We start from the raw sequence: 57,671 nt of genomic DNA on the forward strand, positions 1-57,671 counted from the left end.
CATCCACCTCGGAACTCCGTTCATCCACCTCAGAACTCCGTTCATCCACCTCGGAACTCCGTTCATCCACCTCGGAACTCCGTTCATCCACCTCAGAACTCCGTTCATCCATCTTAGAACTCCGTTCATCCACCTCAGAACTCCGTTCATCCACCTCAGAACTCCGTTCATCCACCTCGGAACTCCGTTCATCCACCTCAGAACTCCGTTCATCCACCTCGGAACTCCGTTCATCCACCTCGGAACTCCGTTCATCCACCTCAAAACCTCAAACTTCCCAATCCCCAGTCCCTAATACCTAGTCTTGGGTGCAGCGTGACTCTTGTATGAGCAGTTTTTGTTTGCGCTCAATCCCCCAGTGATAACCACCAAGACTGCCATCACTCCGCAGGACACGGTGACATGGTACAATCAGCGCTATCGGATTAGCTCCACAAGCATTACCCACCGCGCGGACTGCCTGGGGTTTGGCAATATCACGCGCAATATCAGTATAGGTACGGGTTTGGCCATAGGGAATTTTCTGTAATGCTTGCCAAACCTGTTTCTGAAATGCTGTCCCACGGACATCAAGTGGCAAATCAAGATGTGCTTTACCTCCTCCAATAAAGTCGAGGATTGCCTGTATCCATTCCTTGTGTGTCTGGTCATCACGCATAATCTGCGCTTGATGAAATTCCTTGATCAAAGTGTGTTCAAGTTTGTCTGCTTCATCACCTAGTTTAACGGCACAGATACCCTTCTCTGTTGTTGCCACAAGCAAATATCCTAGTGGACATGGAGCGATCGCATAGACAATGCTAATTGTCTTTCCAGCTTGTTGGTAAGTCTTTGGTGTCATTCCCAGTTGCTTAGGTGCTTTCTCATACAGTTGACTACTTGAACCATACCCCGTGTCGTAAACTGCATGAGCAATTTCCTCACCTGACTGAAGAAGCTGCTTCAATCGTTGGTTACGCAGCGCATCTGCATATTGAAAGGGGGATACGCCAATTATTTGCTTGAATATCTTTTGCAGATAACTGGGACTCATTCCCACCTGAGAACATAGTTCTGAGAGGGTTGGAATGTGATCAACTTGTGCTTCAATAAATCGACATGCTGCTAAAACTTTGGACTTAGCCGGATTTGGAATTTTTTCAATTTGTGGCTGACATCGCTTACAAGGTCGAAAACCTGCAATTTCAGCCTCTTGTGCCGACTGGAAAAAACAAACTTGATTGCGATTTGGTCTGCGACTAGGGCAAATTGGTCGGCAATAAACGCCTGTAGAGCGAACACCGTAGAAAAGCTTGCCGTCAATTGTCGAGTCTCGATTGAGAACTGCTTCCCAAAGAGTTTCTTTCAAAACTGGTGTCTGTTGTAATTGCATTTATGTCTCCTTGGATGTATTGCAAAGTATCCACTCGAAAATAGCCATTTTTCGTTTTTACTATTGGTAACTCTATTTATTTTTTTAGATAAAACTAGATTAAATCTATTGATAAACTACTTTCTATCTGATTATTGCGATCAAAGTTGGCTATATCAGTTTTTTACAGCTTTTTTCATCTATTTAAACCACAATCTCTTGTAAAACTTCACAGATGTGCATCGGTGTCAACTTAAACCCAAACCCGTTTAAAACCTCGTTTCCAGCCTCTGGCTGGAAATGCTCTTCAATTGCGGCTCTGCCGCGAGTAAGGGAGGCAGCAGCCCTCACATTAGGCATTCCCAGTCGGAGACTGGGAACGAGACAATCTCTAAAAGCTTGTTCTAGGCGACTTTCATCTTAGAGGTTGTTTGAAAAGTGGTTAACTGTGATTTTAATTGCGTTGTTACCCCCCTTAGTCCCCCCTTATAAAGGGGGGAAATAAGAGAAATCCGGTTCCCTCCCCTTATAAAGGGGAGGGTTAGGGAGGGGTAAAAAATATTTTATACATCATTATGGACTTTTCAAACATCATCTTAGGTTGACACCAAAGACGATAAAGCAGAACTTCTCAATCGATTTAAATCTTCGGTAGCGACATAAATTTCTGTTAATCCTTATTGCTGGTATATTCCATTTTATGCTCTCAAGGATGAGATAGTTTTCCGGCAGTTTTTGGAAGCGCTAGCCTGGGCTATTCATGAAATTCAATCATGATGATATAGTCGGATCATTATTGTCTTCAAAATAGCGTCAGTGTAAAGTTATAAGAGCTAATTTAAAACTAGCAGCGTCTTGGAAAGTGTCGTTGATCACTATTTATAACTAACTTTTTCATCACTTTTTCCTCCCGTGGGAAAATGGTTCACCCGATTGGGGGAATGCGATCGCCTCATCAGGAACTACTCTGAAAGAAGGCGCTGTTTTTATTTTGTTATATCATGTCCGGTAAATTACTTGTGATTTCTGCGTGACCTCTCAAGACCAGCCCCTCCCCTCCTAGAGCAGGGAAATCTCTAGCTTTAGATAGATGCGAGGTGAGGCTCTTTTATTATGAGCAATTCAGCGGAGACGATATTAGCGATTATGCTACAGAATCGAAACTATTAAGTTGATTATTCTCGCTTTTAATTGTACATCAATAGCTTGCTATCAAAGGGTCAAAGAGTGGATGAAACCGTTGTAACATCGCTGTATACACCGAATTGCCAGCAAGAGGCTATTAACTTGCTCTCAAAACTTGCTGTGAATTTACCAGGAATAATTTTCCAAGTTCTGCAACAGCAGGATGGTTCTGTGTTTGTCCCTTATGTTAGTTCTGGTTGTCAATCTTTGTCTGAAATAGAACCAGAAGCCGTACAGGCAGACTTTCGGGTGCTATACAAACTGATTCATCCACAGGAGATAAAAGCCTTTACAGAATCTATTGCTGTTTGTAGTACAAATCTTACACCTTGGCATTGGGAAGGTCGGATCATTACGCCTAGTGGCATTAAGTGGATTCAAGGGACTTCGCAACCCGAATTACAAGGTAACGGCGATTTTCTTTGGAATGGCTTGGTTATGGATATTACAGACCGAAAACTAGCCGAAGAAAAATTGCTTGAGAGTGAGGCGCGGTATAAAGCAATTTTGGATGCTATCCCCGATTTGATGTTTCGGATTAGCCGCGATGGCGAGTATTTAGATTTGAAAAGTGAGGAAGTAAATCTCACTCTTACCAGAGAAGAAATAGTTGGGAAACATGTGCAAGAGTTATTGCCTAGTGATGTTGCAACGATTAGCCTGGAAGCGATCGCTAAAACTTTAGATTCTGGAACTTTGCAAACTTGTGAATATCAGCTACCAACGCCTTTGGGAGTCAGAGATTATGAGGCGCGGTTGGTAGTGAGTGGTCAAGATGAGGTACTAGCAATTGTCCGAGATATCACAGATCGCAAACAAGGAGAAGTCGCCTTACAAAATCTTGCCCAAAAATTTGCTAAAGCTTTTAGTTGCAGTCCCGATTCAATTACGATTAGTACAATCCAAGAAGGACGCTTCATCGAAGTTAACGACAGTTTTGTGAACCTCTCAGGTTATGAGCGAGATGAAACGATTGGTAAAACTTCTTTTGAATTAGATATTTGGGTACACGATCGCGATCGCCTAAATTTGTTACAGGAGTTGCAAGCCACAGGAGTCGCTCGGAACTTGGAAGTTGAATTTCGGCAAAAGTCTGGCGAGATAATTACAGCAATGCTTTCAGCCGAAGTTATTGATTTAGATGGTACCCCGTGCATCCTAGCAGTGCATCACGACATTACAGAACGCAAACAGGTGGAAGCGCAATTACGCTTATCAGCACAACGCGATCGCTTGTTGGCAGAAACCCTAGTACGAATTCGGTCTTCGCTTAACTTAGACCAAATTCTCCAAACCACCGTGACGGAAGTCAGGCAATTTCTGCAAGCAGATCGAGTTTTCATTAGTTTAAATAATGCTAATTTAGGAGTCAGAACTCTTGCCGAATCAGTAGATCCCAAGTACCCATCAGTCTCCGGTTGGTCTACTAATGATGAAGCTTATCTACAAGAAGTAAGAAACTTATTAAAAGATAATCTTGTGCGTGTCTTTGAAGACATAACGCAAATGGCAGTATCTCCCAAAGTAAGAGCGCACTGTCGAAAATTCCAAACTAAGGCTAGCTTGGCTGTACCAATTATGCTAGGTGACGAATTATTTGGGGCGTTAATTGCCAATCAATGCTCAGGTTCGCGTCATTGGCAGCCAATAGAAATTGACTTGTTAAAGCAGATGTCAGAACAGGTAGCGATCGCTATTCAGCAAAGCCAGATATGCCAAAAACTAGCAGAACTTAACACTAATTTAGAACACCAAGTAGAAGAACGGACAGCACAGTTGCAGCAGAAAATGCAAGAAGTTGAAAAATTGCATCGCGTCAAAGATGTTGTTTTGCATACGGTTGCCCACGATTTACGAACTTCAGTAATGGGTAACTTGATGGTGTTAAAGAATTTATTAAATCAGGGAGTAGAGAGTGGGGAAGAGGTAGAGGGGCAGGGATCAGCGAGCAGAGGGGAAAGAGGTAATTTTTTATTCTCCCCATTGCCCCCTGCCCCCCGCTCAAGAGCCTCTTCCCAATCCCCAATTCCAGTATCTCGCTCAATAATCGAGCGGATGATTCAAGGCAATGATCGCCAACTGACGATGATTAACTCATTGCTAGAAATTAATTCTTGTGAAAAACAGGGTATTGATATCAAACTCGAACCTGTACAATTTAGCAACCTATTGGGAGGAACATTCGCCCAGTTGGAACCCATATTGACACAAAATCAAGCGACTCTGAAGAACTTGGTTCCCGCCGATTTACCGTTAGTAATGGCAGATGGGACTCTGTTGCAGAAAGTTTTGGCAAATTTAATATCACATAGCTTGCAAAATAATCCACCAGGATTAAATTTTATTCTGAGTGCCACTCTTGAAGCTGGAATGATTCGCATTCAGATTCGAGATGACGGTGTAACTATGAGTAAACTAGAGTGCGATCGCCTTTTCGATCTGCATGTCCGCGATCCCCAAGACTGTTGTTCCACAAACATTGGCTTAAAAATGTATCTTTGTCGGAAAGTTCTGACGGCACATGGCGGCGAAATCGGTGTTATTAGTAACCGCAAGCGCGGATTAACTTTCTGGTTTACATTACCTCTTGCAAAAATCCTTGAATCACCCCTCCCCTTGTGAAGGGGAGGGAGCAAGATTTCAAGTTTCCCCCCAATATATCGGGGGGATTAAGGGGGGTCTATTCGACTTATGCAAGAGGTCTAATACCTCTGTTCACTTCATCCGCAACAAATCGCCCATAAATAACCAAAAAATGAGAGGGTGTTATTTATGGCAATGTTGAGTAAGGGAAACACCCTCAAAGTATGGGCAAAGTTGCTCGGATGCTAATCGCTACTCCATTTACAACAGTGCAAAGCTGGTGGAGAAAAACTTTTTCTGCACCAACAACAGATGAAACCACTACTTTTTACAGAACTTGGCGTAACCGTTTTTTGTGGCAGAGATTACGTTTATGGTTATGGTTGGCGCTGATCTGTCTGCTGTCTTTTACTTTGCGAGACATTTACGGCTCGTTTTTCCCTTTTCAAGAGTTGGAGAAACTGCCAGAAGTACTTAGAACTCAACGCCTTGTAATTAATATTGCAATGCTCCTGAGTATACTGATCTGCTTTGCTTTACATAAAACTAAATTAGGTCGTGAGCGTCCAGATTTATTATTTTTGGGGTCTTCTTGGTCAATTAGTTTAGCATCCCAGTTGTTTGCAACTCTTAGAGGTTTCGCACTACCCGATACCATCGGCTGGTCACTGCTGTTCTTGAGCCAAGCTGTGTTGATGCCTGTCTGCTGGATTATTCATTTGCTGACTCAAGTGAGTGTGCTGGTTTACTATTTTGGTGTGAATACGGCACTTGGGCTAAAAACACCAATCCCTGAACACCCAGAAATATATAATGTAACGTTTATTTTATACATTTTTTGGTTTTGTATTATATGTGATATCGGTGTTTATCTATATGATCGCCTGCAACGTTCTGAGTTTTACGCCCGTCAAGAACTGGAATCTGCTTACCAAAAACTCAAGGTTGCAGAAGCTAAATATCGCAGCATTTTTGAAAACGCTGTTGAAGGGATTTTTCAAAGCAGTCCTGATGGACATTACATTACGGCAAATCCGGCTTTAGCACGCATTTATGGCTACTCTTTCGCAGAAGAGGTGACAGCAAATTTCACTGATATAGAACACCAATTGTATATTGATCCGAATCGCCGGGCAGAATTTGTGCGCCTGATGGAAAAGTATGGCAGTGTTTCTGAGTTTGAGTCCCAAATTTATCGCCGAGATGGGAGTATTGTCTGGATTTCAGAAAAAGCCTATGCAGTGCTTGACGAACAGGGAAAACTGCTTTATTATGAAGGTTTGATTGAAGACATTACCCAGCGCAAACAAACTGAAGAAGAACTACGAGTATTTTTCCATGCAGTTTCCCACGACTTACGCAACCCAGTGCTGGGTACTTTAATGGTGCTGAAAAATTTGCTTGCACGTCCAGAGGATAATATTTCGATTTCCCGCTCCATTTTAGAGCGGATGATTCAAAGCAGCGATCGCCAACTTAACTTAATTAATTCGTTGATGGAAGCTCATGTCAGTGAAGTCCAAGGTGTTTTTTTACAATTTCAAACCGTACAATTGCTGAGAGTTGTCGAAGCTGCGATCGCTGATTTAGAGCCATTGCTAGCCCAAAATCAAGCCAAGCTGACAAATTTAGTATCCGCAGATTTACCCTTAGTGAATGCTGATCCCACGCAACTATGGCGAGTTTTTTCTAACTTAATTGTTAATGCCCTCAAACATAATCCCCCGGAATTACTTTTGACAATCAATGCTACCCGTAAGGATGACATGATTTATTGTACTGTTAGTGATAATGGCGTGGGAATTAGTCAACAACAAAGCGATCGGCTTTTTGACCTTTACTTTCGGGGTGCAAGTATCCGCAATTCTGTAAGTTTGGGCTTGGGGTTGTATTTATCTAAGCAAATCATCAATGCTCACGGCGGCGAAATTGGGGTGAATAGTGCATTGGATGCAGGGGCAACTTTCTGGTTTACATTGCCTATTAGCAGTTAGGTTTCCAGAAATATTTTCAAATTTGCTATTATTCCGGAAAAAAGAAACGAATAGAACAACAAAATCCGGGTAAAAGTGGCGATGTTATTTCATCATCGCCTAACAAAGTAGCAACTAAAACCAATTGGGCTTTTTCTCGCCGATAAACTTCGACTTTTTGAGTGAAGCGATCGACAATCCAATACTCACGCACGCCTTGAACTGAATAAAGTTTCAGTTTTGCTTCTTTGTCTCGAAGTTCGTTTTGTTTACCAGACGATAAAACCTCTACTACTAACTCTGGTGCGCCTGTCAAATGTCCCGCTTCATCTTCAATTTGCGCCAGTCGTTCTCGACTTACCCAAACTACATCCGGTATAACGCTATCTGCTTGCGAAAAAATCACCCCTGGAGCCACAATTGTTTCCCCTAAACCACTCGAATCTGACCAAACGTCGAGTTGTCGAGCAATTTTTACACAAACTTGTTGATGACGGCGGTGAGGAGTGCGAGTCACAAAGAGTTCTCCATTAATAATTTCATAGCGTGTCCACTCATTTTCGGGTAGAACCGCTAAATCGTGAATTGTCCAGCGTACTCCCTCAACGGCTTGGTTCATAATTGTCCCCGTTTGGCTCGTTGCCTTTCTTTGTTTAATTTTATCTTTCCTTTAGGCAAGGCAGCTATGCTGTCTTAATTAGAACCATAATGAAAAACGGAAGATCAGGCAAAACTCTGTATGCTGACATTTACCCAACTTAAACCACCTAACCTTGATGCCGCAGTCACTTTTACTCTGGCGCTAACAGCAGAAGAACGTACCCGCAGTCGTCATCGTTTTGAAACGGCAGATGATAAGGTTGTGTTTTTGCATTTACCCAGAGGAACTGTTTTACACGATGGCGACATTTTGCAAGAAGAAACCCATAGCAGTTTAATCAGAATTACTGCCAAACCAGAACTCGTGCTGACTGCCTTTGCCCAAACACCACTTTTATTACTACGGGCGGCATACCATCTGGGAAATCGCCATGTACCTGTAGAAATTACTCCGACTTATTTACGCTTGTCTTCAGATTCTGTTTTACGCACGATGTTGGAACAATTGGGGTTAGAAGTTAAAGAAGAAATTTTACCGTTTCAGCCAGAATTAGGAGCTTATGGACAACACCATCATGCTCACTGATAGCCATCTTTTGAGTATTTTGCAGCTGGCTAGCCCCGCTTTGCCTGTGGGAGCATATAGCTATTCTGAAGGCTTGGAAATGCTGATAGAAAATGGTACGATCGCTAACCACACACATCTCAAAGATTGGCTAAAAGCAGAGTTGCTCTACGGGGCAATTCGCTTAGAGGCGGCGGTGATGGTACGATCGCAGCAAGCTGCAAAAATGGGTGATGTTGAATCGCTATGCCGTTGGAATCTGTGGTTATCGGCTGCTAGGGAAACAGAAGAATTACGTGCTTCTAGTTGGCAGATGGGGCGATCGCTCATCCAATTACTTGGTAAACTAGAACCGCAGATTATACCTATTGCCAATGTTGTCGGGAATCCTTGCAATTATGCGATCGCTTTTGGCATTGCCATTGCCCATTGGCAAATCAGTATCAAAGCTGCATTGCTGGGATATCTGCATAGTTGGGCAAGTAATTTGATTACTGCGGGTGTAAAACTTATCCCCCTTGGACAAACAGCAGGACAGCAGTTATTGCTAGATTTGCAACCATTATTTAGCACTGCGGTATTGGAAATTCTCGCATTGGAGGATGATCAACTCGCCTGTTGTAGTTGGGGTTTGTCGCTGGCGAGTATGCAGCATGAAACGCAGTATACAAGGTTGTTTAGGAGTTAGGAGAGACGCGAAAAATCTTTGTCTGTACAGGAGTGAGGAGTTATGAATGCATTTAGAGTGGGAGTTGCTGGGCCAGTGGGTTCGGGGAAGACGGCTTTGGTGGATGCTTTGTGTAAGGGATTGCGTGAACAGTATCAGATTGCGGTGGTGACGAATGATATTTATACTCAGGAGGATGCTCAGTTTTTAGTGCGTTCTCAGGCGTTGGCAAGCGATCGCATTTTGGGTGTAGAGACTGGTGGTTGTCCTCATACTGCTATCCGCGAAGATGCTTCGATGAATTTGGCGGCAATTGAACAGTTAGAGGAACGTTTTATCGATTTGAATTTAGTTTTTTTGGAAAGTGGCGGTGATAATTTAGCTGCTACTTTTAGTCCAGAATTAGTGGATTTAACGATTTACGTCATCGATGTTGCAGCAGGTGATAAAATTCCCCGCAAGGGTGGCCCTGGTATTACTAAATCTGATTTGTTGGTGATTAACAAAATTGACCTTGCACCTTATGTTGGTGCAGATTTAAGTGTGATGGAACGAGATGCTAAAAAAATGCGCGGCGATAAACCTTTTATTTTTACTAATTTAAAAACTCAGTCTGGACTTGCAGATGTAATTAATTTTGTTTGCATAAATATCGGAAGTTGAGCCTTTTTACTCGGCAGTTGAGCCTTTTTACTCGAAAGTTGAGCCTTTGAACTATAAAGCCCGTAGATGACGATTTCGCATCCGTTCAGCACTACCAGTAGGAATTGCAGCAATTAATTTTTGCGTGTATTCCTCTTTGGGTTCTTGGTAAATGCTTTCGGCTGTGCCTTCTTCAACAATTTGACCGCGATTCATGACTAAAATGCGATCGCTCATAAATTTAACCACACTTAAATCATGAGAAATAAAAATATAGGTAAGCTGAAAATCTGACTGTAATTCTTTGAGAAGATTTAATACCTGCGCCTGCACTGAAACATCCAGCGCTGAAACTGATTCATCGCAGATGATAAATTTAGGATTCAATGCCAAAGAACGGGCTATGCAAATCCGCTGACGTTGACCACCAGAAAACTGATGAGGATAGCGGTTAATTGCATCTGCACTCAACCCCACCCGTTCTAAGAGTTCGCCTACGCGCTGGCGTCGTTGTTGCTTGCTTTTCCCAACGGCGTGAATTACCAAAGGTTCCATCACCGCGTCCCCAACCTTCATCCGGGGATCGAGAGAACTAAAAGGATTTTGGAAAACTATTTGCATTTCTCGCCGCAGTTTTTGCAACGGTTCTCCTTTGAGGCTAGTAATATCTTGTTTCTCAAAGATAATCTGACCACTCATTGGTTCAATTAAGCGCAGTAAGGTTCTACCAAGGGTGGTTTTACCGCAACCAGATTCTCCCACCAAACCTAGTGTTTCTCCTGGTTTGACATCAAAGGAAACGCCATTAACTGCCATATTGTAGCGTTTTGTACCACCAAACACCCCGCGCACTGGAAAACCAACTTTCAGGTTGCGGATTTGCAGCAGCGGTTCTTTCTGATTGAAATTTGCCAATCTTGCAGCAATCTCTTCGGTAGTGACTTCTGTGGGTTGTGCGGGTTCTTTCGGCTGAATTACTACTTCTCCCGTTGCTGTCTCTTCTGCACTCATGTAATCAGAAACGGTGAGTAATTTTTGGGGACGGTGATCAAGTGATGGGCGGCAGGCTATCAAACCTTTAGTATATGGATGCTGGGGACTACTAAAAATTTGCCGAGAAGTACCAGATTCGACAACTTTACCTTTATACATCACCGCTACTTGGTCAGCAATTTCTGAAATTAGCCCCAAGTCGTGGGTGATAAAAATCATTGCCATGTCACGGCTTTGTTGCAATTCTCGGATTAACTCCAAAATTGTTGCTTGCACCGTCACATCCAAAGCTGTGGTTGGTTCATCGGCAATTAAGATTAATGGGTTACAAGAAATTGCCATTGCAATCATTACCCGTTGCAACTGACCCCCAGAAAGTTCATGAGGGTAGCGTTCTAGCATGGCTTCTTTGTGTTCTTTAACCATCTGTGACAACTTTGATGGTTCTAGTTTCGATGAAGTTTCGGTATACTGCTGTTGGATCTCCTGATCACTAGGTAGAAGTTTTACCTCTTGCAAACCTGCGATCGCAATTTGTCGTGCTTGGGCTGCTGACACATTTTGATGCCGCATAATCGCTTCTGTTAGCTGAAACCCGATGTTATAAACTGGATTGAGCGAACTCATCGGTTCTTGAAAAATCATGGCGATATCGCCACCCCGGTGTAACTGCATTTGCTCAAAAGGCAATTTTACCAAATCGATGGGGTTGGCATTCTCCTGCGGACGAAACCAGATTTCACCGCCACTAACTATACCGGGAGTTTGCAACAAACCCATCACAGCTAAGGCTGTCACTGATTTACCACTCCCCGATTCTCCTACTATTCCTAGAGTTTCACCTCGATGCAGCCCAAAGGAAATACCATCCAAAGCTCTGTTAATGTTGCCATCACTGGGAAATTCAACTTGGAGATTGCGAACCTCTAGGACAGTTTCTCTCATAGGAGTATACGTAGGAATATTAACTTAAAATTATCTGGATTTTAACAATAGTTTTGATGTATTTGTGGGTAAATTTAGTTTTTACACTCTTTACACTCTTTGGTGGCACTAAAGTTTATGAAAGTGGTCGTCTTAATTGGTCTAAGAGGATGTTTGAAAAGTGTTTGACTGTGATTTTTATCACCCCCCTTAATCCCCCCGATATATTGGGGGGAAACCAGAAAATCCAGTCCCCTCCCCAATATATCGGGGAGGGTTAGAGAGGGGTAAAAAAATATTTAATACATCAATCACGACTTTTCAAACAACCTCTAAGAGAGTCTAAATATAGTTTGATTTGTGGTTGCGCTACGCGAACCGTAGATTTCATTGCGTGCGATCGCGTTTGACTCCGGGTTTCAAGTACTCTAAAGTCTGATAACTAACAACTTGGATTACTATCGTCGCGAATAATCATCTACATCAGACGAAAATTCACGTTCTGCCTCACCTACAATTGGTGCGCCTGATTCACCTAAAGCCTTTGAATAGAACAGACCTGCCAATATTGCACCTAAAATTGGAGCTACCCAAAACAGCCATACTTGCTTAAACAGTTCTACACCAGCAAAAAGTGCCGGACCAGTACTACGAGCAGGATTAACTGATGTATTCGTTATGGGTATGCTGATCAAATGAATCAGTGTTAGTGCCAAACCAATAGCAATTGGTGCAAAGCCCTTTGGTGCGCGACCATCTGTTGCACCTAAGATCACAATCAAAAAAATGAAGGTAAGTACAACCTCTGTAATGAAACTAGCAGCCAGTGAATAGCCTCCAGGAGAATGTACTCCAAAACCATTTGTCGCTAATGGATTGGAACCAGAAAGCGTAAATCCTGGTTTACCACTGGCAATTAAATAAACTAGACCTGCGGCTAATATTGCTCCTAATACCTGAGCAATAATGTATGGAAGCAATTCAGAACCGGGAAAACGCTTTCCTGACCAAAGACCAAATGATACAGCTGGATTAAAATGAGCACCGGAAATATGACCAACTGCGTAGGCCATAATTAGCACTGTTAGACCAAAAGCCAGAGCAACACCTACAAAGCCAATTCCTAATTCATTGGCTTTTGCATCTGGAAATGCTGCTGCAAAAACAGCACTTCCGCATCCACCAAGAACTAGCACAAATGTTCCAACGAATTCTGCAAGACATCGTGTAAAAATTGATATCATAAATATCTCCTTGCTTAAGCAACTGATTGAAAACTTTATAAATTAATTTGTTAGCAAATTTCTTTAAATTTTGTTGTAAATAAAGATTTAGCGCCAACACCGTTAAACTTATCAGCTTTTATAGATGGTTGCAATAGCTGACATGAGCCAAGAAAAACAAGAAAGGAGCAAAGTCTGCTTACCAGAACTGGCAACATCGCCTTTGCATAGCAACGAGGAAAAATGGTTGCTATGCAAAGGCGATGTCGTAACCCATGTATTTCACGCCAAGTTTGGGGTAATTATAGTATAACTTTCCTGTTCCTAACTTACTCGATAGCTAAACTATAGCGATGTCTCACGACAAGACGCAAAGCGTCAACGCAGACAAAAAAATAGCACATCCGAAAGGATGGCTATTTGTAGAAATTGTCTAATTGTAATGTTAGTTAGCAAATTAAATACACGCTCAACTACCAACTTTAGAAGGGAATATCATCTGGATCTGGTTCTTCCTCTTTCACTGCTGGATAAGTAGTTCGCTCATAATTTGTGGGTTGGGGTATAGGTTCGTAACTTGTCGTTTGGGGAGCAACGCCAACAGGATTTGTCGCCGGAGTAGGCGCTGGACGTGGCGACTCGTAAGTGGGAACGTCTTTCTGTGGAGGACGAGATGCTGAAGGTGTTTGTCGGGGAGCAGTTTCAGTGAATGATGGGGTTACGGTTGCTGAGGGTAATGGATCGGTATTAAAACTACCTCCAACAGATTGAATTTGCTGCACCGTCAATTCAGCACGTTTTTCTTTAAAACCTTCTTGACGCTCAACAGTATTCATAGTTAAACGCCCTACCAGGATGACGCGATCGCCTTGGTGGTAGTTTTGCTGAATTTCTGTCGCTAAATTCCCCCAGCCAACAACTTTCAGGGTGGCTGGCGGATCTTCTGGTTTCTGAGAATTGGGAAACTGCACCAGCATTTCTGTGACTCCCAGATTATCGGCTGTATAGCGGAGTTGCGGTTCGTTAATAATTTCCGCCATTAAAACGCAGCTGTTCATTAAAATTACTCCTGACTGCAAAAAGTACTGATTCAAAAAGAGAAGGTTTTTCTATGTAGTGCCAATTAATATCTAGATATGTTTAATTGTTTGCATTTTTTAATAATGCCTGAGTTTTTAGTCCTTTCTAGCATAAAAGCCAAGCGATCGCTTTGAACAGCATTAAATATGCCGCTCGCCACCCTCGCCTGACTAAATGAGCATTGAATTCTGTATAGAGTAGTATGATTGTACCACTCATTGAGGAAATATCAAAAATTATCAGCAAAAATTAAGTTTTGACATGAACTGGAAAAACACCCAAGGCAATTAACCTTGCTGGTAGGTCGCGCAAGATGGGTAAGCGCAAAAACGCAGGTGGTACAAAAGTGCGATTTGAGGTGAGAACCGGCGCCAATACCCGCTTTTGGATAAAAGTTTGAAACGCCTGAATGATGCGTGTGGGCAACTCGCGTTGACGTTGTACTTTTGCTAAGTCGCTAAGTTGTAATTCTCGGTTCTTGAGCGGTTTGCTGAGTACATTTGCCGCGACTACAGCATCTTGAATCGCGTAATTAATGCCAACTCCACCAACGGGGGACATTATATGAGCTGCATCACCGATGAGTAACAGTCCCGGACGATACCAGCGTTTGACACGGCTGGACTCGACTGAGAGAAAAGCTATTTGTGACCAATCATCTAAATTTTGGAGGCGTTGCTGGAATTCTGGCACTACTTCGGCAACAGATTTTTTTAATTCCTCCAAACCCGCAGCCCTTAGTTGTTGATAGCCTCCTTTAGGAATAACATAGGCAAGTTGCCACTCATCACCACGGTCAAGCATGGCGATTAGCTTACCTTGACCAAAGCGCCCCATTCCCCCTTCAGGGTCTTCTGGCTGACGCGGTAGGCGAAACCAGAGGACATCCATTGGCGGCGAGGTTTCGATTGATTCAAACTCACCCAGGTGGCGTAAACGTGAGTGGCGACCGTCTGCACCAATTGTCAGTATTGCCCGAATTTCATGCCAACCACCGCCTCCTCGATAACGGACACCTTGAATTACATCATTTTCGGCAATTAATTCCTGCACATTCGCACCCATCACCAGATGGAAACTAGGATATTTTTGTGCTTCTTGGGTGATGAACTCCAGGAATTTTACCTGTGGAAGCATTGTAATGTAGGGATAATGGGTTTTCAGACGACTAAAATCTGCGAATGTGACATTATCTTGAGGAGTTTGAATGCTAATTTGGCGCATTTTAGTATGGGGAAGTTCTAGCAAGCGATCGCTAAGTCCCAATTCTTCCATAATTTCCATCACCGACGGATGAATCGTATCGCCACGAAAGTCGCGATCTAAGTCTTTGTGTGCTTCTAGCAGCATTACAGAAATGCCTTGACGCGCTAATAACAGCGCCAATACTGCTCCTGCGGGCCCCCCACCCACAATGCAACAATCTGTAGTTTGTCCGTCTACAATGTCATGGACAGGGTTAACGCTTGGGTCTTGGGAAAGATTTTTAGGTACATCGGTAGTCATAACAACACCTCCTGACAGCCCTAAAATTTAGAATAGTTTGCTTTTTATGGTAAAGGCTATTTTTTTAACTTTTCGTATTTACCCTAAACGTGTATTATTATGAGCGCTAAACTGTCATTGGTCATTAGTCATATTGTCCAATGCCCAATGCCCAATGCCCAATGACAATAATTAACAGTTGTGTCTCAAGTTATTTTAGAAAACGTTTATAAAAGTTTTTCCTCACGTAAAGGGGAAAGTGTTAGCTCACAAACCCAATCTCCTCTCACACTTGCGGAAAAAACTGATGTAGCGCCACGTGCGGAAAGTGTCAATGTCTTGCGGCGGATTAACCTGACGATCGCAGATGGCGAGTTTATGGTGCTGGTAGGCCCTTCTGGTTGTGGTAAAAGCACCCTGTTGCGGTTAATCGCCGGGTTAGAAGTGATGACTGGCGGTAATATCTGGGTAGGCGATCGCTTGATCAATGACTTACCACCCAAGGAACGCGACATTGCAATGGTGTTTCAAAATTATGCCCTCTATCCTCACATGACGGTGTATGACAACATTGCCTTTGGGTTACGCCGCAGGGGAAGCAGGGGAGCAGAGGAGCAGAGGAGCAGAGGAGAAAATACTCCATATCTTCGCACATGGGCGGAAAATCTTTTTGTGGGGGCGACAAGAAAGTTACCTAAAGGATTGCGCTACATTTCTGACAAAGAACGGGCGGTGGATCAGCAGGTGCGTAGTGTTGCCCAACTGTTGCAAATCGAAACATTGCTGAATCGCTTACCCAAACAGCTATCTGGGGGACAAAGACAACGGGTTGCATTGGGACGAGCGATCGCGCGTGACCCCCAAGTATTTTTAATGGATGAGCCGCTTTCTAACTTAGATGCCAAACTGCGGGCGGAAACCCGCGCCCAAATTGTCAAATTGCAGCGCCAACTGGGGACAACGACAATTTACGTTACCCATGATCAAACAGAAGCGATGACAATGGGCGATCGCATTGCAATTATGTCTGAGGGTAAAATTCAGCAAGTTGCTTCTCCCCTAGAACTTTACAACCGCCCTGCCAACCTTTTTGTAGCAGAGTTCATTGGTTCACCACCGATGAATTTTATTTCTGTGGAATTTCATGCCCCGCAGTTGATTACTCATTCCCAGTTTCGTTTCACCCTGCCAGAAGTTTGGGGAAAAGCTTTACAAAAATATGATGGGAAAACTCTAATTTTAGGTATTCGCCCAGAACACTTAAACTTGAGTATGCCTGCTACCAAAAATCTACCAGTACAAGTAGATTTGGTAGAAAATCTCGGCAATGATTCCTTTCTCGCTGTTAAGATTGCTGAACCAGGATCTAAACCTGCCACTACTGCCAATTACATACAAGTGCGAATACCACCAGATCGATTTGTACAAGTTGGTGAGCAACTTTGGTTATCTCTAACTCTAGAGAAAATTCACTTTTTTGACCCGGAAACTGAGTTAGCGATATTTCCTTAAGAAATCAACTGCCTAGTTGATATTTTCAAAAGTAGCAAAGTGGCGTAGGCGTAGCCCGTCGTAGACATCGCTTGACTTACCATGAATCCCTTGAACGTAGACGCACATTGGCTTCCTATATATCCTCAAGAGAGAATAAAGTATGCCAGAAATTAGTCGTTTTTTCGGGATGATCGTCACTATGTATTACAATGACCATCCGCCTCCACATTTTCACGTAAGATACAACCAACAAAAAGCTATTATTAGCATTGAAACCTTAGAAATTTTAGAACGTAAACTTAGCTCCAGAGCTTTTAAACTTATATTAGAATGGGCGACTTTACATCAAAATGAATTGATGGAAAACTGGGAACTAGCTAGAGACAATCAAATCCTCAATAGCGTCTTACCATTGGAGTAGTAAATGTGTTAAAAGACATTATTGCAGTAGAACCAAGGGAAAATTATCAACTATATATCCGTTTTGAAGACGAAGTGGAAGGAATAATTGATGTTAGTAAGCTGATTAAATTTACAGGTGTTTTTGCACCTTTACAAGATCAAAAATACTTTGCTCAGGTTGAATTAAACCACGAATTAGGCACAATTCAATGGCGATCAGGAGCCGACCTCGATCCAGATGTACTGTATGCAGTGATTAGCAATCAGCCTATTCCTAACTATAAGTTAAGTCGTAGTGTGTGACAGTAAAAAACCTTTAATTAACGATCGCACCCAGTAGACTCCAACTTTCACAAGTGCATTCAAATTTCATTGGGAATCAATCTTCTTGAGAAAGAATTAAATTTAGAATACTCATTTCTTTAGATTGGAATATTTGATTTTCATTAAATAGGTTTTTTCCTAGTTTATCCATTGCACCACTATTGAAAACTACGTAAGGAATATTTTGATAATTAGAGTCAATGGGCAAAATATTATATGCTAAAGCAAGTGTAGAAACGTACCGAGCTAAAATATCCCGTAAAGAGACATTATCAATTCTTCTCTCATTTTCAAAATAGCCTTCAAAAGCCTGAAAAGATAAAAATGTCTGTATAGGTAAAGCGTAATAACGTTCTGACGAAACAGAAGTTTGGGTTAATTTTTGTGAACGTTCTAATTCACTAAAAAGTGTTTTAAGCAAATCTATTAATGAATAAGCAGCACGAATAATTTGTTTTGGGTATTTTCCTGATGTTACTAAGAGTTTAAGTTTTTTTATTAAATCTTCATTTTGCTTTTTATCAAGAATTTTTTCTAAGTCAATATAATTAGTTTCCTTAACTAGTTTCTCTGATAACGGTACAATGAGTAAACTACCTCTGACATAGGTTTTTTCAACTGGTGGGAGACTCAGCAAGTTATCAAGGCTAGTCTCCATTTTTGACAAAAGATTAAATCCGATTGAAACATAAGATACTTGTTGATTTTGAGGGAGTGATTTATTTTGAGAATAAGGACTTATTTCAATTTTTTGAACCGAAAGTAATTCATATAAACTTTGCTCTATATTTTCCAATATATTATCTCCAGGTTGTTTTTTAACCTCCTTCTGAATTTGCCGTAATAAAGTGGCCAATGTACCAATAAATGTCTCCCCCGCTTGGCTAATAGCTTTACCACCAATAGGAATAATGACGTATCGTTTTCTACCAATTTCCCCTGACCCCATAATCCGGGTCATAATAGATGCTTTCAGGATAATCAGAATATTTAATACATTCAGACAAGCTTCTTTTAATGAGAGATTTGTAAGTTTTTCTGATTCAGCAGCACTTAAACTTTTTCCATTATCATCTACTTTTTTTGGGTAGTATATAGCTTTATCAGACAAGTAAAAATTTAAATATTTACTACCCCTGTCTAGTTCACCACCTCGCCCACGGTAAATTACTTGTATAATTTCCATAAAATTTTGCTCAATTTGAAAGCTAGGTATCTGCACAAGAATATACTTAGTTTGGGTAAAAGATAGACCGCGAGATGCAGAAGCAGTCATAAAAACTACTTTGACTGTATTTTGGTATTTCTGAATTTCAGCTTCTTCTTTATCTGATAAACTGGCATGTATTTCTAAATACTCTTGATGCAGAGTAAAGCTAGGTCTTAGCTGAGAAATTTTAGTAATTAATTGTTTGAGAGCATCTTTATTTTGGATATAGACTATAATCTGTCCATCATTTTCATCTAGCAATTTTAAAATATCTTCTTCAATTTTTTTAGCTACCTTAATATCTAAAGTAAAAGTTTCATCTGTAATGTCGTCTGAGCTTAGTGACTGGATAAATATGTGATAATTAAATATTAGCTTGTCAGCAGGATAAGAATTTGCATTTATCAGAGTTGTAGGCTTATTCAAAAATTGAAATTCATTAAAAGATAAACATTGACCAATTGACTCTGAAACTTGTCTGACAAATATTTTATCTCCCTGAATTTGATTTTGAGAAAGATGATTTTCAACTACGTCTTGTATTGTCAGTGATGCGTCAGCAGTAATCACTTTCAGATTAAAGCCGTATTCAGGATTTAACAAATCATATTCTTCAACAAAATCTAAAATCCCGTGTAGAAAAGCAACTCCCTCTTGCGAACCTGTAATTTCGTCAATCATAATGAAAATATTTTTCATCCGGCTGGCGATTTCTTTCATCTTCTTTGGAATAATCCCAGGAGGCTTTTTGGAAGAATTATAAGCACTACTAAATATTCTGCCCAAATGCTTTAAAGTGTTACCATAGCGAGTTTCCTTTAAAGACTGCATTGAGGCTGTAGCAATGATATTATTAGGTAAATCAGGATTAATGATACAGGTGTGAATTGCTTCACACAAACTTGCTAAGACTCCAACCTCACGGGGTTTTTCTACTTGTACCAAGTTATCTGTACGTCTAACCAAGCGACTAGGAAAGTCAGATACTTTGTCTTTTAAATTTCTAGCATCTAAAAATTTTACTTGCCCTATTTGATGTTCGTCAGTCAGGTTATTATTATAGTACTCAACAACGTAACCTCCATTGGCATCATCAAGTATTCTTTTATTGGTATTAATACAAATTAAATTGTCCGAAACTAATTTTAAGCTATTTTCTTGTGTAAATTTCTCAATAATATCTCGGTTAACCTGAATTCGAGGACTGACATATATTAGGAGTGAACCCTCATGTAAGTGGTCAATAATTTGCTTTGCAACTGCTGTAGTTTTACCAATTCCAGGATTTCCCGTCAAAAACAGCAATGGTATTCTAGAATCTGCAAGGGTTCGATGTATCAACTCTGCATGAGCATTTCTAAATTCTGTTTCTTTTAGGTCTAGCGATCGCTTAATAGATTCAGGTACAAGACCAGCCGTATTAAAAAAATCTTGTCCAGCCTCAAATACTTCAGTATTTGGGATATAATTTATTGTATCTTTTTTTATTTCAACTATATCTTTGACAAACCTGTTGCCATCCTGAAAGTTTCTAGCTGCATTACTTTTAATGACTTCAAGTAACGTGTTGCGGCTGTCATTAATATCTTTGTCACTCTTATTTTTGTATATTTCATAACAATTATTTAATATTTCCAGACTATTTTGAGCATTGTCTTTTTCTTTAGTCAAAGCAATGCCGTTAATCATTCTGTCACTATATCCAAAGCAATTAAACTTAACTGCATCAGTTCCTGATATTTTACCTGATGACAGCAGAAATTTATAAAAGCTCCAAGCATAACTAGAAGCTTGGATAACCTTCACTGCTTCCTTGTCTTTAGTCTTGAAAGCACAGAAGAAGCGAGTCAATTCTTTAGAATATATCTCATTAAGTTTATTGTTATTGTCGCTACTATTTCCAGTATCGATACCGAGTCCACAAAAACTAGACTTGGAACGCACATAATTTAACTCAGTATTTAATGATTCTACTAAACTTTGAATGTTATTTAAGTCAGTTACAGAATGAATAGCGGAAGTTGTAAAAGTGGATAAGTCTACAACTAAAATTCGATACTTCCCCATGTACCGCAGCAATAAGAGAGTATCTGCTTTCAGGAATTCCCCAGCATCTATATAACGACTGATATCTACGTTTTCAAATCCCTGAACTTCTAAAATTTCTTTGTAGCAGTCAGGAGGATATCTCTCTAAATTTTTGATACCAAAGGCGTTTTCATTGTGGAAATCACACTGAAAATAGATAATTTCTATTTTGCTTTTAGTTAGCCAGCCAGATGCTTCTATATATTCTCGCACAAAGCTGTAGCCTGAAGTCCATCCTTTTTGAATAAATAATTTTACCCAGTCTCCAATAATTTCTTGATGAGATTTATCTATAAAATTATTAGCTATAGCCTTTTGTATCTTATGCAAAGATAACTTACTTAAAGGCTGAAGATAAACATCGCCGTAGGAATGTTTTAACTTGGAATGCTGAAAGTAAGTTAAAATACCGATATTAAAACTTATTTCAAATACTCGACCTAAATTAATGCCTAAATCATTTGCCATAAAGCGCACTCCTAATTTCGGTCAAAAAGGCTAAGTTATTAAATTTAACATTCTTCACCGAGTAAGTATAAGTAGATATTTTACCGATACCTTCGTCACCAATGAGTTTACTATAAGGGTTCAGCTTGAGAGCAATGTTTATATTTACTTCGTATCGAGAAAAATGAAATAAAGCAATGTATTGTAAAATCGTCTTTTGTAAAGGCGAATCTTTATCTAATAACCCTTCTATAATATCTTTCGTATCACCTACGTCATAAATATTTAATAAAGTACTGTAACAAACTACACTATTAAATATAGTCCGCTTTTTATCTACAGAACGGCCTGTAAAGAGGTTGAGAAAAACTCTGGTTTGTTGGCTTTTATCCACAGATAACTTCTCTAATTCTTCAATATCAGGAATATAAAAGGAATCAGCTTTCCCTTCAACCAAGTTGATAGCAGGATAGTTATCCATAAATATTGGATATAGCTTGATATCTGGCTTACCTGCTTTGAGATACTGAACTACATCCTGAGACATGAAAAATAATGAATCTGGGTCTGATTCCAATTTAGTTATACCCAAACTCCTAGTATAGGGAGCTTTTGCTATGTATAAAAAATGTCGATAACCTTGTTGGTAAAGTTTACTAATTTCATCTTTCACAACCTCTGATTCAGTAGATATTTTAGAATGAGGTTGATTGTCTGCAAATGTTTTGATAGGTTCAACTTTTACTGTTGTATTAGATATGTGATTAATAACAATAATTTCGCCATATATATTTGACCTTTTGGCAAGTTTATCTTTTTCATCCCAAACTGCATCACTCAACCAGCTAGAAACAACAATAATTGCCAGTTTATCCAGTTGAGCTTGATAACCTTCTTGCAACTCAAAAGTTTTAGGAATCAAAGCGTACAACGATGATAAAGCATTTTGTTCTTTATACTTATCTATTTTTTTTATATTTTTTACATTTAGTCCTTGAGCATCAGCTATGCAATCTCGACGAAGAATATGTGCTAATGCTTTTGATAAAGAATTGAGAAAAACTTCATCTTCTGTTGTTTCCTGAGTATCTTGGAGATGAAATCTAAAAATTGGAATAAAGAGTTTTTCTTGCTTTTCGCTATCTAGACTAATTTGCTCTCGACAAATATTAATACACAAGTAACTTAATAAAGTGAAGACTTGCTGATATATAGTAGCTTCTGGTGATTGAGTATTTTTAAATATTTCTTCTCTTACTTCTTTGGATTTATAATAAATAACTATTATTTTTTCCTTCGCAAAGTAGTTATCATATATTCCGTGAGATATAGGTTTACCATCTTTCTCTCCGATTGGAGAAAATATAACAGGCAATCCTTTAATACCTGTGATATCATACTCCATCGAGAAATTTTGCTTATCACTATCTGTAAAATAGCGAACATCATCAAAAGTAAAAGTGACAGATAATGAACTAAGAGATTGTTCATTTACAGTAGGTGGTAAAACCTCCACATAAGCCAGAGCTTCTCTAGCTTTAGCTTTGAAATTTGATTGGTTTTGTTGATTTAAATCAAGTTTCAAAAAACTACGAGTATTAATAATTTTTGAGACATTTTTATGCAGAACTGCTTTACTAATACATAATTGTACTCTTTTAGAAAAAGATGGCAATATTTCTTTTTTCTTAAGAAAGGTTTGCAGCAGATTTCTTAAGGCTGCTAATTTTCGTTCGACTTGCCAAACATCCTTATTCAATATCAACCCGTGAATTTTGATTAATAAATTTGTAACTTCCTCATCAGAAATACCGACTTTCAATTTATTTAAAATATCGTCCTTAAATTTAGGAGTAGGATCATAATTTTTATCAGGTATCTTGCCTTCTTCATCGACAGCGAAAACGAAATAATAAAGACAAGCAATTTTCAAAACCTTTTCTTTAAAATTCTTGGCTTTTGCAGGATCTTTTAGTTGGTCTTTATGACGCGGACTGGTGGGGTCAAGTTCAGTCATATAGTAATTCACGACTGAATTTTCATGATAAGAATTTACAGAACCATTGAGCTTTAACCTCACACCCAAGTTGAATTCTTGGATACCTCTGTCTTTATCTACGCTTTCTCCTATCATTCCTTCATACTCAGGAATAATAGGCAAGATATCAAAGGAATTTGCTTGAGAAAAAGCTGTCCTGAGATTAACAGGCTTATCAAGTAAATAATTTACTTCATAATCGGGATCATCTAAATCTGGATCGTTGATATAATTTATTAATAATCTCAGCCGCTTATTCAATGTTTCTAAACATTCAAAACCCTGTGTATTGGAATGATGTAGATTAGTTTTGGCACATTCTATTCTCAAATAATCCAAATAATTTATTTTGATATCTCGTAGTAGTCTCGGAAGAGATTCAGTATCTACTATTTTTTGAAATTCAGTAAGTTCAGATTCTTTTTGCTCTGATATATTGTCTAAAATTTCTGTCAGTTGTTGCCAATCTTGTGAATCGGGTTTAGCTATAGTATCTATGTAGCTTTTAAGGCTCTCTAAAAACCTGCTCTTAAAATTAGATATGCCTTCAAATTTGACGTTCAAGTGATGAGCTTTTATGACTGACTCTGTACCTTTACGCCTCTCTTGAGCCAAGCTATTCTCAATAACTAACCGCTGAGATGTAAAACTATAAGTCTTGTTAAAAGGATATTTAAATGGTAAGCCAGCTTGAGTGCTAATAAAATCAGATAATGGTGTGCAAAGATTGTCTAAGGAAGATTGAGTTTGGTTTTCTCCACAAGCAGTAACAAGTTGTCTTCTCAATTCATCTCTAATAGCTTGGATTTTAGAATAAAACTCTGTATCCGAAATAAAATTTACGGTTGCTGCTTTAATACCTATATTCTGCGTTAAAGGACTTTGTGGACGTAGGTTGGGATTGGTAGCAATTTCATAGGCAATATCATAAGCTGAGATTCTGAGTTTATTTCTATCTGGAGAAAATTTGAAAAGTGGCTTTTCTTTAATTAACTGTAAAATTTTATCTAATAATGGAGTATAATCTAATTTTGCTAAGGGATTTGAGCTTTCCTCAATAGAATGTCTTGATGTTGATGTCATGATGCAACCACTGTTTAGTAATATTTCAATTTTGTGACTTACCCTAAAAGGTTGATGCGCTTAAACAGTAGCCAACAGAGTAAGCTAGTAGAATGAATTCTTAGTTTGTAAGACTTATCTTATAACCCAAAAATTTTAATTCAGCCATATCGCTAGTTTTGAAGACTTATGCTTATCTGGTGAATAATATAGTATAAACGTACCAAAATTTTACTTTAAGAAAAAAGTTTAAAATTCTTAATTTTTAGTAAAAATAGTTTATTAATCAATTTGGTAAAAAAGTGCTTTTAACTGTAAAGTAGCGATCGCAGCACCAACACTAAAGGCGATCGCACTCTTGCATCTTACATAACAATTAATCAAATAAATTTAACAAAGCTTTCGTCGTCCCTTTTGGCAAGCATTACAGGCAGAAGTTTTCGGCTCAAAATCAATACAGGCGATCGCTTCCTCAGAACAAGCTTTTTTTGGGTGTACAGTACATTTGAGGCGGTAGTCGTTGGTGAAATATTCGCAACCAGAACAGGGAATTTCATGCAGCGTTTTTAAATGAATTATCCCTTTTTTTAGCGTTAACCAGACACTACCAATAAATAGAATCATTATTGTCCAAGTGCAAAAGGCGCACAAAATCATAGTTAACATTAGTTATCCTCCTAAAAATTCCAAAAAAATGCCCGCAGTCCACTGCTGTTAACCGCAGGCATAGGACTTTATTTAGCTAGGGTTGAGCGAAACTTAATTAACTATTAGCTTGATGTGACGATCGCCAATAGTGCCAAACATAACCTAAGAAGGCCGTTACACCAAGGAAAAACTGAATATCTGCCAATCCCAGACGTTCATAACCGTAAAACTCTCTTGGATAAACTGTCGTGTTATATCCCACGAATACGGCAGAAATCCAAGCCATCAAAGCTAAACCCAGCAAGCTGTAAGAAAGAATTTCTTCACTATTTTCAATTGGTAAAATTCGTCTTACCCATGCAAAAGGCTGCACAAGAATATGCCATGCGCCACCAGAAATTAAGATGAAGCCAACCCAAATATGACCACCAATGACATCTTCTAAGTTGTCAACACTTGCCATCCCTAAAGGAGTCCAGCTACCATCTTTCAAACCAACTAAATAACCAAAAATTGTCACTGGGTTTAAATTAGGATTGCTAATTAGGCGGACATTTCCCAAATTAGTGTCATAAATTCCGCCAAAAATCGTCGCCTTTAGCACTAGCAAAAATGCTCCCAAACCCAGAATAATTAGGTGATGACCTAAAATCAAACCCAATTGCTTGGGGTCATTCCATTCATAGTGAAATTTCGCCGCTTGTCCACCGGCATTATATAAAATTGCCGGACCACGAAAAACATGAAAAAGTCCACCTGCACCCAACACAGCAGATGCAACTAAATGCAAAATGCCAATTACAAAATAGGGATAGGTATCGACTACTTCACCTCCAGCACCTACACCCCAACCCAAAGTTGCTAAGTGGGGTAACAAAGTCAATCCCTGTTCATACATTGGTACGCTAGGAACAAAGCGTGTAACTTCCGATATTGTTATTGCTCCCGCCCAAAACATAATTAAGCCTGCATGAGCAACGTGAGCGCCTAATAATTGACCAGATAAATCAATTAAACGGGCATTACCCACTAACCACGATAAATTTGTGTCTTCTGCTAAGGTTCTATCAGTTGTAATTGTCATAGTTAAATACCTTTAAAAGTCGGGAGTGGGGAGTGGGGAGTAGGGAGTAGGGAGTGGGGGAGGAATTTCTAACTTCTAACTCCTGTACAGACGCGATTAATCGCGTCTCTCCTAACTCCTAACTCAGCACTTGTTACGATTCGCTACCTATGGCATTTATTGCCCTTTCAATTTGGCTAAAGTCAACGCCAATTGCTCGTAGGGCGTGCCACAGATGACCTTGCAAGAAGAAGAAAGCTAAGAAGAAATGGGCATTTGCTAACCATGCTCTGGAAGTGTAACCACCGTTAGCTAACTTAATGCTGTCGGCAAAATAAGGACTAACTCCGAGTTTTAGTTCCAAAATAGGGCCATAAAATTCCACGGGATAAGCTAAAGTATTCACTGCACAGAAGTAAGCTGCAACAAATCCTGCTAAGGCAATACCGCCTAAAGAGTAGGAAAGGATGGCTTCACCGGAGAAAATTAAAAGCTTTTTCGCCCAAGGTAAAGGCTCTATGAGGATGTGCCAAATACCGCCGCCAATGAGTAACAAGCCTACATAGATATGACCGCCGACTAAATCTTCTAAGTTGTTAACACTGGCAAAGTGAGTTTGATAGCCATAAATGACCAAGGGGTTGAGGGTGGGGTCGGTGACAACTCGGACATCGTGAATTGTCGAGTCGTACAGTCCTCCCCAGAACATCGCTTTTCCTACCAGGAGTAAAGCACCTACTCCCAAGAAAATCAGGTGATGTCCTAAGATAAACCCAAGTTTTTTCGGGTCGTCCCATGCAAAATGAAATTTCCGAGCGCGACCAGTGGCGTCTTTTAAGTTTTTTGGACCTTTGAAGGTGTGGAAAAGTGCCCCTGCACCAAGCACAGCAGAGGAGATTAAGTGTAAAGCGCCGATAACGAAATAAGGGTAAGTATCGACTACCTGACCACCTGCGCCGACACCAAAACCTAAGGTGGCTAAGTGGGGAAGCAAAATCAGCCCCTGTTCGCCCATAGGCACTTGGGGATTGAAGCGAGAGAGTTCAAACCATGTAAACGCCCCAGCCCAGAGCGTCGTCAGCGCTGCTTGTGCCACATGAGCGCCGATAAATAAGCCAGAGTGGTTGGCGAAGCGGGCGTTACCATTCCACCAATCAAATTTGACGTTGGGATTGCCGTATGTCTGCATTGTTAAGCCGATTAGTAATTGTTGCTAATAATACTCAATTAATTAGTTCTTATTTCAGCAGTGAAATGTCGCGTAAGTCCAACAAATCAGCTAGTACATGTGTAGAATTGAAGCTTTTATCTAAAGGAGGAAAGCTTCTTCCAATTCACCATAAGCGTTACCGATTGTGGTCAGCACTTCTTGCCACATGCTCTACTTATTGAAGCTAATTACCAATTATTGAGATTACAAATTTAGTTTATTGAAACTAATTCTTATTTAGGCTATATCTTTACAAAATGTAATCATCAAAACCGGAGGAAAAATAGACACCACAAGCAAAGCGACAATAGTAACTACTCTTGGCTGCAAGCAAATATCAGTTTTTGCTAGCAGTTTTTTCTGAAGCTGATATCAAGTTTGGATGAACACTTATAATTCAATCCGCTTGGGTTAAGACTTAATCCTCCTTAACCCCCCTTAAAAAGGAGGGAATTAGAGCAAGCCTTTTTAAGCAAAATTTTATTGCTAATTTGTAGAAGTGCTTAGGGATAGTGCAGATGCTTCTAGTGGATGCGGATGGTGGCATTCCCAAAAACTTAAAATCTGTTTGCCAACCTGTTCCGGATAGAAGTAGTGAAAAAAATGATACCCTTCTGGGCATTCCCACAGTTTATCTTCTGGCTTGAACCAATTCAGCCAGTCATGCAATGCAGGTGGATTGACTACTGGATCACTCTTGCTACCACATACCATCATTGGCATAGAAACTCCACCCTTGGGTAAATAAACCAACTTAAACAAAGAGTGTGACGAGGGAGATTGTTCTAAATCTTTATCTAAGGCAGCTACTAACTTTTTAGTGGTATGAGGTGATTGATTTCCAAAAAGACTGCGAACGCTGCTTGCCAAAACTAGTTCACGGCTGATCTGAAAAAGTTGTCGTTGAAAGTAATAGTGAGCGTGCCAATTGTTTGCAGGTTGAGCAGCTACAGCCAGCAGAGTGAGCGATCGCACTTTTTGAGGAAATCGACGAGCATAGCTTAAAGCGATCGCACCACCTATACTATGACCTGCCAGATGCACAGGGCGATCGCGGCATTCTAAAAATTCATCCACTAATTCCACAGCTTGATCTATGGAACTGGCTTCATCTTTGGTTTGATGGTATTCCCACTGGGCGACGCTTATATACCCAGATAAGTATTTAAGTAATGGTTCATCAAAACGCTTCAAAATAGGACTAGCATTTAACCACAGAACATCAAATGAATCAGACATAAATACCTATAACTTCTGAATTATCAATTTCAGCTATAAGAGCGATTAGAAAACGCGTCTACACTAGGCTCTACCCATCTGCACGGGTTAAAAAACCTTGATTTTCTAGCTCACGCAGGTGTAGTTCCTGTTTGTGTAGCCGCGTATTCCATTCACCAAGGCTTAAGTTGACTTTCTACAAACCAAATTCTGTTTTCAACTGAGCAACCCAAGTTTTAATTCGCTCGTCTGTTAACTCAGATTGACTACCTTGATCAAGTGCCAATCCGACAAACTTGCCATTTTTCAAAGCTCTAGATTGATCAAATTCATACCCCTCAGTTGGCCAGTAGCCAACAGTTTTACCGCCCCGTTTGGAAATTTTTTCTTCCAGAATTCCTATTGCATCTTGGAAGTTATCGCTATAGCCATATTGGTCTCCATCACCAAAATACGCGACCCGCTTACCACTAAAATCTATATCATCCAGATCAGAGAAAAAGCCTTCCCAATCGCTCTGAAGTTGACCAATATCCCAAGTGGGAGAGCCAATAATCAGCAATTCATACTCATCAAAAGTGCTAGTATCTGCTTCGTAAATGGGATGTAATGTTACAACATCACCACCAAACTCATCCCGAATTTTTTCGGCATCAGATTCAGTGTTGCCAGTTTGAGTACCGTAAAACAAACCAATTTTTTTCGACATATTGACACCTGATAAATAGATAATTGTGTGTTCAAAAGGACTTATGCAACAATAGCCATTCGTCCTCTACGTAAACCTCAAACAAGTTGATACAACTTAGAAAAACAAACTGCTATTGCTTAACAGCAGGAAGGCAAACAAAGCTCCTCCGCAGCTACCCACTGTCCAGCCAGCATTAAACTCGCTCCAAGACTTAGCCGTTTTCATGTTTTCCGGTAGTTCCCCTTGAGCCGGTTTGCGTTTTTGAAATGACACACTACCATACAACCACAAGCAAATAGACAAAATCAATACTAGACCAATTGTCGCAAGTAGCCCTGCTAGATTTGCCAATTCCGTATCCCGCAGTGGGCCTAGTTTTACGAACGGGCCAATCAAGAAATAGCCGTGCGCCATACCAATTTCCAGCCCCCGTGAAAAGGGAGACAAGCCTTGACGGTAAATAGGAAGATTTGCCAACAACTTCAGGGTGATATCAGAAGCATTCACCGGGGTGTCGAAATTCCCGATTTCAGGACTCCCCGCAGGATTGATAACTCCCTGCTCAAAATCAAGTCCAGCCGCTATGACACGCACCCTCAAGGCGTGCCAGATATGACCAGCTAAAAAGACAACTGCCAAAGCAAAGTGAGTGGTTGCTAGCCAAGTACGAGATGTAATCACTCCCGATGCAGTAGTACTCAGTCCTAACGGGCCATAGAACACTGTGGGATAAACGGTATCATTCACCGTTACAAAATATGCTGCCAACAAACCCATGTAAGCCAGAGCGCCCAGGCTATAGGATAGGTAAGCCTCACCAGACCAAAATAGTACCTTTTTCGCCCAACTAAAAGGCTTAGTGAGAATGTGCCAAAATCCCCCGACAATGCAGAGTATTCCTACCCAGATATGTCCACCGATGACATCTTCTAGGTTATTAACTGCTGCCATTCCCTGTTTGCCAAAAGCACCGAAGAGATAGCCAAAGATGCGACCTGGGTTAATAGTCGGTTCAGTAATCACTCGTACAGATGCTACTGCTGGATCATAAAGACCACCCCAAAACAGCGCCTTTGCCACCAACAACCAAGCCCCGAACCCCAACAACAGCAAATGAATGCCGATGATCGTGGTCATCTTGTCTTCATCTTTCCAGTTGTAGCCAAACAAGCCAGGGAAAGACGGGTTATCATCCAACATTGCTGGGCCTAGAACAGCATGGTAAATGCCACCAGCACCTAGTACAGCAGAACTAATTAGATGTAAAACACCAATTACAACATAAGGATAGGTATCAACAATTTGACCGCCGTCGCCAACACCAAATCCTAAAGTTGCCAGATGGGGCAGCAAAATTAATCCCTGCTCATACATCGGTCGGGAGAGGTCGTATTTAGTGATTTCAAATAAGGTCATTCCTCCTGCCCAAAGGACAATCAACCCAGCATGAGCAACATGAGCGCCCAAAAGCTTACCCGATAGGTTAATGAATCGGGCATTGCCAGCCCACCAACCGGATTCCTGCGGAATTATGGTTGCAGTTGCCATTGTTAGATTGCCTCCCCACGAGTTGAACGGACGACTCTCCAAGCGCCAAAGTCAAATCCAGCAGCGCGTAAAGCGTGCCAGAGATGCCCTTGAAGAAAGAAGAAACCTAGCCAAAAATGAGCATTCGCCAGCCAAACGCGAGAGGATAGAAAATTTCCACTCTGGAAGTAAGGAAAACGGTCAAACCCAATACTCAAGGCTGGCCCATAAAATTCCGGTGGGTAAGCTAATGTGTTAACAGAGACAAAATAAGCGGCAATAAAACCCATTAGAGCTAAAGCACCCAAGCTGTAAGAAAGGTATGCTTCTCCTGACCAGATAAACAGCTGCTTTGTCCAGCCAAAAGGTTGAGTGGTAATGTGCCAGATACCGCCAGCAATGCAGAGAATGCTCACCCAAATATGACCACCAACCAAGTCTTCCAGGTTGTTGACTCCAGCAATCCAGTGTTTGCCACCGCCACCAAATAAGTAGCCAAAAATGACGACAGAGTTCAAAGTAGGGCTAGAAACTACGCGCACCTCACCCACCGTAGAATCGTACAAGCCGCCAAAGAACATGGCTTTGGCAACCAATAACCCGGCTCCCAGACCCAGTAACACTAGGTGAATACCCAGAATAGTGGTCATTTTATTAGCATCTTCCCAGCGATAGCCAAAGAAGGAAAATCTCTCTTCTAAGATGGCAGGCCCACGTAGGGCATGAAAGATACCGCCAAATCCCAGGAAGGCGGAGCTAATTAGGTGCAATACTCCAACGACGAAGTAAGGATAGGTATCTACTATCTGTCCACCACTTCCAACACCCCAACCAAGGGTTGCAAGATGGGGCAATAGAATTAAGCCCTGTTCGTACATTGGTTGCGCTCTGTTGAAGTGGGCAAGTTCAAAAAGGGTTGTTGCACCAGCCCAGAGAACAATTAACCCCGCATGAGCAACGTGAGCGCCCAAAAGCTTACCTGAGAGGTTGGTTAACCGGGCGTTCCCTGCCCACCAGGGAATTGACTCCGGTTTTTGAACAGCCACGCTTGTCATGGCGTTATCTCCTGAGAAAGTTTGCAAATAACTTCAACTATTAGCTTAATGAATATCTATCTCAAGAAGCATGAGGATATACTACCAGAGTAATTGCAAAAATTTATCATTTGATTTAAGTAAAGTTTTATGAAGGATTTCAGAAACAAACTGAAAAGGCGGGCGACGGTTCATTCCACCTCAAGAAGGAGTAGGCTACAAGACAACTTCTTATCAAAAAAGAATTCAGGAGTTAGGAGCCAGAATTCAGAATGAATTTTGTGCGACTGGCGGATGAATAATCGGGTTTAAAACCCTCACCAAATTGAAAATTTGGTGGTCAACAAGACAGTGGTGGGTCTGAATCCCCCACTGATTGATTCTGACTTCTGAATTCTTCTTCAAAAGTACCTTACGATATCCTCACACAATATTCCGAATGATTACTAGTTTCAAAAAGTACATCGGTAAAGGAAGCTAGAGAAAGTAACTTTTTTGTGCATTTATGAAATTAATCCAAATACTAAAAGTAGCTGTAATTCCGGTTTTGACTGTATTGAGCTTGTTGTCTGCATCAAATAAAGTACTAGCTGACTATTTAACCAGTCAGGGTTCAGGAGGTAATTACCGTTATGAATTATGGTCTAGCGATGATAATAATCATTACTATTTGAAAATTTGGTCATCTGAAGCAAGTCCAAACAGTGACGCATACTCCACAACTAGAACATTCACCTCTAGTAGGGAAGCTTTAATTGATTTTGATTGCAATTACGCTAAAAGAAATTTACCAGAATGCCGTCGATGATAATTTTTAACTCCTCTGATACCGTTTCATACAAACCCTGATACATATAGATTTATCGTAGGGGCATAGCAATGCTTATTAGTGTCAACTTAAACTTATAAACCTCGTAAAATCTCGTATTCCAGTCTCTGGCTGGAAATGCGTACCCTGGCGGCTCTGCCACCAAGAGAGGGAGGCGGAGCCTCCGAACTGGTATTCCCAGTCTCAGACTGGGAACAAGGCAATAACTGTCAATGAGTGAAATATGAAGAAGTTAGTTTTTGGTGTTGGATTTATTTTTAGACTTTCCACAAGGCTTTAAAATTCGGGTTGGTAGCTATGACCGTGCAACAGTAACAGCTTTTTTTGATGCTGAAACTGGTGAAAGTCTAAGCACTGATATTGATGCTCCTGCATCGGCATTCCATTCTAACTACGACCCTGTAATTGCTCCTACAAAGTAGATTCGGAATTCGTAATTAAAAAATTTAATTACGAATTACAAATTACAAATTAGACTTCGGCAGGTTGATATTCTTGTTGTCTTTCCACAAACGCTTGAACACGGGTGCGGTAATTTCTTACAGTCTCATCTACCCAATCGCGATCGTTGCTATTTGCATACAAATGCACCAGTGGTTCGCTGGCATCTGGTAAAACTAACAGCCAACTGTCATCGTAGGGTTGACAAATTTTCACTCCATCGATGAGTTCTAAGTTTTGGGCTGGGTGAGTTTCCACTAAGTAACGCATCAAAGCACCCTTGGCTGTCCACGGGCAACGGATTGTATAAGTTTTATGAATTACACGGGGCAATTCTGACCGCGCAGCAGCGAGCGATCGCTCCTGGATAGTCAACATCTCAATTATCTTGGCAATGCAGAACATGGAATCAAATCCTGGATGCAGTTGCGGGAAAATAAAACCAGTTTCTCCACTACCTCCTAAGACCACATTCGGATTTTTCTGACAAGCTTCCATCAAAGCTGTAGGGTTAGCTTTGGTGCGAATCACTCTGCCATCGTGGCGACGGGCGACTTGTTCAATAGCACTGGAAGCATGAACTGGCACTACTACTGTTCCTCTGGGGTTAGCCGTCAGAATCATGTCTACCATCAGTGCTGTTAAAGTTTCCCCACGAATTGGGTAGCCTGATTCATCAACTAAAATCAGCTGTTCTCCATTAGCCGTGACTTGCACACCAAAGTTAGCTTTCAATGCCTCGACTACATGACCTAACTGAGTCAGCAGTCCTTCTCGGTCAGTTACTGACATCGCCGTTTTATTCACACTGGCATTCAGTACTACCGCATCAGCACCAAATTTATCTAACATTTGGGGTAAAACTGCCCCCGATACGGCATAAACATAATCAATCACCACTTTAGCCCGACTGTTGCGGAGTGTATGAACATGTAAAAGCTTCTCAAAGGCTGTACAGTAACGGTCAATGACTTGGCTGGGGTAAGATACATCGCCAATTTCATGAATTAGCGCCCGTCGCATATCCTCCTTAAAGTAAGCCCCTTCAATTTTCTTTTCTAGGGCTTTGGAGATATTAATGCCCTTAGCATCCATGAATTCAATCAAAATGTAGTCAGGGCGATCGGGGTGTACCCGCACATGGATACCACCAGCTACTGACATTGTGGGTATAATCGTGCGGGTGATGGGGATAGCTGTAGCATCAAGGTTTTGAATATCAATACCTACTGACATTAAACCAGCAATCAGCGATCGCGTCACCATCCGAGAGACATTACGCTGGTCACGAGAAACCGTTACCTTAGAACCAGGTTTCAAAGTAGAACCGTAAGCAGCTCCCAATTTCACGGCAAATTCTGGGGTGAGGTCGATATTAGCCAATCCTTGCACACCACGTTGCCCAAATAAATTCCGTTGAGCGGTGTTTCCCCAAATCAAGTTAATGTTTAAAATTGCCCCTGACTCAATCTTTTTACTGGGCCAAACGCGCACGCCGGGGCTAATTTGGGCTTCTTCTCCCACCGTAGAAAGTGAACCGACAACAGCAGCTTCTAATACTTGAGCGCGGCGGTCTACACGAGTCCCACGGGAAATTACACAGGCTGAAAGAGCTGCTTCTTCGCCAATGAATGCCCCATTCCAGACTATGGGACGTTTAAGATTCGCATCAGCACCAATAGTGACATTATCACCAATTACGGTTCCTGCCTCAATCTGTACTCTTGCCCCGATGCGGCAATTATCACCAATCACTGCTGGGGTTTGAATTACAGCCGTTTGGTCGATGTAAGTATTTTGACCCACCCATAATTTAGGGGAAACTTCTTTATAGGCACAATCTAGTTGCACTTTCTGATCTAAGGCGTCATACTGAGCCTCACGATAGGCATCTAAGTGACCAACATCACACCAGTAACCTTGAGCAATGTAACCATACATTGGCTGATCTTTTGCTAGTAGTAAGGGAAATAAGTCTTTGGAAAAGTCAGACTCAGTGTTTGCTGGCATATATTCCAAAACTTCTGGTTCGAGAATGTAAGTGCCAGTGTTGACGGTATCGGAAAAAATTTCACTACTAGAGGGTTTTTCTAAAAATCGCCGAATCCGTGCTTCCTCATCGGTAATCACCACCCCAAATTCAATTGGGTTAGGAACTCTGGTTAAAATCAAAGTAGCTTTTGACTTTTTTTGTTTGTGAAATGCGATCGCTGCCGTAAGGTCAAAATCTGTTATGCTATCACCGCTAATGACTAAAAAGGTTTCATCAAGGAGTTCGGCAATGTTTTTCACACAGCCTGCTGTACCTAAAGGCTGATCTTCTTCGACAGCATAAGTCATCTGGACACCAAAATCGCTGCCATCTAGAAAGTAGTCTCGCAAGACATCAGGTAAATAATGCAATGTTGCTATAACTTCTGTAATTTGATGTCGTTTGAGAAGATTGATAATATGTTCGGCAATTGGTCGATTTAGAATGGGCACCATCGGTTTGGGGAGATCGCAAGTTAACGGGCGAAGCCGCGTTCCCGAACCGCCTGCCATCAGTACTGCACGCATAAATCCTCCTTGTTCGCTATTTACAGCCTTCGCTGCTTCAAGAGCCATGAGATATGTTTTGTTCTTCCTTCTTTAGTTTGCTATGGATCTTGATATTTGACGAACTTCCACAAGATGCATGTAGATTGGGGCATTGGGCACTTGTACTGAGCTTGTCCTGAGCGTAGCCGTTGGTGTAGCCTCTCTAAGAGTTGGGCAAAGCCATTGGCGCAGCCTCTCTAAGAGTTGTATCGGGCATGGGGCATTGGAAGCTTTGAGGTTCTGAGGTGGATGAACGAGTATCAAAGGTGGATGAACGAGTGTCAAAGGTGGATGAACGAGTATCAAAGGTGGATGAACGCGTATCAAAGGTGGATGAACGAGTATCAAAGGTGGATGAACGAGTATCAAAGGTGGATGAACGCGTATCAAAGGTGGATGAACGCGTATCAAAGGTGGATGAACGCGTATCAAAGGTGGATGAACGAGTATCAAAGGTGGATGAATCCAGTTCTAACTTCTCCTCTGCTCCCTCATCCCCCATTCCCCAGCTTATTAACTCTGCTGGCAATGATAAAGTTCATATTCGTAGCCGTTTATGTTTGGCAAAGATTGAGTGTCAGACTTAACGCATGTTTTTACGGTTTCTGCTATGGGTGCGTGAAAGTTTACCAGCCACAAGTCAAAAGGTCGTGGTAATTTCTTTAAAGTATTTTCCAGAGCAATGGTGGAAGTATTTGGGTTTTGGTCTTGATGGGCAAGAAGAAACAAAGGTTTTTGAGGTAAATTGGCAAGTTTAATCTCCCTAGCTACCCCCATCATTTCCCCAGTGTGTACATAAGTTTTGTGGGTAGTGGCAATCAGTACTGGCACTGGGGATATTTGTTGGATTAGTTGCACAAAAAGGTCAGGGCGATAATATTTTTGATAGCCGAGATTGCAGAATACTGTTACTGCACTAAAAAATCCCATTAACCAAATTAACATCACGGCTTTTTTCCCATTTATTCCCCATTTACCTATGCTTTTTATGCCATTTTTCCCTTGTTCTCTTTCCATCAATTCCTTGGGAGGATGCCAACACACTGCCAGACTTGCCCCTAGTAAAATAACAATGGCGGGAAAGTAAACAAAGTTATAGCGAGCACCCCTGGTCAAGTCAATCCCCAAAAAGTACGTAAAAATAAAGAATAAAGCGATCGCACTGATAACGACTCCAGCAAACACCTGAATCATAATTCGGCTTTTTGATTGCTGTAGTTGAATCTTGATCCCACGCAGTAAAATTGGCACTGCCCAAATAAAGAAAGTCAACATTACCAGTCCAGAAGGAATCACAACCAATATCTGTGAAGATTCAACTGGCAGGAGGGAAATCATTGCAATCAATGTTCCTAAAGCTTGAAAAATTGGGCTGAACCAATCTAGTCCGACGCGAGAACCTCGAATCCACTCGGTCAAATTCTCACGATTTCTATTTTCTAAAAAGATTGGTAGCCAAATTAAACTCGCAACAATTGTACCTGTAGCAACGGCATAGATGCGCCGCCAAGGAGGAGAGAATAAAAGAGAAAATTTGCTGCTAGTCTGCAATTGATGCCAAGCAAGAAAAATCAAAACTACACCTTCTGTGCAGAGGGTGAGAGTGAAGAAGTAATGAGTAGCAACACCTAAAGCATTAATTCCTACCCAAAGAAGTGCTATCCAGATGGGTAAAGGTGTGCGGTTTTGAATATGACGGGTGGTAATTACTAAGCAGGTAAGGGAAGCAGTTACCCATAAAGCTGCCAAAGTGTATTGGCGTGCTTCTTGTGCTAAAAAGACGCCGTAGGGTGATACTGCCATCATGGCAGCAGCCAAGTGTCCCACTAATGGCGAACGAAACGCTAGCCTACCTAATATGTAAATACATGGAATGGAGGCAGCACCGATTATAGCTGGTAGCGATCGCGCAGCAAACAGCGATACTAATCCTCCTTCGCTCTTAAATAATTTCATCCACAAGTAAGCCAGCATAAAATACAGTGGTGGATGGTTATCTTGTGTAACTAAGTTATGAATGACATCACCAATACTAGCTGCTGGGTTTGGTTGCAGTGGTTGCAATAGGATATCAGGTGTGATCGCTTGATCTAGGGGTATTGATAAAAAAGTATTCCCCAAGCTAAACACCAGGGTGGAAAACTCATCAGTCCAAGGAGGCTTTGCAGTCAAGTTGGCTAGGCGCAAGTTGATGCCGATGAGCAACCACATCAAGTTCAGCAAGGGGTGAAGCCAGGAAGGAGGGAGGCGAGTCTGCCAATGATGCCAATGCTTGTGTTGTAAGCCAGAGTTTGTATCTGCCAGAGACAGGAAATGGGTAGCATAGGCAGGTAGCAACGAGATAATTTTTCTGTAAAAATCAAATGCACCTTGGAAAAAAACTCTCATTGCTGGTCCTCACAGGAATGGATTTGTAGATTTGACGTTTGAGATTTAAGTTCGTTCTATCTAAAAACAAAAATCAAAATCTCAAATCCCTCGTTGTGATTATTTCACGTCGGTGACGCGCCAGCTAAGTTTTAAATTAATCCAAAAATTCCAGATGGTAGCAACTGCGATCGCAATAAAGTTGGCAATGTAGCGGTTAGGAATGAGAAAATTGAATACCAAATTTAATATCAGCACATTCAATACAAGTCCAGCAAGGCAGATAGCGTTGAATTTGACAAACCGCTTCAGGCGTTGCTGCCATTCTTGCTGTCTGGCGCTGACATCAGCAAATGTCCAAGCGTCATTCCAGAAGAAATTATTTAAAATCGCAATTTCACCAGCAATAATTTTGCTGCGTGTCAGTGGCCAAGCCAAGGTAGTCGGATCGCTGAGTAAGTAAAGCACTGCCATATCTATAAATACCCCACTAAAGCCAACCAACCCAAAGCGGAGAAATCGACCAACGGGGAAATTGACTTTTCTACTCAATCGTCCAACTCGCCCTGTGGAAAGCCGCAACCGCACTAAGTGGTGGATGTAATCTATATATTGCTTCCATGTCACCTTACTCTCACCCTCTTTGCGTTCGCAGAACACATACCCAACTTCGGCAACTTGGTCTACTTTTCCCCGCCCGATTACTTCTAGAAGAATTTTGTATCCGACTGGATTGAGTGTTGCATTGGCGATCGCACTCCGACGCACCATAAAATAACCACTCATGGGATCGGAAACTCTGCCCAGTACCCCTGGTAAAATCACTAAGCCTAACAACTGAGCGCCACGAGACAAGAAACGCCTGACAACACTCCAGCTACTTACACCGCCTCCTTCTACATGACGGCTAGCTACTGCAATATCTGCTCCCTGCTCAATACTACGCAACAGTTGCATCAGCACCTCTGGTGGATGCTGCAAATCCCCATCAATCACCCCCAACACACTCCCCGTAGCTGCTTGCCACCCACGAATCACTGCTGAGGACAGCCCCCGTTCCTGTTGGCGTCGCATCACCCGCAACTGTGGGTATTCTTTCGTCAAGGATTCTGCTACTTCCCAAGTTCGATCTGGGCTATCATCGTCTACCACAATCAATTCATACTTTCCTGGAATAGATTCATCCAGTAACTGACTCAATATGCTGACTACATTCTTAATGTTATCACGCTCTTTGTAAGTAGGAATTACTAGGGAAAGATGGGTAGATTCACTACTTGTACTCACACCGTTAGGGGGCAACTCTAAAATCTTTAGTGGGCCAGTTGGTACTGTTAACAACGAGTTGGATGAGTTTGTCTTCATAATTTCACATTACAGAACGAGGATGTGTAAAGACCGAGGGAAATCAAGCCAAACATCTGCTGGCTTTCTTGACTAAACCTGGTTAGTCAAAATTTAATGAATACTTTTGTTACAGTTAGCTGTTTTAAAAAGTTTAGTAATTCCCGTACCTCAATTCAAAATATTTACCTAAACTTCATCTAAACTTTAAATTTAACCACTCGTTTTCATAGTAGTATCCAGTTTTTATAGATTCTTTTTATACAAAAAACTAATTAATACTGTACCATTAAGTCACCCAAGTCAACAAATATACTCTTTATCAAGACTATGTGAAGATTTTTTAGTATTTAGTAAGGCTAATATACCAATCCAAAATCATTAGTGAGAAAATAGAGAAATAAATATAAAGTAGTGATTGCGACTAAATGGAAAATGTAGTAAGTAGTAGGTGAAATCACTAAAAAACTCGCACTTTTGGGGCATAAGGCTTTGCACCCCTATTAAGAGGTTATTTTAAAAGTGTTTACCCGTGATTTTAGGCACTTGATAAGGGAAATAACTTATGCCCAATACAACTCTTGGAGAGGCTGGCGCTTAGGGCGTAGCTATGCCGCAGGCTTTACGGCTTCGCTCAGTACAAGTGCCTAATCCGTCTACTTAGTTACTTTTTTATTCATAATTCTGGATACTATATTCTGGGTTTTATTGTTGTTGGGGTGTTAATGTCTATTTCACATAAATATACTGTTATTGCTTTTGTTAGCCTGAGCATTGCTTTGTTCATTACTAGTTGCAACGGAAATAAAGTCTCCCAGTGCCAGCGACTGATTCGAGTTGTGAATGCTGGAACTTCTTTGATTGATAAAAATAAAGGAACCCAAGTGATCACCAGCTTACAACTGTCTAAAGATTTAGAATTTGTAACTAAATCGATTGGGGAACTGAAGTTAACAGACCCCAAGCTGAAAGAATTTCAAAGCAGTTTTGTCAAAATTTTTCAGAATCTCAGTCAAGCGGTCGCCAAAGCAGCTAGGGCACTTGGTGCAACCAAAACAGCAGAAGCCTCAGCATCGGGTAGAGAAAAAATTGAAAAGGCGAGAGCCGAAATTGATTCAGCACTCACAGCAGCTACAACTGTTGGCAAGCAGTCCGATACCTTAGTGAATGAAATGAATAAGTATTGTAGCCAGCCAGAATAATCCAATTTGGTGAATTCGTTAGTTCTCAAGGGATTACACGATTATTCTCGGTCTCTTGGCAAAAGCTTTAGGATGCTTCTGGAACTCGAATAAGGCAAAATAAAATCAATAAGCCAGGACAGAGGCAACATTCCCATAAAAAGAGTTCACAGTCAGTTATTCGGCGGCGTTTTTGTAGCTCAGACTTTCTTTCTGTGGTAAATTTTACCATGATGATTTTTCTGGCTATACTAGTGATTTAAGCTGATTGATTGATAAATTTCATCCCCAATATGAAAGATATAAAAACTCGAAATTTCATACATATATCATATCAGTGTGCATTTTCTTTCAAATGACACAAAAGCCTTGTCTGGTCTTGGAGGAAATAAATTTCCTGGGGGTAGAAAAATTTCATCAGTCAATCACTGAGGTTAATACTAACACTACAGAGTGAATCTAGATCAATCAAACGTCTTCTGAGTTAGCACCTATGAAAGAAGAATTGATAGCCAGAGTTGTGCAGGTCTTGCGAATTAATATGAGTTGGATGACTTGGAATTTATTTCTGGCTTTTATACCTTTAGCTTTGAGTATATGGTTATTTCGCTTTCGGCGTGGTGGCTCTTGGCTTTGGTGGCTGGGATTCTTAGTTTTCTATGCTTTCTTACCGAATGCACCGTATTTGTTGACTGATGTAATTCACCTGATAGACGATATCCGCACGATTCAATCGATTTGGATGATTACTTTGGTACTCATTCCTGTATATTTATTAGTAATTTTAGGTGGATTTGAAGCTTATGTAATCTCGTTAATTAATTGGGGTTACTACTTACATCGCATTGGCAAAAGCCAGTGGATTTGGCGCTTTGAGTTGATCACACATTTTCTCTGCGCTGTTGGTGTTTATTGGGGGCGATTTTTGCGTTTCAACAGTTGGGATTTTATTACTCAACCCGATGCCGTAGTAACTAAAGGAGTAGAAGAAATTCTTGGGAAACAGCCCCTAGTAATTATTGTTATCACCTTTGTGGTACTTGCCAGTTTGTACTGGATTATGAAACGAGTAACTTTAGGTCTTAGCCAACCAGATAGTAGAATAGGGATCAACTCAGGACGCGCAAACTCTAACACGCCAAACGTTTGATGTTCGTGACAATTTGGACTTTTAGATTTGCGGTTTTAATTAGTAATTATCCTGAGAAATATTTACTGTCAAAATAAAGATGCAACTAAACCATTTTGGAGGTGAAATAAACTTAGAAGCGAACGGTTGGACTTCAACCGCCGCCACCATCTGATTCCTAATACATCAACACTGCTAAAGAAAACAACACGTTTGAGTTTTGCTTGTGCCGCAGCTGAAAGAATATGCCAAGTTCCGAGAAGATTGACTGCCATTATTTCATCGGGCACATCTTCAGAGTGTCCAAGTAGCGCTGCAAGATGAACAACTGCATCGCAGCCTTTAAGTGCCGAACCAATTTCATTTGGATTCAGAATATTATGACCATTTGCAATATCAAAGCCAATCACTTCACATCCGTCAGCACGTAAAACTTTTTCAACAACCGAACCAATCATTCCTTCGTTGCCAGTAACTATAGCGTTTCCTAAGCAACTGAGGTACACCCAAATCTTGTTTACCAAGGTTAGTAGCTTTGAAAACGTACCTCACCAGGTCGGGAACCGCTATAATACTTTCATAACACTCAGGATTGTTGCTCATTTTTACTAATATTCATACTTAGCATCAAAGACATTTTAAAATTTATTTAAGATTTTTAATTTTGAATTGAAGGAAAAATCTAAAATTGAATTACTCCTAACTAATGAAGTTTTCGTCGTGCAGCTGCTAAAATTAAGCGTTGTTCAGCCCGAGCGATCGCCTGATATGTTCGCTCGACTGCTTCCGGTTCAACAGAAATGGAAGTTATGCCCCATTCCACTAATTTATCAATAATTTCTGGATAGAGGGCTGGTGCTTGACCACAAATTGAACAAGGTATGCCAGCACTTTTAGCCATTTGGATCAGTTGAGCGATCGCCCTCATAACTGCCGGATGAAGTTCATTAAATACTTTTGCTAATCCTTGTTCTCGATCCACTCCTAGCAGTAATTGGGTTAAGTCGTTTGTACCAATAGAAATTCCAGCTGCACCTGCTTTGACATATTCTGGCAGTAAAAAGAGTACACTTGGCACTTCTGCCATCATCCACAATTGAAACTGTGACACCTCAGTTAAAAGAGCTTGCTCAACTTTGCGACGGCAAAAGACAAACTCTTCTACAGTTCGAACAAAAGGCAACACTAGATTGACATTGCTGTAGCCAGCTTGCTGTACACTCGCTAAAGCTTTCAATTCTAACTCAAATACTGCGGGATTTCGTAAATAACTGAAGGTGCCACGTTCACCCAACATCGACTGGGGTGAAGATTGTAAATTATCATTTAATGAAGGGAAATCCTGCGATCGCCAATCTAAAGAACGATAAAAAACTGGTCTTGGTGCAAAAGCACGGGCAAACTGCATAATCTGCTCAGACCATAGCTCTAACAATTCTGCCTGACGCCCGCTTAAAATCCAACTATTGGGATGTTGCCCGGACAATATATTTAGTACCATTAATTCTGAGCGCAACAATCCCACCCCATCCACAGGAAAGCTTTGCACTTGTTTTATTAAAATCGACTGACTCAAGTTAACCAGCAATTGGGTAGCAATCATAGGTAGACGAGAAGTAAGAGGAGGATGGGGCGTTTTGGGGTTGGCGTGATTTGGGGAAATAAAATTTTCTCCTCCCAGTCTCCCACTTTCCATCTCCTCCTTTGAGTTTCCTTTGATCCGATAAACTTCTCCTTTGTCGCCATCGAGCAGCAGTCGTTCGCCAGTTTGGATTAAGCTTGTAGCAGATGTTGCGTTCACTACTGCTGCGATACCTAATTCTCTGGCAAGAATTGCAGCGTGGCTGGTTAATCCACCTTGTTCGGTAATAATACCAACAACTTGTTGCAATAATGGTAGCCAATCAGGTGCGATCATTGGTACTACTAAAATTACTCCCTCAGGTAGTTGTTCAGGTTTGTGTTGCGGATTAGTAATTACTAGGGCATTCGCCACAACCCGTCCCCCTGCCGCCCCTAGTCCCCTAATGAAGTGTCCGTGGGAAATTACAGATTGGGGAGAACTAACTTGTGTTATGTAAAGTTTGCTAAATGTAGTTTGTTGAGCGATAGTCCATTTGATGGTAAAAGTTTTACCTAGTTCACCTACCAGTTGAGTTCCCAGAGCAATTATTTGTTGTAAGTATTCTTCTTGTAAAGCGTACTGTTTTTGTTGGGCTGACTGAATTACGTAGCTACTTAGACAAGTGTGATCTGGCGTTAGCACTAAGTTCGGCACGGGTTGCGAAAAAGCTTCAGATGCGGGATTATTAACACCATAAGCCAGCATTTTATTGCCCAAATGTTGCTCAAGCACAACCCCAGTTGCCTGTTGAATGTAGTAAACATCTGGCTGGACTTCGCCAAGAGCGATAGCAACTCCTAATCCCCAAGTAGCTTCAATTTCCCACCCAGAGGAGTTGGCTCTGAGCAAGCCACTGGCGATCGCATTCTCAACTGGTTGAACCAAAACTGCTAAACTGATTTGTTGCAGGTTAATTCCTGAGTGCTGCCAATATAGTAGACTTCTAGCACGAAATATCTGGCTCCAGGTACGCTTTAATGCAAAAGCGATCGCTTCGGGTTCGCACTGGCAAAATATCGACTCCAGCAAACCAGATATATTCTTTAGACCCGGGGTAGCAGTCGATACTGCCAAGGTAGGTCGAAGAATCAAACAGCCAGTTTGCCATTCTCTAGCTGCTTGAAAAATGGTACTCACCCACTGCTGTGGCACAGTCGCAGTGAGAATTTCTTGGCGCAAGCGACCAGCCACCTGTTGAAGTTGACGCCAATTAGTGACATCCAAGTGTAACGAAGAATGGGGTAAGTCAGCCACTAATGACTCTGAACTATTGAGATTTTCGAGAAATTGTCGCAGAAATTCTGCCGAAACGACAAAACCAGGAACCACCGGATAGCCACGCTGCGTGATTCTGCTCAAGTAAAACGCTTTGTCACCTACTTTGGCCCGGTCTTGTAGTTTAATTTGGTCTAGCCAGTAGAGTTTGTCCACTCAATTTGTTAGTTGTCAGTTATCTATTTGTAGCCACAGCCATTTCCTCTTGGTACGTTATCAGCCGTAAATCTACTGACTCCCTACTAAGAGGAGCTTCCAGCATTTACGTTTAATTTGCCGACCTTATTAGTGGTTAATTGCTAGTTACATAATGTATTACTGTAATTCGACTCCTTTCTAAATCAAATTTTTTCCTTCATTTCGCCTCTCTTCCCTGAAACCGGGGGTTTAGTTGTTTAATCGAGTTCTAGATGGCGGTATCTAATTATTGAGTATATGAGTTAAATCTAGCAATTTGAGGTAGAATTTTATAGTTCAGTTATTTTAAATAGTTAAAAACTTATTTAATCAACTTATAAATTCATGTCGTTTGCCAAGATTATGATCATTGTCATAATTTAAGAATGCAAACCTTCATTTATTGTTGACAAAAGTAATATCTTATTGGGAAATAATTTTAACAATGGAAGATATTAATTTGCACCTAAAAAAATATTCCCGAATTGATAGAATCCAAATATGATATAGGCTATTAAATTACACCCGTTGAATTAGACTCCATAAATAAGAGATTAAAATATTTTTGCACTATTTTTGTAAAAATATTATTAATTAACCTATTACAGTTTGGGGGAGGTCTGCCTACCTTTAACAAGGGATTTTGCTGCAAGTCTTGTTAATTGAAATGGTAGCTAGATTTTCGCCGTGCTGTACTAATATTTATTATATAAATAAAATTCTCTATATCAGACTAAGCATTGCCAAACACTTACTACCTTGCAACTAATGATTGGCTAAATATCAGCCTCAGGCTATGCATTGCATTACTTATTGGAGCAATTATTGGCTTAGAACGCCAAATTAAGCGCAAACCAGCGGGTTTAAGAACTCATATGCTCGTGAGTTTGGGTTCAGCCATGTTTATTCTCATAATTATCCAAACAGGTGGGTCACAGTCCAGTCCTGATGCACTCAGCCACGTGATTCAAGGGATTGCAGCCGGTGTAGGATTTCTTGGTGCTGGAGAAATTGTCCGCCAATCTTCCCAAAAATCACAGCAACCTGAAATTCACGGACTCACCTCAGCAGCGGCTATTTGGGTTTCGGCTGCTTTGGGAATTGCTGCTGGCTGTGGTTTGTGGCAGTTAGGATTAATTGGTGCTCTGCTGACTTTTCTGGTTCTCAAAGTTTTTAAAAGCTTAGAAAAACATCCATAGTTTATCAATTTTGGATAATGGAATAATGGAATTTGGTGAAGCAGCGCGGTTTATACGTGTCAACTTAAGGCAAAAGCCCGTCTAGAACAAGCTTTTAGAGGTGCCTCGGGAATGCCTAATGAGAGGCTCCGCCTCAAGACTAGCGGCAGAGCCGCAATTGAAGAGCATTTCCAGCCAGAGGCTGTTAACGAGGTTTTGAAAGAGTTTTAGCTTAAGTTGACACCAATGAGCGCACCCAGATTTAGAAACGGGGAATGTCATGTGGCGGCAAACAGCGCCAGTCAGCCAAGAATTAGCGGCAATTTTAGATAAGATGGTTTGTTATCATTTTAGCGATCGCTATCAATCAGCCGCCGCAGTTTTACAAGATTTAAAACGTTTTTAAATTAATTGAACTGAGGATTTGGGAGATATTTGCTGAGGCGATTTTGAAGGCTGGGTGAAAAACTGGAATCAACAATATACAAATTTTCCCAAAAGCAAAGATAAACAAGGTGAAAAAGCGAAGTTTTATAATAGTATTTTCACGCTGATGAATTAGAGGAGACTGTGACCACTACACTACACTGGCAAGAGCGGGTTGGTAATCAAAGGGATTGGGTTTGGCGGGGCTGGCAAACTCGCTATACTTACATTCGCCCTGCCCAAAATACCCACAAGACAACACCTCTGATTCTGTTACATGGCTTTGGCGCTTCCATTGGTCATTGGCGACATAATTTAGAGGTGTTGGGTGAGCATCACACAGTTTACGCCATTGATATGCTGGGTTTTGGCGCTTCTGAAAAAGCCGCAGCTAATTACAGCATCGAACTCTGGGTAGAGCAGGTTTACGACTTTTGGAAAACATTTATCCGTCAACCAGCGATTTTGGTGGGCAATTCCAACGGTTCACTAATTTCTATGGCCGCCGCCGCCGCCCACCCCGACATGGTGCTAGGTATGGTGATGATGAGTTTACCTGACCCTTCACTAGAGCAAGAAGCAATTCCTTCTGTGCTGCAACCAGTCGTCAGAGCAATTAAAAATATTGTCGCTTCGCCGTTGATTCTAAAACCTGTGTTTAACTTCGTGCGCCGTCCAGGGGTGCTGCGTCGCTGGGCAAGTCTTGCCTACGCTAACCCAGAGGCGATTACCGATGAACTTATAGAAATTTTAGCAGGGCCTCCCCAAGACATAGGTTCAGCGAGGGCTTTTAGTGCTTTATTCAAAGCTGCGATTGGAATTAACTTTAGTCCCAGTGTCAAGGTAGTGTTACCAACCTTAACAATTCCGATGCTGTTAATTTGGGGACAGAAGGATCGGTTTGTTCCCCCAGCCTTGGCTAGCCAATTCGCGCAGTACAACGAAAAATTGGAAGTGCTGAATTTACCGGACGTAGGCCATTGTCCCCATGATGAATGTCCAGAACAAGTTAACCAAGCTATTTTAGATTGGATTGAAAGATGGGTTAGCGATCGCCAACCGTTGCTTACTCCCTAAATATTATGCAATGGGAGCGATCGCGCCAGCCAGTAAGTAGTCGAACAGAATTAATTACACAATGTCATTCTGAATGTAACGTTCGCTTCGTTCGCAATGACGGTAAATATTTTTGTCCATTTACTTACCTTCGCCACTATTGAATTTTGAATTGCTTAACACCTAGCCAATCGTGGCTTGGTTAGTGTCAACATTTGTAGCGCCATTCACAGAATTAGCTACAGAAACCATCTTATTGAGAATTTCTTGACTGGGAACTTTACCTTTCAATACTACAGTGCTACCCGTTTGAGCAACCCAAAGGGTATCAACATCATCGAGTTGGGGGTCTTGATCAAATGCCAACGCTACCCGCTTTGCCAAGCCACTTTGGTCGTATTCGCCGCTCAATCCTAAACGTTCTGGGGGGATTGATTGCGTATCAGTAGCAACACTATTACTAGAATCTGGCACTATTGACTGCGGAGTAGGATTTACTTCGGCATTTTGAGGTTTTTCCATTCCAAATAATCTTTTTAACCAACCCATAAAAACTTTTCTCCTAATTAGAGGCTTATTAAACCTGAGTATAAAAGCTTTACAAAAATACCGCATCTACCAATCAAAAGAGATGCATTCAATGAAATTCCTTCTTACAGAATGATTTCTGCCCAATTTATCTCTAGAGAATGTAATGAGTGCAGCTATTGAGTTTACAATAAAAGGTCACACTGACAATTAGTGCAGTAGTACGTCACCGCAAGAATAAACATACATTTTACAAAATGTCAAGAGTTTAAAACTCAAGAAATTTTGAATGAGTGAATTCTGCCAAACGGTACTAGTGTTACGTTACTCAAATCCTGTTCTAGCCTCTGTTGGCGAAGATGAAACATACTCTTTCAGTTCTCGTAGAAGATGAGGCGGGTGTTCTCTCCCGCATTTCTAGTTTATTCGCCCGTCGCGGCTTTAATATTGAAAGCCTTGCTGTTGGCCCTGCTGAACAAGGAGGAGTCTCCCGAATTACAATGGTTATACCTGGTGACGATCGCATTATCGAGCAACTCACCAAGCAACTGTACAAGTTAGTCAATGTGCTTAAGGTACAGGATATTACCGAAACTCCTTGCGTAGAGCGGGAATTGATGCTCTTAAAGGTGAATGCTACTAGCAGCAATCGCTCAGAAGTGATCGAACTGTCTCAGATTTTCCGGGCGCGAGTCGTGGATGTGGCGGAAGATTCTCTCACCTTAGAAGTTGTGGGAGATCCAGGTAAAATGGTAGCGATCGTGCAGGTGTTGCAAAAATTTGGTTTGAAAGAAATCGCCCGCACTGGCAAAATTGCTCTGACTCGTGAGTCGGGTGTGAATACCGAGTTACTCAAGTCTTTGGAAGCAAAAGTTTAGTTGGGAACTTAAATAAAGGCTTTGTAAATAATTAACTTGTGGGGGCGCAGATGTGCGCCCCCAACGTCTGTTTCATTCAGAGAGGCATATCGGTGAGCCAAAGATTGTATAGCAAGGGACTGGGGACTAGGGACTGGGGACTGGGTGAAAAGCCTTTTTGTGTCTAAGTTTTATCATCTGTTAATGTCCTAACCACCTTGGCTGTTGCTATATCTCATCAACGACAGTAAAAATTGAAACTGGTGAAATGCTAGGATAATCGTCGTAAAATTCCCATTCTGCTAATCGAGCAGCATCGACAGCAGCACAGTATAAAGCTAGTTTTTCGGTTTCAGCTTGTTGCTGCGCCAACATAGCCTGATAAGCTTGGTGGATAAAGTTAGAGAAAGAGTAGGTTAATTTATGTAAGCCGATGCATTAACAAAGCGGCCGCTGCATTAACAATGCAAGCCATTACATTAACAATGCAAGCCATTACATTAACAATGCAAGCCATTACATTAACAATGCAAGCCATTACATTAACAATGTAAGCCGATGCATTAACAATGTAAGTCATTACATTAACAAGGCGGCCGCTGCATTAATAATGTAAGCCAATGCATTAACAAGGCGGCCGATGCATTAACTTAACTTTATAGTGCGATCGCAACTCCTCAGAGGGAAAAAGAGAAGAATTATTGAAGAAGAATTCAGAAGTCAGAATTCAGGGGTCAGCAATATTTCAGTGGGGGTCTGAATCCCCCACTGATTAAAGCCCACTAAATCTTTGATTTAGTGGGGGTTTTAAACCCGTTTATTCATCCACTCTTATCGTACAGAAAACATTGCTGAATTCTGACGACTGACTCCTGAATTCTGTTTGATAGAACGCAAAGGAGCGCAGAGAAACCCCTCTGTGTACCTCTGCGTTTAACCTCTGTGTGCCTATGGGTTTAAAAAATAATTTATCCAAGTTGCTCGATCATTCGTCACTAATCAGTAGAACAATTTTACCCGTCACAGAACCGCTTTCAAGTAATTGGTGGACTTTAGCCGCTTCTTTCAAAGGAAACTTGTGACTAACGTGGATTTTTAACTTGCCTTCATCGATCCAGGTGGCACATTGTTCGAGAATTTCTGCATGATGCTGGAGACTCTCTTCCAATCCTAGCAATGCTGGTGCCAACATGAATTCTAAACCAATGCGGAGGTTGCGAGTTCTAGCAGTTTTCCAAACAGTATTGGCATCTGGTTCGAGAATCGTCACAATATCGCCATACACTCGCACTGCGGGGAAAGTTTTGTGAAAGGTTTCACCGCCTACGGTATCAAAAGCCAAGTCTACGCCTTCGCCGCCAGTCCAATCTAATACCGCTTGCACAAAGTCAGTTTGTTTATAAAAAATTACATGATCAGCACCAAGTTGTTTGACGAAATTAGCCTTTTCCTCAGAACTGACTGTAGTGGAAACACTAACACCTTTGAGTTTCGCCAATTGAATTGCTACATGCCCGACACCACCAGCACCCGCATGAATCAAAACCCGTTCTCCAGGTTCCAATCGTCCCCGTTCGTATAAAGCTTCCCAAGCGGTAATTAACACCAAAGGCGCTGCTGCTGCTTCGGCAAAAGAGATAGACGCGGGTTTACGTGCCACAAACCGCTGATCCACAACAGTATATTCAGCATAATTACCTTGGTGTGCGCCCAAGCCGCCATAGCAAAAATATACCTCATCGCCTGGGCGAAAATGTTGAACGCCAGCACCTACCGCTTCGACAATACCGGCACCATCACATCCTAAAATTGTCGGCAGGCGATCGGGGTAGAAACTGCCTCGGCTACGAAGTTTAGTGTCAATGGGGTTAATGCCAGCCGCCACCAAACGCACTAAAAGTTCACTATTACGTACAGGAGCCGGGTTTGGCATTTCCTGTACTTGCAGAACTTCCGGACTGCCAGCTGCTGTCATCAAGACTGCTTTCACAACTTTTTCCTCCAGGCTTTAAATGCACGTTCATTTGCAACTTTAGCGCAAGAGGGTGGATACAGAGTTATGTTTTAGGGAAAACTGCGTAGGCGTAGCCCGTCGTAGACATCGCACCCTCATCCCTTATCTCACAGCGTAATGTATGAAGACAAGCTCCTAAAAAGGAAAAACCGCGAAACTTGGTGTTTGACGGTTTACAATGTGGTGTGAGGAGTTTAACTATATATCATGATAAATTAGCTGCCCAACAACAACGCACTCGTAACAATTTTGGTAACAGACTTTTTTTAGCGACCTTAGAGCAAAGCACCACTACAACCATAGCAATCAGCAGTAGTTTCTATTTCACTAATCATGTCTAAACTGCCAGCTTCTAACAGTTTGCTAACTATCAAGGTTTCACCATTGCGATTTTTTGCAGGCAAATTCATCATTTGGTTAAAGTCACAATCATATACATTGCCTAGATAGTCAATTGAAAGTTCATAACTATTAAATGTTCAATTGTGCTGAGATTAAAATGTGACTTTAAAAACGGCAAATAGCTGATGTACAGTTTTCTGCATTCTAAATGTATTTTGGTACTAACTGGTAAGTTGGTAATGGTGAAGAGGTTGTTAAATACAATATTAAAATGTTCTTATAAGAACATTTTGTAATCTCGTTTTAGGTTATTCTGTTCGGGAGCTAAGGAAAATTTTCACCCATAGGTAACTGGGGATTAAATACTAAGTCCAAAATTTAATTTTTTCTAACCTTGCAAGAATCTGTAGGTTATTGCACTAATAATTGCAGCAGTAGGTAAAGTTATAATCCAGGATAGTAGTATCTGATAAAAAACACGCATATTGGTTTTTTTGCTAATCAACCCCACACCAAAAATAGAACCAACTGAAACATGAGTGGTGGAAACTGGAAGCCCAAAGCGATTAGCTGCAATAACTAGAACTCCAGTTACTATATTTGCTGATAAACCTTGAGGATGATTCATTGAAGTAATCTTTTCACTCATGGTTAATGCAACTTTTTGGGAGTTGAGTAAACCGCCAAGTGCCATTGCGATCGCTATTGTGATCATTCCTCCCTGAATCGAAAAATACTCAATAATTAGAATGAGTGAGAAAATCTTGGGAGTATCATTTAATCCTCTAGTAAAGCTGACAATTCCAGCACTGATAAAATGGCAAGTATCAATCATTTTCTGGCTAACTGGTAAATTCCATTTAGAATTGATATAGCCAGATAAACTGTAAATTCCTGCTCCCAAAGGAATAGCAATAATTGGACTGAGTAATAGAGGCAAAATAAAGGAAGTTCCCAAAGCTGCAAAATTAACTTTGAGTCCGATCGCAACTAATCCAGCGCCAACAAGAGCACCAGTTAAACTGTGAGTTGTAGAAATGGGAAACCCCATGAGGGTAGCTATGAGCACAGTTAAACCAGCAGCGATCGCTACTGCTATATGAAACTCTGGGGCGTTAGCGATCGCATCAGGCACTAGTCCTTTCCCAGAGAAGTTTTTAATTAGTGTACTTGCCAACAAAGTCGCAGTTGCTGCACCAGCCAAAGTTGTAAAAGTTGCCCACAGAATTGCTGTTTGATAGCTGCTAGTTCGGCTACCAAATAGCGTTGCTACCCCTTTAAAGTTATCATTTGCACCATTTGAATATCCTAAAAAGAGCGTGGCGATAAATAGACTAATTAACAACATTTTTGGGTTTATAATATTAACAGCAACCACGACTCCTCTAGTGTCAGTGCGCCTGATAAACACAGGACAAGGGAAATAAGGAAAAATTATTGAATAAGTCTTTCGCTTGTCTTTTCCTAATCCCCAGTCGCAAATTCAATCACGCAATGTGTAACCGACACCACTCACAGTTTGAATAAGGCACTTTTCATTATTGGCCTCAAGTTTCAGACGCAGGTAGCGCATGTGAAATTCGATGATGTTAGCATCGCCCATGAAGTCCCAGACTTCCTCTAAAATGCGATCGCAGGTAATTACCTGTCGCGGATGGGCCAGTAAATATTCTAGTAAATCAAATTCCTTAGCAGTTAACTCAATTAACCGCTGATCTCGGTACACTTGGCGCGTGCGACGATTTAAACTTAGGTCTTCAAATTCTAAAACATCTGCTTTGTCTGCTTGGTGGCTTCTTCGCAGGTGAGCGCCGACTCTGGCTAATAATTCATCAACACCGAAGGGTTTAACCAGGTAATCATCAGCACCAGCGTCTAAACCTGCAATGCGATCGCTCACTTCATCTTTGACGGTTAATAAGATTATCGGCACTTTATTACCAATATTTCGTAGGCGGCGGTAAATTTCCAACTCTGACAAACCCGGCAACATCCAGTCTAAAATTACTAAATCTAGATGTAACTCACGCGCTGCGGTGAGTGCAGTTAATCCATCGTAGGCGATGCTAACTTGATAACCTTCATAACTTAGCTCCAATTCGACAAATCGTGCCAGTTTGACTTCATCTTCAACCAGTAAGATGTGCGTCATGATCATGTTAATGATTTCAGCAGGGTACGGTAAGCAATAATCCGGTCTGGAAACACTTTAGTGAGGTGCCAGCTACTTAATAGCCAAACATCTAAATTAGGTCTACTTAGCTTAGTATAAATCTGAGTAAGTAACAACCGTATGTCTGCAATTCCCGATCGATGGCTGCTTGATCAAACAACGATCCAACTGGCTATTAGCAATAGGCTGTGACATCTTCACCGCATTCATCAGCGAGATAACAGAGCGCTTTAAAACGTAAACCAACCACTTCCTTGTATAAGGGATTTAATTTACACATCGGAGGAATGTGAAATAGCTTCCGACCAAACATTGTGATGTCTTGCTCAAAGGGACACTGAGCAGGAATAGCTTTACACAAGAAATGAGCCAATTTAGAGTTATGAATTTCTATCGTTTCCAACCACTGGCGGACTGAGTGCAGTAAATCATTGTGTAACCAGACTTGAATAAAGCTTGTCATAATTGTTCACCTTAATAATTTCAAATTAGATTGAGTTTGTTGTATCTGAACCTCTATAAATACATCCGGTTAGGTTTTATAGTTTTATGCAGTGATTGCTCGTTCTTTAGTTCTCTACAGAGATAGAATGAGTCTCTATGCACACTGTTAATTACACATTCAATTGCCAAAATTCCGGATGATTTATACCATCCCCAAAAATTTTTGCAACAAATGAATCGGCTGTAAGGCTTATAGGTGTATGCCCCTAGCAACGTATTTTTAACAGAATTTCGTGAAATGGTAATGTGCCAAAGGCTAGGCTAGATATTGCCGAACTGCAAAGCTATAACCAACTTCTTGGAGGCGCAGCGAAACTCACCCTAAAAAAGCATCAAGCTTCAGGGAAGCTGCGAAAACTAATGACTGATGACTTTTTCAGTAACAAAAAGCTACTTTTTGACTTATGGGCATCAAGTTACGACTGGCTCTTTCCTTCAGTGTTTTATCGAGCCGTTCACAAACGCTTGCTAGAGTACGTCGATTTACCAAAGTCAGCAAATGTACTTGATATCGGCTGTGGTACTGGACGCTTACTTGAGCGCCTTGCTACTCAGTTTCCCGATCTGCAAGCCACCGGATTGGATTTATCTGCTAATATGTTGCGGGTAGCAAGACAGAGCAACTGCCACCGTCCACGTTTAATTTATATCGAGGGGAAAGCTGAGTCTCTTCCCTTTGCTGATGGTCAATTTGATGCTGTTTTCAGCACTATCAGCTTTTTGCACTATTCGGAACCTAAACAGGTGGTTAGTGAGATAGCACGGGTACTTTCTCCCGGTGGACGCTTCTACTTGGTTGACATTACCTCCAAAAAAGAGTCAGAACCTCAATTATTGCCAGTCTCTCCCCGGGGAATTAGACTCTACAGCCCTAATCAACGTCAACTTCTTGGCTCCTCTGCTGGGTTATTGTGTTTGAATCACCACTATTTACTAGGGCCAGTCTTACTAACGATTTTTGCTAAACTTCCGTTGGATTGATGGATAACTTTCTCTCTTTAAAAAGGCTTACTATGATTCCCGCTTTTTTAAGGAGGGTTAGGGAATATCAAGCCCTAACTGGCCTTGATATTCCATAAACACCACAGGAACTTTGAGCAGCTTTTTAGCTAATTGCGAAAATCTATATTTACCCTTGAGCATAGACAAGCCTCTTGTCCTGGGAAATTGTGGCAAGTCTTCAAAAGATATTGGTACAAAGTCAAAGCGACTGTAAAATTGCGCCAATCGTTCACCTAAACATTCAAGATAAAGTGGTTGTGTTGCTGTATTAATCAAATGCTGCGTTAGCAAAGTACCCAAACCGCGACCTCTCCAAGCTGATGCAACGACCAAACTACCAAGTTCTTGTGCCCCTGAGAAATTACGAAGCTGTCCACAAGCTACCAGATTGCGTAGGCTTTGCCCGCCGTAGGCATCGCATTCAATTACCCAAAATTGCTGCCAATTTAATTGGGTTGGGTCGAGTTTCGCTGAGAATACCAGCAATCGAATCGACCATTGATCCCCAGAGGTTGCCTTGCGAAGGACACATCCAGATGGTAATGATAGATTGCTCTGGTTCATTAATTACACTTTGATAGTTTGTATCATTATCATCACACCATATTATCCACTCAGATCGTTTGCCATTTCCTACCAACTATCAATAAAGCAATTTCAAAAGCATCTTGGACATCAAACCCGTTCCAAGTTCTCCCTTAAATTTATGGATTTTTGTCAGCAGACATGAGTAGTAATAAACAATACTTCCGATAGAGGTGAAATCAGCCATAACTAGATTCTAGATAGATGCACTCAAACCCAAAATTTTTTTAAGATAATCCCGAGAATAAATTATTAGGAATGTAATCATGGCTGAAGAACAAAAATCTAATAATCAAGAAACTACGCCTACTGCTTCTGGTGGTTACCAAACCACCGCTGACGAAAGTACCCGCAAAACTGGCGATGCTGAAAAGAGTGATGCTAAACCCACTGCTACACCAGAAGCACCAGAAAACGATTCTGTAGCAGGTAGCCCCAATCAGGGAACTGAGTCACGTTAATTGGTTTGAACTTTGCCTAGTTTCAATAATCTAATTGAGTTTTTTCTAGTAACCTAGATTTAGTAAACTTTGAGTGGATAGTTGTGATTTATATCATGATTATCCACTTATTTTGTTGTGGAAGAATTGTTTTTAGGGAGGGTGGAGGCTGGTATGGTGAGTGCGTAGGTGCAGCCCGCTGTAGGCTATTGCTTTTGGATTATACTATTGTTTCTTTAATTTTACTCCATACTGAAGAAATGATTTTCCTTGCACTTAATTATATATTTAATATTAATATTTATAAATATAATATCTGATGTTTGTCAGCACAGCGTTAAGCAGAAATCACCTATCTCTGAAAATCTGTTAAACTTCACGATTCTTAATCATACCAGCTTGCTTGTGTGGCTGACAGAAGTTCCACAATCCAATAGGCTGATCTTAAAGCGGTGATTTTTCACAAAGCTCATCTGCATAAAAAGGTAGGCTTCATTATCCAGCACTTTTGGATAACCATGTGTAACATGTTGCCTATCCTCTATCATCACTTAGTCGTTAATAACTACCTATACAGAAAATGCCCCTTAAAATCGTCCAAAACTTTGATGGCAGTTTCACTCTTGAAGCACAAGCTCAAGAAATTCTATTCAATTTATTGACAAGCGTTGCTTTCTTAAACCAAATTCGTCAACAGTTGCAATGTGAACAAGTTAAATTTACAGAATTACTTTTCCAACCAGTTCCTTACAGCTTAACTACCACTAAAGGAATGCCAGCAGAATTTGAAAAGTATCATGAATCTGATGAGTATGCCATCATCAACGTCCCACCAAATTTCATGTTTAGTGCTAAGATTTTTAAACCCAGTCGCCTTTGTGCAATTTACCAAAAATTGGGTAATGGGTAATTATCAAGATAATTTTCCCTAATTAGCAATTCTCAATTTTGAAGGCAAATAGTAAGTTTGATATTTGATGTATGGCTCTTGAAATGAATCTTTCTTCTTTAGCAACTCTGGAATACATTCCTTACATTGACGATCGCGGCCAATTACCCGAACAATTTCAGAGTAAAATCGGGGTATATGCTATTTTTAACCAAGAAAAAGTACTCCAATTTGTAGGATACTCCCGTGATGTTTATCTCAGCCTCAAGCAGCATTTAGTCCGTCAGCCACAGCAATGCTATTGGGTCAAAGTTGAAACTATTGAACGGCCTAGCCGCACAATTTTAGAAAATACTGAAAATGCTTGGATTGCTGAAAATGGCAGTGTGCCTTGGGGAAATGGGGATCACAAGGAAAAATGGACTCATCCCATTGATGTGAAAGTGATAATGACACCTGAAGAACAGGCAAAATATCAAAATCCAGCTAATGATGAATTAGCACAAATAAAAATTATTAAAAATGTGGCACGGAGAGTAGAAGCAGAAATTTCAACGCAATTGCTAGAAGGGCGTGGTTTGCAAATGCAAATTCGCTTCAATCCTAAATTGAAAGAAGAAGGTTTACTAGATTTGAAATGAAGCTAGTTTTGGGGAAAACTATCTTATAAATCTCGCTTGTAATCTTTCATGACAATACAGCTGCTGAACGATCGCTATCAAGTTATCCGTACACTGGGCGCTGGTGGGTTTGGTGAAACCTATTTAGCAGAAGATACCTACATGCCTTCAAAGCGGCGTTGTGTGGTTAAACAGCTAATACCGATTCACAACAATCCCCAAATTTACCAGATAGTGCAAGAGAGGTTTCAACGGGAAGCAGCTATTTTAGAAGAACTCGGTGGCGCAAATGACCAAATTCCGGCATTGTATGCCTACTTCTCCTCAGGCGGACAATTTTACTTAGTTCAAGAGTGGATTGAAGGCGATACCCTAACTGGAAA

General features: G+C 41.0%; 51 protein-coding genes and 1 pseudogene (1 of these 52 running past the window's edge). 21 read left to right on the forward strand and 31 right to left on the reverse strand.

What is annotated here, in order from left to right; genetic code table 11:
• The 3 genes from V7K35_RS24040 to V7K35_RS24050 all read right to left on the reverse strand — a co-directional run.
• Positions 1–259 (reverse strand): hypothetical protein (locus V7K35_RS24040; RefSeq protein WP_335082294.1); only part of this gene is annotated, 259 nt, incomplete at its 3' end.
• 39 nt (positions 260–298) lie between these two features.
• Positions 299–1,372, reverse strand: coding sequence for a bifunctional DNA-binding transcriptional regulator/O6-methylguanine-DNA methyltransferase Ada (gene ada / locus V7K35_RS24045; RefSeq protein ID WP_335082296.1), 1,074 nt, complete (start codon positions 1,370–1,372; stop codon positions 299–301).
• Between the two features lie 183 nt (positions 1,373–1,555).
• Entirely contained in the window at positions 1,556–1,711 is a 156-nt protein-coding gene (locus V7K35_RS24050) for a hypothetical protein (protein WP_335082298.1), read from the reverse strand.
• Positions 1,712–2,974: 1,263 nt separating this feature from the next.
• Here V7K35_RS24050 and V7K35_RS24055 point away from each other — a divergent pair.
• Together V7K35_RS24055 and V7K35_RS24060 are read left to right on the forward strand one after the other, a co-directional pair.
• Positions 2,975–5,158, forward strand: a complete 2,184-nt coding sequence (locus V7K35_RS24055) for a sensor histidine kinase (protein WP_442939758.1) — start codon at positions 2,975–2,977, stop codon at positions 5,156–5,158.
• 185 nt (positions 5,159–5,343) lie between these two features.
• Positions 5,344–7,113, forward strand: a complete 1,770-nt coding sequence (locus V7K35_RS24060) for a sensor histidine kinase (protein WP_335082302.1) — start codon at positions 5,344–5,346, stop codon at positions 7,111–7,113.
• A gap of 28 nt (positions 7,114–7,141) precedes the next feature.
• On the opposite strand, the gene V7K35_RS24065 is transcribed toward V7K35_RS24060, so the two are convergent.
• Positions 7,142–7,711 carry a Uma2 family endonuclease gene (locus tag V7K35_RS24065; protein ID WP_335082304.1) on the reverse strand — a complete coding sequence of 190 codons (570 nt, stop codon included), beginning with the start codon at positions 7,709–7,711 and terminating at the stop codon, positions 7,142–7,144.
• A gap of 120 nt (positions 7,712–7,831) precedes the next feature.
• Between V7K35_RS24065 and ureE the strand changes: the two genes are divergently transcribed.
• From ureE to ureG, 3 genes are read left to right on the forward strand one after another with little or no spacing between them, the layout of a single operon-like run.
• Positions 7,832–8,278, forward strand: coding sequence for an urease accessory protein UreE (gene ureE / locus V7K35_RS24070; protein ID WP_335082306.1), 447 nt, complete (start codon positions 7,832–7,834; stop codon positions 8,276–8,278).
• Positions 8,253–8,945: an urease accessory protein UreF gene (locus tag V7K35_RS24075; RefSeq protein ID WP_335082308.1), complete on the forward strand. Its 693-nt coding sequence runs from the start codon at positions 8,253–8,255 to the stop codon at positions 8,943–8,945. The genes ureE and V7K35_RS24075 overlap by 26 nt, the downstream gene beginning before the upstream one ends.
• A gap of 42 nt (positions 8,946–8,987) precedes the next feature.
• A complete protein-coding gene (ureG, locus tag V7K35_RS24080) occupies positions 8,988–9,587 on the forward strand; it encodes an urease accessory protein UreG (RefSeq protein WP_335082310.1) in 600 nt (199 codons plus the stop codon).
• Between the two features lie 51 nt (positions 9,588–9,638).
• On the opposite strand, the gene V7K35_RS24085 is transcribed toward ureG, so the two are convergent.
• Positions 9,639–11,504 carry an ABC transporter ATP-binding protein gene (locus V7K35_RS24085; protein WP_335082311.1) on the reverse strand — a complete coding sequence of 622 codons (1,866 nt, stop codon included), beginning with the start codon at positions 11,502–11,504 and terminating at the stop codon, positions 9,639–9,641.
• A gap of 437 nt (positions 11,505–11,941) precedes the next feature.
• Positions 11,942–12,727 (reverse strand): aquaporin Z, encoded by a 786-nt coding sequence (gene aqpZ, locus V7K35_RS24090; RefSeq protein WP_334793158.1) that lies wholly within the window; start codon positions 12,725–12,727, stop codon positions 11,942–11,944.
• A 124-nt stretch (positions 12,728–12,851) separates the two neighbouring features.
• Here aqpZ and V7K35_RS24095 point away from each other — a divergent pair, with 124 nt between their 5' ends.
• Positions 12,852–13,019 carry a hypothetical protein gene (locus V7K35_RS24095; RefSeq protein WP_335082312.1) on the forward strand — a complete coding sequence of 56 codons (168 nt, stop codon included), beginning with the start codon at positions 12,852–12,854 and terminating at the stop codon, positions 13,017–13,019.
• 169 nt (positions 13,020–13,188) lie between these two features.
• Here the strand turns inward: V7K35_RS24095 and V7K35_RS24100 are convergent, their stop codons facing one another.
• Both V7K35_RS24100 and V7K35_RS24105 read right to left on the reverse strand, forming a co-directional pair.
• Positions 13,189–13,764 (reverse strand): single-stranded DNA-binding protein, encoded by a 576-nt coding sequence (locus tag V7K35_RS24100; RefSeq protein ID WP_335082314.1) that lies wholly within the window; start codon positions 13,762–13,764, stop codon positions 13,189–13,191.
• A gap of 271 nt (positions 13,765–14,035) precedes the next feature.
• Positions 14,036–15,292, reverse strand: a complete 1,257-nt coding sequence (locus V7K35_RS24105; RefSeq protein WP_335082316.1) for an FAD-dependent oxidoreductase — start codon at positions 15,290–15,292, stop codon at positions 14,036–14,038.
• Positions 15,293–15,472: 180 nt separating this feature from the next.
• On the opposite strand from V7K35_RS24105, the gene V7K35_RS24110 reads away from it, so the two are divergent.
• The 3 genes from V7K35_RS24110 to V7K35_RS24120 all read left to right on the forward strand — a co-directional run bounded on the left by V7K35_RS24110 (position 15,473) and on the right by V7K35_RS24120 (position 17,470).
• Complete coding sequence (locus tag V7K35_RS24110; RefSeq protein WP_335082318.1) at positions 15,473–16,783, forward strand: ABC transporter ATP-binding protein; 1,311 nt, start codon at positions 15,473–15,475, stop codon at positions 16,781–16,783.
• 142 nt (positions 16,784–16,925) lie between these two features.
• Positions 16,926–17,186 (forward strand): DUF4160 domain-containing protein, encoded by a 261-nt coding sequence (locus tag V7K35_RS24115; protein WP_335082320.1) that lies wholly within the window; start codon positions 16,926–16,928, stop codon positions 17,184–17,186.
• 5 nt (positions 17,187–17,191) lie between these two features.
• Entirely contained in the window at positions 17,192–17,470 is a 279-nt protein-coding gene (locus V7K35_RS24120) for a DUF2442 domain-containing protein (protein ID WP_335082322.1), read from the forward strand.
• A 76-nt stretch (positions 17,471–17,546) separates the two neighbouring features.
• On the opposite strand, the gene V7K35_RS24125 is transcribed toward V7K35_RS24120, so the two are convergent.
• From V7K35_RS24125 to V7K35_RS24165, 9 genes are all read right to left on the reverse strand, one after another.
• Positions 17,547–21,257, reverse strand: coding sequence for a helicase-related protein (locus V7K35_RS24125; protein WP_335082324.1), 3,711 nt, complete (start codon positions 21,255–21,257; stop codon positions 17,547–17,549).
• On the reverse strand, positions 21,247–24,357 hold the full coding sequence (locus V7K35_RS24130; protein ID WP_335082326.1) for a hypothetical protein: 3,111 nt from the start codon (positions 24,355–24,357) through the stop codon (positions 21,247–21,249). The genes V7K35_RS24125 and V7K35_RS24130 overlap by 11 nt, the downstream gene beginning before the upstream one ends.
• Positions 24,358–24,726: 369 nt before the next feature.
• A complete protein-coding gene (locus V7K35_RS24135; protein ID WP_334811987.1) occupies positions 24,727–25,002 on the reverse strand; it encodes a hypothetical protein in 276 nt (91 codons plus the stop codon).
• A gap of 97 nt (positions 25,003–25,099) precedes the next feature.
• Positions 25,100–26,068: a chlorophyll a/b binding light-harvesting protein gene (locus V7K35_RS24140; protein WP_335082328.1), complete on the reverse strand. Its 969-nt coding sequence runs from the start codon at positions 26,066–26,068 to the stop codon at positions 25,100–25,102.
• A gap of 133 nt (positions 26,069–26,201) precedes the next feature.
• Positions 26,202–27,236, reverse strand: coding sequence for a chlorophyll a/b binding light-harvesting protein (locus V7K35_RS24145; protein WP_335082330.1), 1,035 nt, complete (start codon positions 27,234–27,236; stop codon positions 26,202–26,204).
• A gap of 507 nt (positions 27,237–27,743) precedes the next feature.
• Positions 27,744–28,496 carry an alpha/beta hydrolase gene (locus tag V7K35_RS24150; RefSeq protein WP_335082332.1) on the reverse strand — a complete coding sequence of 251 codons (753 nt, stop codon included), beginning with the start codon at positions 28,494–28,496 and terminating at the stop codon, positions 27,744–27,746.
• A gap of 175 nt (positions 28,497–28,671) precedes the next feature.
• Entirely contained in the window at positions 28,672–29,184 is a 513-nt protein-coding gene (fldA, locus tag V7K35_RS24155; protein ID WP_335082334.1) for a flavodoxin FldA, read from the reverse strand.
• Positions 29,185–29,280: 96 nt separating this feature from the next.
• Complete coding sequence (locus tag V7K35_RS24160; RefSeq protein ID WP_335082336.1) at positions 29,281–30,714, reverse strand: chlorophyll a/b binding light-harvesting protein; 1,434 nt, start codon at positions 30,712–30,714, stop codon at positions 29,281–29,283.
• Between the two features lie 2 nt (positions 30,715–30,716).
• Entirely contained in the window at positions 30,717–31,748 is a 1,032-nt protein-coding gene (locus V7K35_RS24165) for a chlorophyll a/b binding light-harvesting protein (RefSeq protein ID WP_335082338.1), read from the reverse strand.
• A gap of 1,047 nt (positions 31,749–32,795) precedes the next feature.
• On the opposite strand from V7K35_RS24165, the gene V7K35_RS24170 reads away from it, so the two are divergent.
• Positions 32,796–32,978 (forward strand): hypothetical protein, encoded by a 183-nt coding sequence (locus tag V7K35_RS24170; RefSeq protein ID WP_335082340.1) that lies wholly within the window; start codon positions 32,796–32,798, stop codon positions 32,976–32,978.
• 49 nt (positions 32,979–33,027) lie between these two features.
• Here V7K35_RS24170 and V7K35_RS24175 read toward each other — a convergent pair whose 3' ends face one another.
• The 4 genes from V7K35_RS24175 to V7K35_RS24190 all read right to left on the reverse strand — a co-directional run bounded on the left by V7K35_RS24175 (position 33,028) and on the right by V7K35_RS24190 (position 39,309).
• The gene (locus V7K35_RS24175; RefSeq protein WP_335082575.1) at positions 33,028–35,556 is read right to left on the reverse strand and encodes a mannose-1-phosphate guanyltransferase; all 2,529 of its coding nucleotides are present in this window, start codon (positions 35,554–35,556) and stop codon (positions 33,028–33,030) included.
• 184 nt (positions 35,557–35,740) lie between these two features.
• Complete coding sequence (locus V7K35_RS24180; protein ID WP_335082342.1) at positions 35,741–36,079, reverse strand: hypothetical protein; 339 nt, start codon at positions 36,077–36,079, stop codon at positions 35,741–35,743.
• Positions 36,080–36,090: 11 nt separating this feature from the next.
• The gene (locus V7K35_RS24185; RefSeq protein WP_335082577.1) at positions 36,091–37,788 is read right to left on the reverse strand and encodes a glycosyltransferase family 39 protein; all 1,698 of its coding nucleotides are present in this window, start codon (positions 37,786–37,788) and stop codon (positions 36,091–36,093) included.
• A gap of 276 nt (positions 37,789–38,064) precedes the next feature.
• Positions 38,065–39,309, reverse strand: coding sequence for a glycosyltransferase (locus V7K35_RS24190; RefSeq protein ID WP_334797258.1), 1,245 nt, complete (start codon positions 39,307–39,309; stop codon positions 38,065–38,067).
• 704 nt (positions 39,310–40,013) lie between these two features.
• On the opposite strand from V7K35_RS24190, the gene V7K35_RS24195 reads away from it, so the two are divergent.
• Together V7K35_RS24195 and V7K35_RS24200 are read left to right on the forward strand one after the other, a co-directional pair.
• Complete coding sequence (locus V7K35_RS24195) at positions 40,014–40,490, forward strand: hypothetical protein (RefSeq protein ID WP_335082344.1); 477 nt, start codon at positions 40,014–40,016, stop codon at positions 40,488–40,490.
• Positions 40,491–40,962: 472 nt separating this feature from the next.
• Positions 40,963–41,619: a DUF1361 domain-containing protein gene (locus V7K35_RS24200; RefSeq protein WP_335082346.1), complete on the forward strand. Its 657-nt coding sequence runs from the start codon at positions 40,963–40,965 to the stop codon at positions 41,617–41,619.
• 68 nt (positions 41,620–41,687) lie between these two features.
• Here V7K35_RS24200 and V7K35_RS24205 read toward each other — a convergent pair whose 3' ends face one another.
• On the reverse strand, positions 41,688–42,104 hold the full coding sequence (locus tag V7K35_RS24205; protein WP_335082348.1) for an NAD-dependent epimerase/dehydratase family protein: 417 nt from the start codon (positions 42,102–42,104) through the stop codon (positions 41,688–41,690).
• A 197-nt stretch (positions 42,105–42,301) separates the two neighbouring features.
• Positions 42,302–44,653 (reverse strand): putative PEP-binding protein, encoded by a 2,352-nt coding sequence (locus V7K35_RS24210; RefSeq protein WP_335082350.1) that lies wholly within the window; start codon positions 44,651–44,653, stop codon positions 42,302–42,304.
• A 761-nt stretch (positions 44,654–45,414) separates the two neighbouring features.
• On the opposite strand from V7K35_RS24210, the gene V7K35_RS24215 reads away from it, so the two are divergent.
• From V7K35_RS24215 to V7K35_RS24225, 3 genes are all read left to right on the forward strand, one after another.
• Positions 45,415–45,873 carry an MgtC/SapB family protein gene (locus tag V7K35_RS24215; RefSeq protein ID WP_335082352.1) on the forward strand — a complete coding sequence of 153 codons (459 nt, stop codon included), beginning with the start codon at positions 45,415–45,417 and terminating at the stop codon, positions 45,871–45,873.
• Positions 45,874–46,132: 259 nt separating this feature from the next.
• Positions 46,133–46,258 (forward strand): hypothetical protein, encoded by a 126-nt coding sequence (locus V7K35_RS24220; RefSeq protein WP_335082354.1) that lies wholly within the window; start codon positions 46,133–46,135, stop codon positions 46,256–46,258.
• A 164-nt stretch (positions 46,259–46,422) separates the two neighbouring features.
• Complete coding sequence (locus tag V7K35_RS24225) at positions 46,423–47,355, forward strand: alpha/beta fold hydrolase (protein ID WP_335082356.1); 933 nt, start codon at positions 46,423–46,425, stop codon at positions 47,353–47,355.
• A 162-nt stretch (positions 47,356–47,517) separates the two neighbouring features.
• Here V7K35_RS24225 and V7K35_RS24230 read toward each other — a convergent pair whose 3' ends face one another.
• On the reverse strand, positions 47,518–47,883 hold the full coding sequence (locus V7K35_RS24230) for a BON domain-containing protein (protein ID WP_335082358.1): 366 nt from the start codon (positions 47,881–47,883) through the stop codon (positions 47,518–47,520).
• Positions 47,884–48,221: 338 nt separating this feature from the next.
• Between V7K35_RS24230 and ilvN the strand changes: the two genes are divergently transcribed.
• Positions 48,222–48,740 (forward strand): acetolactate synthase small subunit, encoded by a 519-nt coding sequence (ilvN, locus tag V7K35_RS24235; protein WP_334795320.1) that lies wholly within the window; start codon positions 48,222–48,224, stop codon positions 48,738–48,740.
• Positions 48,741–48,947: 207 nt separating this feature from the next.
• Here ilvN and V7K35_RS24240 read toward each other — a convergent pair whose 3' ends face one another.
• The 6 genes and pseudogenes from V7K35_RS24240 to V7K35_RS24265 all read right to left on the reverse strand — a co-directional run bounded on the left by V7K35_RS24240 (position 48,948) and on the right by V7K35_RS24265 (position 53,711).
• Positions 48,948–49,094, reverse strand: a complete 147-nt coding sequence (locus V7K35_RS24240; RefSeq protein ID WP_335082360.1) for a hypothetical protein — start codon at positions 49,092–49,094, stop codon at positions 48,948–48,950.
• Between the two features lie 610 nt (positions 49,095–49,704).
• Positions 49,705–50,709, reverse strand: a complete 1,005-nt coding sequence (locus tag V7K35_RS24245; RefSeq protein ID WP_335082362.1) for a zinc-dependent alcohol dehydrogenase family protein — start codon at positions 50,707–50,709, stop codon at positions 49,705–49,707.
• 299 nt (positions 50,710–51,008) lie between these two features.
• A pseudogene (locus tag V7K35_RS24250) lies at positions 51,009–51,453 on the reverse strand (DUF3641 domain-containing protein); the annotation flags it as partial.
• A gap of 10 nt (positions 51,454–51,463) precedes the next feature.
• Positions 51,464–52,423: an inorganic phosphate transporter gene (locus V7K35_RS24255; protein WP_335082364.1), complete on the reverse strand. Its 960-nt coding sequence runs from the start codon at positions 52,421–52,423 to the stop codon at positions 51,464–51,466.
• A 135-nt stretch (positions 52,424–52,558) separates the two neighbouring features.
• Positions 52,559–53,227 carry a response regulator transcription factor gene (locus V7K35_RS24260; protein WP_335082366.1) on the reverse strand — a complete coding sequence of 223 codons (669 nt, stop codon included), beginning with the start codon at positions 53,225–53,227 and terminating at the stop codon, positions 52,559–52,561.
• Positions 53,228–53,423: 196 nt separating this feature from the next.
• Entirely contained in the window at positions 53,424–53,711 is a 288-nt protein-coding gene (locus V7K35_RS24265) for a Mo-dependent nitrogenase C-terminal domain-containing protein (RefSeq protein WP_335082368.1), read from the reverse strand.
• Between the two features lie 401 nt (positions 53,712–54,112).
• Between V7K35_RS24265 and V7K35_RS24270 the strand changes: the two genes are divergently transcribed.
• Complete coding sequence (locus V7K35_RS24270; protein ID WP_335082579.1) at positions 54,113–54,733, forward strand: class I SAM-dependent methyltransferase; 621 nt, start codon at positions 54,113–54,115, stop codon at positions 54,731–54,733.
• 57 nt (positions 54,734–54,790) lie between these two features.
• Here the strand turns inward: V7K35_RS24270 and V7K35_RS24275 are convergent, their stop codons facing one another.
• The gene (locus V7K35_RS24275; RefSeq protein WP_335082370.1) at positions 54,791–55,318 is read right to left on the reverse strand and encodes a GNAT family N-acetyltransferase; all 528 of its coding nucleotides are present in this window, start codon (positions 55,316–55,318) and stop codon (positions 54,791–54,793) included.
• A 287-nt stretch (positions 55,319–55,605) separates the two neighbouring features.
• Between V7K35_RS24275 and V7K35_RS24280 the strand changes: the two genes are divergently transcribed.
• The 4 genes from V7K35_RS24280 to V7K35_RS24295 form a co-directional block, all read left to right on the forward strand.
• Positions 55,606–55,800 carry a hypothetical protein gene (locus V7K35_RS24280; RefSeq protein ID WP_334795314.1) on the forward strand — a complete coding sequence of 65 codons (195 nt, stop codon included), beginning with the start codon at positions 55,606–55,608 and terminating at the stop codon, positions 55,798–55,800.
• 559 nt (positions 55,801–56,359) lie between these two features.
• Positions 56,360–56,689 carry a hypothetical protein gene (locus V7K35_RS24285; protein ID WP_335082372.1) on the forward strand — a complete coding sequence of 110 codons (330 nt, stop codon included), beginning with the start codon at positions 56,360–56,362 and terminating at the stop codon, positions 56,687–56,689.
• 71 nt (positions 56,690–56,760) lie between these two features.
• Positions 56,761–57,309, forward strand: a complete 549-nt coding sequence (locus tag V7K35_RS24290) for a GIY-YIG nuclease family protein (protein WP_335082374.1) — start codon at positions 56,761–56,763, stop codon at positions 57,307–57,309.
• A gap of 48 nt (positions 57,310–57,357) precedes the next feature.
• Positions 57,358–57,671 carry the start of a protein kinase domain-containing protein gene (locus V7K35_RS24295; RefSeq protein WP_335082376.1) on the forward strand. 1,150 nt of this gene lie beyond the right edge of the window, so the window shows 314 of its 1,464 coding nt (coding positions 1–314); the start codon lies at positions 57,358–57,360; its stop codon lies off the right edge, out of view.

It is taken from the genome of Nostoc sp., assembly GCF_036917275.1.
GTDB lineage: Bacteria > Cyanobacteriota > Cyanobacteriia > Cyanobacteriales > Nostocaceae > Nostoc.

Bases quoted from the DNA above. Each gene is read 5' to 3' on its own strand.
- ada (WP_335082296.1), bottom strand. From the start codon at position 1,372: ATGCAATTACAACAGACACCAGTTTTGAAAGAAACTCTTTGGGAAGCA.
- V7K35_RS24105 (WP_335082316.1), bottom strand. From the start codon at position 15,292: ATGACTACCGATGTACCTAAAAATCTTTCCCAAGACCCAAGCGTTAAC.
- V7K35_RS24175 (WP_335082575.1), bottom strand. From the start codon at position 35,556: ATGCGTGCAGTACTGATGGCAGGCGGTTCGGGAACGCGGCTTCGCCCG.
- V7K35_RS24135 (WP_334811987.1), bottom strand. From the start codon at position 25,002: ATGTTAACTATGATTTTGTGCGCCTTTTGCACTTGGACAATAATGATT.
- V7K35_RS24140 (WP_335082328.1), bottom strand. From the start codon at position 26,068: ATGACAATTACAACTGATAGAACCTTAGCAGAAGACACAAATTTATCG.
- V7K35_RS24240 (WP_335082360.1), bottom strand. From the start codon at position 49,094: ATGTTGGCGCAGCAACAAGCTGAAACCGAAAAACTAGCTTTATACTGT.
- aqpZ (WP_334793158.1), bottom strand. From the start codon at position 12,727: ATGATATCAATTTTTACACGATGTCTTGCAGAATTCGTTGGAACATTT.
- V7K35_RS24220 (WP_335082354.1), top strand. From the start codon at position 46,133: ATGTGGCGGCAAACAGCGCCAGTCAGCCAAGAATTAGCGGCAATTTTA.
- V7K35_RS24145 (WP_335082330.1), bottom strand. From the start codon at position 27,236: ATGCAGACATACGGCAATCCCAACGTCAAATTTGATTGGTGGAATGGT.
- V7K35_RS24260 (WP_335082366.1), bottom strand. From the start codon at position 53,227: ATGACGCACATCTTACTGGTTGAAGATGAAGTCAAACTGGCACGATTT.
- ureE (WP_335082306.1), top strand. From the start codon at position 7,832: ATGCTGACATTTACCCAACTTAAACCACCTAACCTTGATGCCGCAGTC.
- V7K35_RS24125 (WP_335082324.1), bottom strand. From the start codon at position 21,257: ATGGCAAATGATTTAGGCATTAATTTAGGTCGAGTATTTGAAATAAGT.
- V7K35_RS24050 (WP_335082298.1), bottom strand. From the start codon at position 1,711: ATGCCTAATGTGAGGGCTGCTGCCTCCCTTACTCGCGGCAGAGCCGCA.
- V7K35_RS24060 (WP_335082302.1), top strand. From the start codon at position 5,344: ATGGGCAAAGTTGCTCGGATGCTAATCGCTACTCCATTTACAACAGTG.
- V7K35_RS24065 (WP_335082304.1), bottom strand. From the start codon at position 7,711: ATGAACCAAGCCGTTGAGGGAGTACGCTGGACAATTCACGATTTAGCG.
- V7K35_RS24265 (WP_335082368.1), bottom strand. From the start codon at position 53,711: ATGACAAGCTTTATTCAAGTCTGGTTACACAATGATTTACTGCACTCA.
- V7K35_RS24200 (WP_335082346.1), top strand. From the start codon at position 40,963: ATGAAAGAAGAATTGATAGCCAGAGTTGTGCAGGTCTTGCGAATTAAT.
- V7K35_RS24095 (WP_335082312.1), top strand. From the start codon at position 12,852: ATGGTTGCAATAGCTGACATGAGCCAAGAAAAACAAGAAAGGAGCAAA.
- V7K35_RS24280 (WP_334795314.1), top strand. From the start codon at position 55,606: ATGGCTGAAGAACAAAAATCTAATAATCAAGAAACTACGCCTACTGCT.
- V7K35_RS24075 (WP_335082308.1), top strand. From the start codon at position 8,253: ATGGACAACACCATCATGCTCACTGATAGCCATCTTTTGAGTATTTTG.
- V7K35_RS24165 (WP_335082338.1), bottom strand. From the start codon at position 31,748: ATGACAAGCGTGGCTGTTCAAAAACCGGAGTCAATTCCCTGGTGGGCA.
- V7K35_RS24055 (WP_442939758.1), top strand. From the start codon at position 2,975: ATGGATATTACAGACCGAAAACTAGCCGAAGAAAAATTGCTTGAGAGT.
- V7K35_RS24230 (WP_335082358.1), bottom strand. From the start codon at position 47,883: ATGGGTTGGTTAAAAAGATTATTTGGAATGGAAAAACCTCAAAATGCC.
- V7K35_RS24185 (WP_335082577.1), bottom strand. From the start codon at position 37,788: ATGTGGTTGCTCATCGGCATCAACTTGCGCCTAGCCAACTTGACTGCA.
- ilvN (WP_334795320.1), top strand. From the start codon at position 48,222: ATGAAACATACTCTTTCAGTTCTCGTAGAAGATGAGGCGGGTGTTCTC.
- V7K35_RS24100 (WP_335082314.1), bottom strand. From the start codon at position 13,764: ATGAACAGCTGCGTTTTAATGGCGGAAATTATTAACGAACCGCAACTC.
- V7K35_RS24085 (WP_335082311.1), bottom strand. From the start codon at position 11,504: ATGAGAGAAACTGTCCTAGAGGTTCGCAATCTCCAAGTTGAATTTCCC.
- V7K35_RS24180 (WP_335082342.1), bottom strand. From the start codon at position 36,079: ATGGGGGATGAGGGAGCAGAGGAGAAGTTAGAACTGGATTCATCCACC.
- V7K35_RS24255 (WP_335082364.1), bottom strand. From the start codon at position 52,423: ATGTTGTTAATTAGTCTATTTATCGCCACGCTCTTTTTAGGATATTCA.
- fldA (WP_335082334.1), bottom strand. From the start codon at position 29,184: ATGTCGAAAAAAATTGGTTTGTTTTACGGTACTCAAACTGGCAACACT.
- V7K35_RS24275 (WP_335082370.1), bottom strand. From the start codon at position 55,318: ATGAACCAGAGCAATCTATCATTACCATCTGGATGTGTCCTTCGCAAG.
- V7K35_RS24285 (WP_335082372.1), top strand. From the start codon at position 56,360: ATGCCCCTTAAAATCGTCCAAAACTTTGATGGCAGTTTCACTCTTGAA.
- V7K35_RS24270 (WP_335082579.1), top strand. From the start codon at position 54,113: ATGACTGATGACTTTTTCAGTAACAAAAAGCTACTTTTTGACTTATGG.
- V7K35_RS24115 (WP_335082320.1), top strand. From the start codon at position 16,926: ATGCCAGAAATTAGTCGTTTTTTCGGGATGATCGTCACTATGTATTAC.
- V7K35_RS24150 (WP_335082332.1), bottom strand. From the start codon at position 28,496: ATGTCTGATTCATTTGATGTTCTGTGGTTAAATGCTAGTCCTATTTTG.
- V7K35_RS24195 (WP_335082344.1), top strand. From the start codon at position 40,014: ATGTCTATTTCACATAAATATACTGTTATTGCTTTTGTTAGCCTGAGC.
- V7K35_RS24190 (WP_334797258.1), bottom strand. From the start codon at position 39,309: ATGAAGACAAACTCATCCAACTCGTTGTTAACAGTACCAACTGGCCCA.
- V7K35_RS24290 (WP_335082374.1), top strand. From the start codon at position 56,761: ATGGCTCTTGAAATGAATCTTTCTTCTTTAGCAACTCTGGAATACATT.
- V7K35_RS24130 (WP_335082326.1), bottom strand. From the start codon at position 24,357: ATGACATCAACATCAAGACATTCTATTGAGGAAAGCTCAAATCCCTTA.
- ureG (WP_335082310.1), top strand. From the start codon at position 8,988: ATGAATGCATTTAGAGTGGGAGTTGCTGGGCCAGTGGGTTCGGGGAAG.
- V7K35_RS24160 (WP_335082336.1), bottom strand. From the start codon at position 30,714: ATGGCAACTGCAACCATAATTCCGCAGGAATCCGGTTGGTGGGCTGGC.